The organism is Arthrobacter endolithicus, from assembly GCF_026627425.1.
Taxonomy (GTDB): domain Bacteria; phylum Actinomycetota; class Actinomycetes; order Actinomycetales; family Micrococcaceae; genus Arthrobacter_M.
In genome coordinates, this window is the sequence record NZ_JAPNLH010000011.1 from 1 (window position 1) to 57,671 (window position 57,671).

General features: G+C 61.7%; 48 protein-coding genes, 4 tRNA genes and 2 pseudogenes (1 of these 54 running past the window's edge). 36 read left to right on the forward strand and 18 right to left on the reverse strand.

Translation table 11 applies throughout. The features are described from left to right. Window positions 1-622 precede the first annotated feature (622 nt). Genes OS914_RS10995 through OS914_RS11005 form a run of 3 tightly spaced genes read right to left on the reverse strand, consistent with a single transcriptional unit; the run spans window position 623 to window position 3,307 of the window. Window positions 623-1,540: an oxidoreductase gene (locus tag OS914_RS10995; protein WP_267546113.1), complete on the reverse strand. Its 918-nt coding sequence runs from the start codon at window positions 1,538-1,540 to the stop codon at window positions 623-625. 55 nt (window positions 1,541-1,595) lie between these two features. Then, window positions 1,596-2,057, reverse strand: a complete 462-nt coding sequence (locus OS914_RS11000; RefSeq protein WP_267546114.1) for a MarR family winged helix-turn-helix transcriptional regulator — start codon at window positions 2,055-2,057, stop codon at window positions 1,596-1,598. Further along, entirely contained in the window at window positions 2,054-3,307 is a 1,254-nt protein-coding gene (locus OS914_RS11005; RefSeq protein ID WP_267546115.1) for an LLM class flavin-dependent oxidoreductase, read from the reverse strand. Before OS914_RS11005 ends, OS914_RS11000 begins: the two co-directional genes overlap by 4 nt. Before the next feature lie 336 nt (window positions 3,308-3,643). Between OS914_RS11005 and OS914_RS11010 the strand changes: the two genes are divergently transcribed. After that, window positions 3,644-3,814: a hypothetical protein gene (locus OS914_RS11010; protein WP_267546116.1), complete on the forward strand. Its 171-nt coding sequence runs from the start codon at window positions 3,644-3,646 to the stop codon at window positions 3,812-3,814. 113 nt (window positions 3,815-3,927) lie between these two features. Here OS914_RS11010 and OS914_RS11015 read toward each other — a convergent pair whose 3' ends face one another. The 5 genes from OS914_RS11015 to bcp form a co-directional block, all read right to left on the reverse strand. Then, window positions 3,928-7,221 (reverse strand): efflux RND transporter permease subunit, encoded by a 3,294-nt coding sequence (locus OS914_RS11015; RefSeq protein WP_267546117.1) that lies wholly within the window; start codon window positions 7,219-7,221, stop codon window positions 3,928-3,930. A gap of 112 nt (window positions 7,222-7,333) precedes the next feature. Further along, window positions 7,334-8,821, reverse strand: a complete 1,488-nt coding sequence (locus OS914_RS11020; protein ID WP_267546118.1) for a malate:quinone oxidoreductase — start codon at window positions 8,819-8,821, stop codon at window positions 7,334-7,336. Window positions 8,822-8,971: 150 nt separating this feature from the next. Continuing rightward, window positions 8,972-10,591: an ABC transporter substrate-binding protein gene (locus OS914_RS11025; protein ID WP_267546226.1), complete on the reverse strand. Its 1,620-nt coding sequence runs from the start codon at window positions 10,589-10,591 to the stop codon at window positions 8,972-8,974. 514 nt (window positions 10,592-11,105) lie between these two features. Next, window positions 11,106-11,187 (reverse strand) — tRNA-Leu (locus OS914_RS11030). A gap of 77 nt (window positions 11,188-11,264) precedes the next feature. Next, complete coding sequence (gene bcp, locus OS914_RS11035; RefSeq protein WP_420713943.1) at window positions 11,265-11,762, reverse strand: thioredoxin-dependent thiol peroxidase; 498 nt, start codon at window positions 11,760-11,762, stop codon at window positions 11,265-11,267. Window positions 11,763-11,955: 193 nt separating this feature from the next. On the opposite strand from bcp, the gene OS914_RS11040 reads away from it, so the two are divergent. The 4 genes from OS914_RS11040 to OS914_RS11055 all read left to right on the forward strand — a co-directional run bounded on the left by OS914_RS11040 (window position 11,956) and on the right by OS914_RS11055 (window position 15,472). Continuing rightward, on the forward strand, window positions 11,956-12,432 hold the full coding sequence (locus OS914_RS11040) for a MarR family winged helix-turn-helix transcriptional regulator (protein WP_267546120.1): 477 nt from the start codon (window positions 11,956-11,958) through the stop codon (window positions 12,430-12,432). Between the two features lie 319 nt (window positions 12,433-12,751). Continuing rightward, complete coding sequence (locus tag OS914_RS11045) at window positions 12,752-13,687, forward strand: App1 family protein (protein WP_324290650.1); 936 nt, start codon at window positions 12,752-12,754, stop codon at window positions 13,685-13,687. Continuing rightward, window positions 13,684-13,824: a hypothetical protein gene (locus OS914_RS11050; protein WP_267546121.1), complete on the forward strand. Its 141-nt coding sequence runs from the start codon at window positions 13,684-13,686 to the stop codon at window positions 13,822-13,824. Before OS914_RS11045 ends, OS914_RS11050 begins: the two co-directional genes overlap by 4 nt. 193 nt (window positions 13,825-14,017) lie before the next feature. After that, window positions 14,018-15,472 (forward strand): purine-cytosine permease family protein, encoded by a 1,455-nt coding sequence (locus OS914_RS11055; protein ID WP_267546122.1) that lies wholly within the window; start codon window positions 14,018-14,020, stop codon window positions 15,470-15,472. Between the two features lie 125 nt (window positions 15,473-15,597). On the opposite strand, the gene OS914_RS11060 is transcribed toward OS914_RS11055, so the two are convergent. Beyond that, a tRNA-Lys gene (locus OS914_RS11060) sits at window positions 15,598-15,673 on the reverse strand. A 235-nt stretch (window positions 15,674-15,908) separates the two neighbouring features. On the opposite strand from OS914_RS11060, the gene OS914_RS11065 reads away from it, so the two are divergent. The 7 genes from OS914_RS11065 (at window position 15,909) to metG (ending at window position 25,613) form a co-directional block, all read left to right on the forward strand. Then, on the forward strand, window positions 15,909-16,190 hold the full coding sequence (locus OS914_RS11065) for a hypothetical protein (RefSeq protein WP_267546123.1): 282 nt from the start codon (window positions 15,909-15,911) through the stop codon (window positions 16,188-16,190). A 318-nt stretch (window positions 16,191-16,508) separates the two neighbouring features. Continuing rightward, window positions 16,509-18,248 (forward strand): dihydroxy-acid dehydratase, encoded by a 1,740-nt coding sequence (gene ilvD / locus OS914_RS11070; protein WP_267546124.1) that lies wholly within the window; start codon window positions 16,509-16,511, stop codon window positions 18,246-18,248. A 341-nt stretch (window positions 18,249-18,589) separates the two neighbouring features. Continuing rightward, window positions 18,590-20,479 (forward strand): acetolactate synthase large subunit, encoded by a 1,890-nt coding sequence (locus OS914_RS11075; protein WP_267546125.1) that lies wholly within the window; start codon window positions 18,590-18,592, stop codon window positions 20,477-20,479. 2 nt (window positions 20,480-20,481) lie between these two features. Then, window positions 20,482-20,997, forward strand: a complete 516-nt coding sequence (gene ilvN, locus OS914_RS11080) for an acetolactate synthase small subunit (RefSeq protein ID WP_267546126.1) — start codon at window positions 20,482-20,484, stop codon at window positions 20,995-20,997. Between the two features lie 77 nt (window positions 20,998-21,074). Further along, window positions 21,075-22,100 carry a ketol-acid reductoisomerase gene (gene ilvC, locus OS914_RS11085; protein ID WP_267546127.1) on the forward strand — a complete coding sequence of 342 codons (1,026 nt, stop codon included), beginning with the start codon at window positions 21,075-21,077 and terminating at the stop codon, window positions 22,098-22,100. A 180-nt stretch (window positions 22,101-22,280) separates the two neighbouring features. Next, complete coding sequence (gene serA, locus OS914_RS11090; RefSeq protein ID WP_267546128.1) at window positions 22,281-23,876, forward strand: phosphoglycerate dehydrogenase; 1,596 nt, start codon at window positions 22,281-22,283, stop codon at window positions 23,874-23,876. A 159-nt stretch (window positions 23,877-24,035) separates the two neighbouring features. Continuing rightward, window positions 24,036-25,613: a methionine--tRNA ligase gene (gene metG, locus OS914_RS11095; protein ID WP_267546129.1), complete on the forward strand. Its 1,578-nt coding sequence runs from the start codon at window positions 24,036-24,038 to the stop codon at window positions 25,611-25,613. A 79-nt stretch (window positions 25,614-25,692) separates the two neighbouring features. Here the strand turns inward: metG and OS914_RS11100 are convergent, their stop codons facing one another. Then, entirely contained in the window at window positions 25,693-26,418 is a 726-nt protein-coding gene (locus tag OS914_RS11100) for a response regulator (protein WP_420713935.1), read from the reverse strand. A 2-nt stretch (window positions 26,419-26,420) separates the two neighbouring features. Then, window positions 26,421-27,641, reverse strand: a complete 1,221-nt coding sequence (locus OS914_RS11105; RefSeq protein ID WP_420713936.1) for a sensor histidine kinase — start codon at window positions 27,639-27,641, stop codon at window positions 26,421-26,423. Window positions 27,642-27,874: 233 nt separating this feature from the next. On the opposite strand from OS914_RS11105, the gene OS914_RS11110 reads away from it, so the two are divergent. The 8 genes from OS914_RS11110 to OS914_RS11145 all read left to right on the forward strand — a co-directional run bounded on the left by OS914_RS11110 (window position 27,875) and on the right by OS914_RS11145 (window position 33,965). Continuing rightward, the gene (locus OS914_RS11110) at window positions 27,875-28,927 is read left to right on the forward strand and encodes a 3-isopropylmalate dehydrogenase (RefSeq protein ID WP_267546130.1); all 1,053 of its coding nucleotides are present in this window, start codon (window positions 27,875-27,877) and stop codon (window positions 28,925-28,927) included. Between the two features lie 148 nt (window positions 28,928-29,075). Continuing rightward, complete coding sequence (locus OS914_RS11115; protein WP_267546131.1) at window positions 29,076-30,188, forward strand: branched-chain amino acid aminotransferase; 1,113 nt, start codon at window positions 29,076-29,078, stop codon at window positions 30,186-30,188. 348 nt (window positions 30,189-30,536) lie between these two features. Continuing rightward, entirely contained in the window at window positions 30,537-30,872 is a 336-nt protein-coding gene (locus tag OS914_RS11120) for a FitA-like ribbon-helix-helix domain-containing protein (RefSeq protein WP_267546132.1), read from the forward strand. Then, the gene (locus tag OS914_RS11125) at window positions 30,869-31,273 is read left to right on the forward strand and encodes a PIN domain-containing protein (protein ID WP_267546133.1); all 405 of its coding nucleotides are present in this window, start codon (window positions 30,869-30,871) and stop codon (window positions 31,271-31,273) included. The genes OS914_RS11120 and OS914_RS11125 overlap by 4 nt, the downstream gene beginning before the upstream one ends. A 39-nt stretch (window positions 31,274-31,312) precedes the next feature. Then, the gene (locus tag OS914_RS11130) at window positions 31,313-32,089 is read left to right on the forward strand and encodes a fumarylacetoacetate hydrolase family protein (RefSeq protein WP_267546134.1); all 777 of its coding nucleotides are present in this window, start codon (window positions 31,313-31,315) and stop codon (window positions 32,087-32,089) included. Window positions 32,090-32,128: 39 nt separating this feature from the next. Then, window positions 32,129-33,628, forward strand: a complete 1,500-nt coding sequence (gltX, locus tag OS914_RS11135; protein ID WP_267546135.1) for a glutamate--tRNA ligase — start codon at window positions 32,129-32,131, stop codon at window positions 33,626-33,628. Between the two features lie 124 nt (window positions 33,629-33,752). Then, window positions 33,753-33,824 (forward strand) — tRNA-Gln (locus OS914_RS11140). Between the two features lie 68 nt (window positions 33,825-33,892). After that, window positions 33,893-33,965, forward strand: a tRNA-Glu gene (locus OS914_RS11145). Between the two features lie 58 nt (window positions 33,966-34,023). Here the strand turns inward: OS914_RS11145 and OS914_RS11150 are convergent. Then, window positions 34,024-34,587, reverse strand: coding sequence for a DUF1697 domain-containing protein (locus tag OS914_RS11150; protein WP_267546136.1), 564 nt, complete (start codon window positions 34,585-34,587; stop codon window positions 34,024-34,026). Window positions 34,588-34,667: 80 nt separating this feature from the next. Next, complete coding sequence (locus OS914_RS11155) at window positions 34,668-35,387, reverse strand: IclR family transcriptional regulator (RefSeq protein ID WP_267546137.1); 720 nt, start codon at window positions 35,385-35,387, stop codon at window positions 34,668-34,670. Window positions 35,388-35,585: 198 nt separating this feature from the next. Between OS914_RS11155 and leuC the strand changes: the two genes are divergently transcribed. Both leuC and leuD read left to right on the forward strand, forming a co-directional pair. Next, window positions 35,586-37,130 carry a 3-isopropylmalate dehydratase large subunit gene (gene leuC, locus OS914_RS11160; protein ID WP_267546138.1) on the forward strand — a complete coding sequence of 515 codons (1,545 nt, stop codon included), beginning with the start codon at window positions 35,586-35,588 and terminating at the stop codon, window positions 37,128-37,130. Between the two features lie 9 nt (window positions 37,131-37,139). Then, window positions 37,140-37,739, forward strand: a complete 600-nt coding sequence (leuD, locus tag OS914_RS11165; RefSeq protein WP_267546139.1) for a 3-isopropylmalate dehydratase small subunit — start codon at window positions 37,140-37,142, stop codon at window positions 37,737-37,739. Window positions 37,740-37,902: 163 nt separating this feature from the next. Here the strand turns inward: leuD and OS914_RS11170 are convergent, their stop codons facing one another. Continuing rightward, window positions 37,903-38,853, reverse strand: a complete 951-nt coding sequence (locus OS914_RS11170) for a hypothetical protein (protein ID WP_267546140.1) — start codon at window positions 38,851-38,853, stop codon at window positions 37,903-37,905. Window positions 38,854-38,945: 92 nt separating this feature from the next. Between OS914_RS11170 and OS914_RS11175 the strand changes: the two genes are divergently transcribed. The 12 genes and pseudogenes from OS914_RS11175 to OS914_RS11230 all read left to right on the forward strand — a co-directional run bounded on the left by OS914_RS11175 (window position 38,946) and on the right by OS914_RS11230 (window position 52,371). Next, a complete protein-coding gene (locus OS914_RS11175; RefSeq protein WP_267546141.1) occupies window positions 38,946-39,125 on the forward strand; it encodes a hypothetical protein in 180 nt (59 codons plus the stop codon). A gap of 141 nt (window positions 39,126-39,266) precedes the next feature. Continuing rightward, window positions 39,267-40,622: a UDP-N-acetylglucosamine 1-carboxyvinyltransferase gene (murA, locus tag OS914_RS11180; protein WP_267546142.1), complete on the forward strand. Its 1,356-nt coding sequence runs from the start codon at window positions 39,267-39,269 to the stop codon at window positions 40,620-40,622. Window positions 40,623-40,721: 99 nt separating this feature from the next. After that, window positions 40,722-41,402 (forward strand): annotated as a pseudogene (locus OS914_RS11185) (lysophospholipid acyltransferase family protein); the annotation flags it as partial. A 185-nt stretch (window positions 41,403-41,587) separates the two neighbouring features. Beyond that, complete coding sequence (locus tag OS914_RS11190) at window positions 41,588-42,646, forward strand: NAD(P)H-dependent glycerol-3-phosphate dehydrogenase (RefSeq protein WP_267546143.1); 1,059 nt, start codon at window positions 41,588-41,590, stop codon at window positions 42,644-42,646. Next, entirely contained in the window at window positions 42,643-43,791 is a 1,149-nt protein-coding gene (locus OS914_RS11195; RefSeq protein ID WP_267546144.1) for a D-alanine--D-alanine ligase family protein, read from the forward strand. Before OS914_RS11190 ends, OS914_RS11195 begins: the two co-directional genes overlap by 4 nt. 334 nt (window positions 43,792-44,125) lie before the next feature. Next, on the forward strand, window positions 44,126-44,488 hold the full coding sequence (locus tag OS914_RS11200) for a hypothetical protein (protein WP_267546145.1): 363 nt from the start codon (window positions 44,126-44,128) through the stop codon (window positions 44,486-44,488). Between the two features lie 338 nt (window positions 44,489-44,826). Further along, window positions 44,827-45,619 (forward strand): annotated as a pseudogene (locus tag OS914_RS11205) (D-alanine--D-alanine ligase family protein); the annotation flags it as partial. A 681-nt stretch (window positions 45,620-46,300) separates the two neighbouring features. Beyond that, complete coding sequence (locus OS914_RS11210; protein ID WP_267546146.1) at window positions 46,301-47,383, forward strand: glycosyltransferase; 1,083 nt, start codon at window positions 46,301-46,303, stop codon at window positions 47,381-47,383. 350 nt (window positions 47,384-47,733) lie between these two features. Then, a complete protein-coding gene (locus OS914_RS11215; RefSeq protein WP_267546147.1) occupies window positions 47,734-48,756 on the forward strand; it encodes a hypothetical protein in 1,023 nt (340 codons plus the stop codon). Beyond that, a complete protein-coding gene (locus tag OS914_RS11220; protein WP_267546148.1) occupies window positions 48,753-49,859 on the forward strand; it encodes a glycosyltransferase family 4 protein in 1,107 nt (368 codons plus the stop codon). The genes OS914_RS11215 and OS914_RS11220 overlap by 4 nt, the downstream gene beginning before the upstream one ends. 288 nt (window positions 49,860-50,147) lie before the next feature. Continuing rightward, on the forward strand, window positions 50,148-51,050 hold the full coding sequence (locus tag OS914_RS11225; RefSeq protein WP_267546149.1) for a glycosyltransferase: 903 nt from the start codon (window positions 50,148-50,150) through the stop codon (window positions 51,048-51,050). Between the two features lie 121 nt (window positions 51,051-51,171). Beyond that, the gene (locus OS914_RS11230; protein WP_267546150.1) at window positions 51,172-52,371 is read left to right on the forward strand and encodes a hypothetical protein; all 1,200 of its coding nucleotides are present in this window, start codon (window positions 51,172-51,174) and stop codon (window positions 52,369-52,371) included. 388 nt (window positions 52,372-52,759) lie between these two features. Here the strand turns inward: OS914_RS11230 and OS914_RS11235 are convergent, their stop codons facing one another. Further along, window positions 52,760-53,116: a transposase gene (locus tag OS914_RS11235; RefSeq protein WP_267546151.1), complete on the reverse strand. Its 357-nt coding sequence runs from the start codon at window positions 53,114-53,116 to the stop codon at window positions 52,760-52,762. Window positions 53,117-53,285: 169 nt separating this feature from the next. After that, entirely contained in the window at window positions 53,286-53,504 is a 219-nt protein-coding gene (locus OS914_RS11240; protein ID WP_267546152.1) for a hypothetical protein, read from the reverse strand. Between the two features lie 557 nt (window positions 53,505-54,061). Here OS914_RS11240 and OS914_RS11245 point away from each other — a divergent pair. Further along, window positions 54,062-55,348 (forward strand): IS256 family transposase, encoded by a 1,287-nt coding sequence (locus OS914_RS11245; RefSeq protein ID WP_267546230.1) that lies wholly within the window; start codon window positions 54,062-54,064, stop codon window positions 55,346-55,348. A 17-nt stretch (window positions 55,349-55,365) separates the two neighbouring features. On the opposite strand, the gene OS914_RS11250 is transcribed toward OS914_RS11245, so the two are convergent. Continuing rightward, the gene (locus tag OS914_RS11250) at window positions 55,366-55,728 is read right to left on the reverse strand and encodes a hypothetical protein (protein WP_267546153.1); all 363 of its coding nucleotides are present in this window, start codon (window positions 55,726-55,728) and stop codon (window positions 55,366-55,368) included. Next, window positions 55,683-56,744 carry a hypothetical protein gene (locus OS914_RS11255; protein WP_267546154.1) on the reverse strand — a complete coding sequence of 354 codons (1,062 nt, stop codon included), beginning with the start codon at window positions 56,742-56,744 and terminating at the stop codon, window positions 55,683-55,685. Before OS914_RS11255 ends, OS914_RS11250 begins: the two co-directional genes overlap by 46 nt. Window positions 56,745-57,009: 265 nt before the next feature. Here OS914_RS11255 and OS914_RS11260 point away from each other — a divergent pair, with 265 nt between their 5' ends. Continuing rightward, window positions 57,010-57,671, forward strand: the start of a protein-coding gene (locus tag OS914_RS11260; protein ID WP_267546155.1) for a hypothetical protein. Its footprint extends 676 nt past the window's final position; 662 of the gene's 1,338 nt are visible here — the first part of the coding sequence; the start codon lies at window positions 57,010-57,012; its stop codon lies beyond the right edge, outside the window.

Consider the following 57,671-nt stretch of genomic DNA (forward strand, 5'->3'; position numbering starts at 1 on the left):
GAACAGGCCCGGGAACAGCGCCGGAGCCGAGGCCTGCGCGCTGGACCCGGCGCGGATACTTCGCGGTGATCGCGGCCAGCACCTGAGCCAGATTCTCCCGATCAATCTCCACGCCCACCCACCACCCTCAACCCACAAACCCGACAACCCAAACCCGGCAACCAAACCCGGCAACCTGCACCGGCAAAAACCGGGAAATCCCGCTGATCTCCAACTACTACAAGGCTACGAGCAGGCACTGACATCATCAGGACAAAAAGACCCCAAAACCGGCCCCTGTGGAAAAGAATTTCGAAAATTATTCCGCACGGTTTACGAGAGTCATGCGGGCCGAAACGTTGGCACTTCGGGAATCCAGTGGCACCATGTCGCATCTTTTTGGTCAGTGGGAGAGCTCCGGTTTCCCAGTAAGCGCGGTGATTGCCAGCCTCCCGGCCGGTCGGTTTCGTCGGCGCCGTCGCCCTCGGTTTGCTGCCAGCGACCGTTGCAATCGGCGTCGTAGTGATCGGCGCAGTCGTTGCTCTTGCCTTTGCCGCGCCGCTCTTTCTTGTGAAAGCGAAGAGTGCAGACCGGGAGGAAGGCAGCAGTCCACTGCTCTCCAACGAGGTATTTCTGGCTCCTGTTAGACCGGCGGCAGATCCACAAACGCCACGCCGGTGAGTTGTTCGCTGACATCCCACAGCCGGCGGGCCACGAGCAGGTCCGCGACGCGCGCGGCCGGAGCCACCATCGTGACCTCGCCGCGGGTTTCCCCTGGCCCGTTCGGGCCATAGAAATCGCCATTGGACACCTCCGCCGCGGCGGCCGCGTACAGGACGGGCAGCACGCCCCACTGGCCTGGTTGGGCCATCAGCCGCATGAAGACGCCGGTAGCGATGCCCATTGAGTTCCGTCCCATGCTTGCGGGTAGATTCGTGTTCGCCAGGCCCGGGTGGGCGGCCGCGACCACAACGGAGTCGTGGTGTGCCTGAAGCCGTCGGCCAAATTCCATCGCGAAATACAGGTTGGCGATTTTGCTTTGACTGTAGGCCCGCCAGCGGCGGTAGCGGCTCTGGCTCATCAGATCGTCAAAATCGATGGCGCCGCGTTTGTGCGCCAAACTGGAAACGACGACGACGCGGGCCGTTGCTGCCGACCGCAGGGCTGGGAGCAACAGGCCGCTCAGCGCGAAGTGACCAAGATGGTTGATGCCCAGCTGCTGCTCGAAGCCGTCTGCTGTTCTTGCACGCGCCGTGGCCATCAACCCGGCATTGTTGATGAGGACATCCAGCGGACCGGACCAACCGGCCGCGAAGCTGCGGATTGAATCGAGACTGCCCAGATCCAGCGGACGCACGTCGCACCGTGTGGAACCGGTAGTTTCGCGCAGTTGGGCCAGTGCGGCCTCGCCGCGTTCGGGATTGCGGCATGCGAGGGTGACGCTGGCGCCCTTGGCGGCGAAGGCGAGGCTCGCCTGGAATCCGAGTCCGCTGTTTGCGCCCGTGATGACGACGCGGCGTCCCGTTTGGTCCGGCATGCTTTCGGCGCGGAATCCGTTCATAACGTACTCATCTGCCTTCTCCTGGTAGGCGGGTGGAAGGGGGCCTTTCCGGACCCTATCCGGGAAGGCCGACGACGGACTGCCGCAGCTTGTCGGTCAGATTCTTCAGCTGCGTGAGTTCGGCATCGGTCAGGGCTGAACCTACCAGCCGGTTGATGTCGCGGACGTGATCGCGGCCGATGTCCCGCTGCAGCTGCCGTCCGGTATGCGTTAATCTGATCAGCACGCCGCGGCGATCTTCCGGCACGGTTTTGCGCTCCACCAGGCCCTGCTGCTCCAGTCTGTCGACCATTCTGCTGATGCTTGGCTGGCTGAGCAGGACGTGGTCATTGAGTTCATTGAGCCGGAGCCAGCCCGATGGACAGCGGGAGAGGTTGAACAGCACATCGTATTCACGCATGTTCACGCGTTTGAACGCGGGGTCGGCCTGCAGTTTGCGGGCGACGCTGACTTGCGCGCGGAACAACGATTCCCACGCTTCGGTTGCGAGTTGGCGGTGTGACATGACTGAACTCATGCGTCCTCCGCTTGTGACTCCGTCGTGCCGGCGGACTGGTGTGCCGCCGTCGTGCCGGCGGACTGGTGTGCCGCCGTCGTGCCGGCGGACTGGTGTGCCGCCGTCGTGCCGGCCGACTGGTGTGCCGCCGTCGTTCTGACGGACTGGTGTGCCGCCGTCGTGCCGGCCGTCATGCGTGCGTCCCGGGCTGCCTTTCGGGCGGCAAAGGTGGGCCCGTCCGGAACATGCGCGGGTTTCCGGGCGGCGAACTCCTGTCGGAGCGTGGGCAGGACATCGGAGCCGAACAGATCCAGCTGCTCCAGAACGGTCTTCAGCGGCAGGCCGGCATGGTCCACCAGGAATAGCTGGCGTTGGTAATCGCCGAAGAACTCCCGGAAGGTGAGTGTCTTGTCGATGAGCTCCTGCGGACTGCCTACCGTCAGCGGTGTCTGGGAGGTGAAGTCCTCCATCGACGGCCCGTGCCCGTAAACCGGTGCGTTGTCGAAGTACGGCCGGAACTCCCGCACAGCGTCCTGCGACTTGGGGCGAATGAAGAACTGGCCGCCGAGTCCCACAATGGCCTGATCCGCCTGACCATGTCCGTAGTGTTCGTAACGCTCGCGGTACAGCCCAATCAGCTGTTGAAAGTGCTCCTTGGGCCAGAAAATGTTGTTCGCGAAGAATCCGTCGCCGTAGTAGGCAGCTATTTCGGCAACCTGCGGGGTGCGGATGGAACCGTGCCAGACAAAGGGGGCGACGCCGTCGAGCGGTCGCGGTGTGGCGGTGAAGGCATGCAGTGCCGTCCGGTATTTGCCCTCCCAGTTCACTACCTCTTCGTCCCAGAGCCGACGCAGCAGGGAGTAATTCTCAACCGTGAGTTCCACGCTGTCCTGCATGCTTTTCCCGAACCACGGGTAGACCGGGGCGGTGTTCCCGCGGCCCAGGACCAGATCCACCCGGCCGTCCGCCAGATGCTGGAGCATGGCGAAATCCTCTGCGATTTTGACCGGATCATTGGTGGTGATCAGCGTGGTGGCGGTGGAGAGAATGATCCGTTCGGTCTGCGCGGCAACGTAGCCCAGGATGGTGGTGGGGGAGCTGGGATAGAACGGAGGGTTATGGTGCTCGCCGGTGGCGAAGACATCCATCCCCACGTCCTCGGCATGCTTGGCGATCGTGGTGATGGCCTTGATGCGCTCATGCTCGCTCGGTGTGGCACCGGTGGTTGGATCGGTCGTGATATCTCCGACGCTGAATATGCCGATCTGCACGGGGGGATCCTCTCAGCCCGGGCTGCGGACCCAGGTATTTATATACGTTTGCATCTAATATACCCGTCAACACGACGTAGCTGCTAAATGTTCCCGGCTTCACCTATAGTGACGCGCCGTCGTCTCGGATGCAATCGAGATGCCCGGCCCCGGCCCGCGCCCGCGCCCAACTGAGTAGCATTTGAGGCACCTATTTCGGGTTTTGGCGACAGGTGCTGCTACCCAGATGGGTGGGAAGGAGACGAGCCGCGGGAGAGCATCGAGGCGCGGATCGTCGACACGGCCGTTTGGCGTCATCGCTCACCTGGGGCGTGGGATGCGAATCAGGTGGTCGGCATGACCGTGAGCTCATTCACGCTCAGCCGGCGGGAGATATCCAGCCAGGTCCGGGCCCTTGGTAATCCGCACGCCGTTCAGACAGGTGACTTCGTCGTCAAAACACTGGTTCCTGTGGCCGATGACGCCGTGGCGCCGGACGATGGCGCCAGTCCATTGCCGCCGTCGTAGTCCGGAACTCTGATACCCTGGCCGGGGCGGCCAAGGTGGCGGTTCCGACGCCTGCTCCTGCACTCAAAACACGAAATGAGTGCCGCAAATGCGGCCCAGTTGGGGCGGGAGGATCAGCCGGCGGCGCGGCGGCCTCGGACCTTGGGGATGGCGTCTGTGGTCCAATCCTGGGAGGCGTAGCCTGCCGGGGCTGGTTCCCCGACTGATCCGGCCCCGCCTGATCCAGCCCCGCTGGCTTGTGCCGCGGGCCGGGCCACCCGCTGCAGATCCGCCAGCAGCTTACGGCGCTCCCTGCGGCCTTCCACGAGCCGATACAGCACCGGAACCAGAATCAGCGTCAGCGCCGTGGAGGACACCAGACCGCCCACCACCACAATGGCCAACGGCTGGGAAATGAAGCCCCCGCCGCCGGTAACCCCCAGTGCCATCGGGGTCAGCGCGAAAATCGTGGCCAGTGCGGTCATCAGAATCGGCCGCAGGCGTTGCCGGGCGCCGTGCTCTATCGCATCCGCCACGTTCATGGCGGGCCGGTCGCCGGAGGGCCTGCGGTACTGGTTTATCAGGTCGATCAGCACAATGGCGTTGGTGACCACGATCCCCACCAGCATGAGCATGCCGATCAGCGACGGCAGGCCCAAGGGAACGCCCGTGACCAGCAGCAGCACAATGGCGCCGGTGGCCGCGAACGGAATGGAAACCAGCAGTATCAACGGCTGGATCAATGACTTAAACGCGGCCACCATGATGATGTAGACAATGGCAATCGCCGCCAGCAGGGCGAGTCCGAGCTGATTGAACGAGTCCGTCTGCTGTGTGCTGGCCCCGCCGATCACGGCAGTGGCGCCGGCTGGAAGCTCGACGGCGGCAAGCCGGGTTTTGACGTCCGTGCTGAGCGTGCCGAGGTTGTTCCCCGTGGGAGTGATCGACACGCGGGCGCTGCGCTGGCCGTTGGAACTAGTGATGGACACCGGCGCCTGGACCTGTTCCACCTTCGCCACACTGGCCAGGGTCACGGTACCGGAGGCGGTAGGTAGTTGCACGGCGCGGAGCTGGTCGATGCTCGCAAAGGCGGTGCCGGTACCGATCTTCACCTGATAGTCCGTGGTGTCAATCCGCACCGTTCCGCCGGGGAGCGGCGAAAGTGTTGACGCCAGGACCCCGGCAACCTGCTGTTCGTTGAGTCCGGCGGCCACCGCCTTGGCCCGGTCCACGCTGACCTGGACCACCGGCTGCGAGGTGGAGAGGTTTGCGGCTATTTCGCCGGCGCCTGGCAGACCCGCCATGGCCGCGGCCGTTTTGTCGCTGGCGGTCTTCAGATCAGCGGAGCTGGAGGCCTTGATATTGATGTCGACCGTAGAGGATGTGCCGAAGCCGCCGGAGGAAGAGCCGACGCTGACCGTGCCCGCATCGGTTATTTCCTTCAGCCGGTTCCGCACGGTGTCCATCAATTTGGTCTGATTGGCTTTTTCATCCGTGACCACTTGAAAGGATGCGCTGGAAGCGCCGGCCGAAAACAGGGCGCTGAACCCGCCGGTGGCGTTGCCGATGGTGACCTGGACGTCGTGGATCCCGTTGATGCCTTTCAGCGCCGATTCCACCTTGGCCGCGGCATCCGAAGTTGCCTGCAGGCTCGTGCCCGGCGGAAGTTTCTGCGTCACGGCGAGGCTGTTCTGCCCGCTGTTGCCCAGCAGGTTGGTTGGCAGCAGCGGAGTCATGGCCAGGGTGGCGAGCAAAATGATTACGCCGGCGGCCAGCGTGATGACGGGGTGTTTTTGCGTCTTGGTCAGGATCGGCAGGTACCCGCGCTGCAGCACGCTCCTGCGTTCCTTCTCCTCCACCGCAGCGAGCAGCGCCCGCCCGCTCAGCCTAGTGCCGCCGTCGGCAATCCCGCCGTCGGCAGCATCGAGTGCGGGCACGGCGGGGGACTTCAGGAACCAGTACGCGAGCACCGGCACGATGGTCAGCGAAACGGCCAGGGACGCCAGCAGCGCAATGGTGACCGTGAGCGCGAACGGCCGGAACAGCTCCCCGGCGATGCTGCCGACAAAGGCGATCGGCAAAAACACGGCCACCGTGGTCAGCGTGGATGCGGTTACGGCCCCGGCCACCTCGCGGATCGCGGCCATGATGGCTGTCTGCTTGTCCTCCCCGTAGCTCAGGTGCCGTTTGATGTTCTCAATCACCACAATCGAGTCATCCACCACCCGGCCAATCGCTATCGTCAGCGCCCCAAGGGTGAGGATATTGAGCGAATAATTCGTCGCGCGCAACCCAATGAACGTGATCAGAAGGGACAGCGGGATGGAGATCGCGGTGACCAGCGTGGAGCGCACGGAGAGCAGGAACAGCAAAATAACGACGACGGCGAAGCCAAGTCCCAGCAGTCCTTCCGTTGCGAGGTCCTTGATCGATTTCTCGATGAACGGGGCCTGGTCCAAGACCGTGGTAAACCTGGCATTTCCGCCGAGGGAGGCCTGCATTTGAGGCAGCTGCGCCTGGATCTGGTGCGACAGGGAGACCGTGTCCGCGTCGGGTTTTTTGGTCACGGACAACGCCAACGTAGGCAGGCCGTTCGTGCGGGTGATCGAGGTGGTGGTGTCATCGGCGAGGGCAACGCTGGCGACGTCGCCAATGGTCACCGGTGCACCGGCGGCGAGTGCAGCCTTGGGCGCGGCCAGCGGCAGTGATTTGATCGCGTCCAGGGAGTCCACGGGACTGCCGATCTGCACTGACAGGGATTTTCCGCTCTCGGTCAGCGTCCCGGCGGGCACCAGCGCACCGTTGTTTTTCAGGGCGTCGCTGATCGCCGTCACCGGGATTCCGGCGCCGGCGAGCTTGGCAGAATTTGGCAAAATGGCGATGTGTTGGGAGTTGGCGCCGGTCACGTCGGCACCGCGGACGCCGTCGATCTTCAGCAGCGCAGGCACCACCAGCCGCTGCAAATCGGAGTTAAGTTCACTCAGCGGCTTATCCGAGGAAACGGCAAGGAAGACAATCGGGAAATCGCTGATATTGCCCGCAATCGCCCGCGGTTCCACCTTGTCCGGCAGTACCTGCCGGACATTGGAGATCGCCCGGTCGATCTGGTTCCTGGCGCGGTCCAGATTGGTGCCGTAGGCGAAAGCCAGATTGATGCTGGAGGCACCGTTGCGGGACGTGGATGTGCTCGATTCCAGGCCTTCGACGGCGTTCAGCGCCGTTTCAAGCGGTTCGCTGACCTGCTTGTCCACCACCTCGGGAGAGGCCCCTGGCATAGAAGTGACTACGGTGATCTGCGGGAACTCGATGGAGGGGATGAGTTCCTGTTTCAGCGAGCCGAGCGTGATGACGCCGAACACGACGGCGAAGATTGTGATCAACGCGATCAGTGCCCTGTTGCCGAGCGAGAGTTGAGCCAAGCGGTACATAGTGATACTCCCGGGGTGTGCCGATGATCATCCCCAACTAGGTAGCAGCACCTGCAGTCAAAACGCCGTTTGCGTGCCTCTGCTGCTACTTAGTCGGGGGTACCCAGTGGTGCTAATCCAGCTGCAGGGCCGCTGCCGTACTGGCCATCGTCGTCGCGACCAGATCCGGATCGTCGTTGAGTTTGGTGCCCAAGGTAGGCATCATCGCGCGCAGATTATCCTGCCATTCCAGCCTGAACTTGCGCGGGAAGCACCGCTGCAGCAGTTCCAGCATGATCGGCACGGCGGTCGATGCGCCGGGGGAGGCTCCCAGCAGGGCGCTGATGGAACCGTCGGCCGAGGTGATGACCTCGGTTCCGAACTGCAGCACGCCGCCCTTTTTGGCGTCTTTTTTTATGATCTGCACGCGCTGGCCGGCCGTGATGAGTTCCCAATCGCCGCCGTCGGCCTCCGGGAAGTATTCCCGCAGGGCATCAACCTTCGCGCCGCGGTTCTTGACTACCTCGGAGACCAAGTATTTGACCAGGGACAGATTGTCTTTGCCTACCGCTAGCATCGGGACCAGGTTGGAGGGCCTAATCGACAGCGGCAGATCCAGCAGGGAGGTGGTTTTGAGGAACTTCGTGGAAAAACCGGCGTACGGGCCGAACAGCAGGGAACGTTGGCCGTCGACGTAGCGGGCGTCCATATGCGGCACCGACATGGGCGGGGCGCCCACCGAGGCCTGGCCGTAGACCTTGGCGTCGTGCTGCTCGGCTATCTCCGGGTCCGTGCAGCGGAAGAACTGGCCGGAGACCGGGAAACCACCGAACCCTTTTCCCTGCGGGATGCCGGAAGCCTGCAGCAGCTGCAACGCACCCCCGCCGCCGCCGATAAAGACGAACTTGGCGCGGATCTTTCCGCGTTCCCCGGAGGACGGGTGCTTGAGCGCCATCTCCCAGCGGCCGTCACTGCCTCGCGATACATCGGAAACTTCGGTTCCGTAGTTGATCTCGGCGCCGTTGGCTCCGAGGTAGGTGACCAGTTCGCGGGTCAGCGTGCCGAAGTCGACGTCGGTGCCCTCCGCGGCGCGGGTGGCGGCAATTTTTTGTCCCTCTGGACGGCCCTTGATCACCAGCGGCGTCCAGCCGGCAATCTCGGCGTGGTCCTCGCTGTACTGCATGCTGGAAAAAAGCGGGTTCGGTTTCAGCGCCTCGTAACGGGTGCGGAGGAACTTCACCTGGTCCTCGCCGGCCACAAAGCTCATGTGCGGGACTGTGTTAATGAATTTCCGCGGCGAACCGACCATCGAATTGGTGACAAGATGGGCCCAGAACTGCCGTGAAAGCTGGAACTGTTCATTGATAGCGACGGCCTTGGCCGGATCAACCGAGCCGTCCGCGGCCTGCGGGGTGTAGTTCAGCTCGCACAGGGCGGAATGGCCGGTGCCGGCGTTGTTCCACGGGTCCGAACTCTCCAACCCGGCGCGGTCCAGACGCTCAAAGAGCGCAATCTTCCACGTCGGTTCGAGTATTTTGAGCAAAACACCCAAGGTGCTGCTCATGATGCCGCCTCCGATGAGAACGACGTCGGCGTCTTGAGTCTGCGAAATGAAGGTCACGGTCCAACTCCGGTAGCGGCGATCCTAGCGATTGAAGCGTATCGCGCCGGGGGATGGTTGCTGAAATTGAGCGATCCGGATCACGCAGTGGCCGTGCTGCCACGGTGTTTGCGGCGGCGCCGTTGGCCAGTTGCACTCTGACCGATTGCGCTACTGCGCGAGCTTGATCTGGTTGAAAACCTCATTCAGGACGGGGCTTACGGGGTAGCTTGCCACCCGGTTGGACAACGCCACCGCGGAGATGGGGAAGGCGATGGGAACCGCAGGGACCGTCTGCACAATCTGGGTGTTGATGGACTGGTAGGCCGCATTGCGGTCCGGTCCATTCGGGAGTGAGCGCGCGCGGTCAATCTTGCTGATCAGCTGCGGATCGTTGGAACCAAACTCGCCGTTGGCGGTCCCGAAGAGCGGGCCGACAAAATTGTCCGGGTCCGCGTAACTGCCGTTCCAACCCATTAACGCCAGCGCGTGGTCGCCGGCGCTGGTGACCTTGCCCAGGTAGTCGTCGGACCAATCGACGGGCACCGGCTTGATGTTAAAGCCGACGGCGGTCAGCTCGCGTCCGATCTCGGCGTACACCTTTGCGGGGGCGGGAAGGTAGGTCCGGGTCACATTTGTCGGGTAGTAGAACCTGATTTCCTCGCCGCGGTAGCTGGATTCGGCGAGCAGCTTGCGCGCCTTGTCCTGGTCAAAGCTGTAGCCTGCCGCTGAATTGTTAAAGCCGCTCAGCTTCGGCGGGATGAACTGCGCGGTGGCCTGCGTGCCGTCGATGAAAAACTGCTTAATTAACGTTTCCTTGTCTATTGCCGTGGCAACAGCCTGCCGGACCTTCAGATCCGCCATCACCGGCACGACCTGATTAATCGCCAAGTACATCACTGAAAAGGGGTCACGTTGCAGGATCTGCTTGCCGCTCTTGACCAGTGGATCAAAATCACCGGGCGTGACGGGGTCATAGCCGTCGAGCCTGCCGTCTTCCAGGGCCTGCAGGCGGGCCTGCGGCTGGACGTACGTGATGAAGTGCAGCAGCCCGATCTGCCCCTTGGTGCCCCAGTAATTCTTATTGGCGCTCAGGGTGACCGTCCCGCCGTCCCAGGAGGTGAATATGAACGGGCCGGTCCCCACCGGATGCCGGCCATACGCGGAGATATTGTGCCCGGCCACGGTGCGGGTCAGGTTGTCTGCGCCCATCGAGGAAAGCGCTGCTGGGGAGGAGATGGCAAAGGAAGGCAGTGTCATGGCCTGGAGGAAGCCGGTCAAATTGCCGGTCAGGTCAATCCTGACCTCCGAGGTGCTCGTGGCGGTGCAGCTCTTAAAGAGGGAATTCTTCGCATCGTCCGAGTACGCCTTGAAGACCTGTTTGAAAGTGGTGGAATTGCCGTCCCCCCGGGCCGCTGGCGGCAGCGTAAACCAGCGGTTGAAGTTGGTGCAGACCGCGGCGGCATCAAACGGTGTGCCATCCTGGAACGAAACGTTCTGCCGAAGTTTAAAGGAATACGCCAGTCCATTCTGAAGCTCTTGCCAGCTGGTCGCGAGACTGGGAGCGGGCGCGCCGGTGGTGGCATCAACCGTAACGAGTCCTTCCAAGACCTGGCGCGAGACGCGGAAGGACTCGGCATCCGATTCCAGCGCGGGGTCCAACCCCAACGGCACGGACCCGGTGCCAAAATTGAAGGTCGCCGTTGCGCCCGGCGTGCTGGCGGAGGGAGCCGGTGCCGGCTGGGCAGTGCAGGACGAGAGCGAGAGGCCGAGAGCCAGCAGGCCGACCATGGCTTTGAACGCGGTTTTTTTGAATCCTGCGGTTTTGAACACTGACTTCCTCGACGCAGCAGTTTCAAACGACGTCCGCGAACGGGCATTCCCACGCACTACGGACACCACTTCCTGACCTAATCTTGGCACGATTTTGGCGTTGCTCTGCAGCAACGGTGCGGAGCCATTTTCCGCGGAACTGCCAATTCTAGTAGATGCCCGCACAAGCTGGCTGAAGGGGGAAGCCCGGAATGCACGAGTGGGCGCCGGGACAGTGAAGCCCCGACGCCCACCCTTTCCCCTGCCGGTCCTGAGCAACCGGTGGGAGCATTTATAAGGGGATCCGATGCCTCGGTGTGATGTGCTGCCCCTCACTAGTCATTCGTATCACACCGGAAACCGGATGGGTTCCCATCAAATGACATGGCACGTCAGGTCGGTCTGTTTCTGCTGCTGAGGGGGAGTCGGCGGGACGGCCACTGATGCACCCAATCCAGTGCCGCCGTCGGGCGTCTCGTGTGCCATGTTGCTGTGCGCAAGACGGGACTTGAACCCGCACACCCGAAGGTACAGGATCCTAAATCCTGCGTGTCTGCCAATTTCACCACTCGCGCCTGCCGCCCGGCGTCCCTGAGACGGGCGCCGAAATACAGCCTTTATCTTACAGGTTCCGCAGGTGGTGCTCCGGCCGCTAGTCCAGACCCAGATCCCGCCGCAGCTTGGCGACATGGCCGGTGGCGCGGACGTTGTACTGCGCCAGGCTCACCGTGCCCTCGCCATCGAGCACGATGGTCGACCGGATCAGGCCCTCATAGGTCTTCCCGTAATTCTTCTTTTCACCCCAGGCGCCATAGGCGTGCGCCACGGCGTGATCTACATCGGAGAGCAACGGGAAGTTCAGCTTTTCCGTTTCGGCGAACTTCGCCAGCTTCGGTTCTGGGTCCGGTGAAATTCCCAGCACGTCGTACCCGGCGGACTTCAGGGAATTCAGGTGATCGCGGAAGTCACACGCCTGCGTGGTACAGCCAGGGGTGGAGGCCGCCGGGTAGAAGTACATGACCGTCTTGCGTCCGCGGAAGTCAGCCAGAGAGACCTTTCTCCCTGCGGAATCATGCAGGGTGAATTCCGGTCCCACGTCACCCACGGCAAGCCGTCCGCCCGCTGCCTTGTCCTTATCTGCCGTGTCCATGCCTGCCTTTTCCATGCCTGCCTCTTCCATACTTTCCCTGCCTGGTTTGGGGTGATGCCGGGGATTTATCTGTCGCCGCACTTCGTTAGTCCCAGCGTAGCGGGGGGCACCGACAATCTCCCTGGACAGCCCGCTCCGGTACAACACGAGGGGTCAGCGAGGACTATGATATTGCGGGTCTATACTGAGTTGCATGCCCGACATGGATCAATGGCCCAGCAGCCGCTTACTCTCAACCGCAGCACGCCTAGTTGAACACGTGTGGAATGAGCGCTTGGCGAGTATCGGTATGACCCACGCCGGCATTATCGCTCTCGATGTCCTGGCAGCCAACGGTCCTATGACGCAGGCGCAGCTGGCGTCAATTGTGCGAGTGCAGGCTCAGACCATGGGTAAGACGCTTTCCCGGCTGGAAAGTCACGGACACGTCCATCGTGCCCGCAGCACCAATGACCGCCGCAGCCATCTGGTATCCCTCTCGGATGAGGGCCGGGGCCTGCTGGATACAGCCCATCAGATGGAGACAGGACTGCTGGAAACCGACGGGATGGACCAGAGTGAACTGCGGTCGGCCCTGAAGTCAATCATCCGCTCGGTGAGCAGCACGGCGCAAAACCTGCGCGAAATGGAAAGCCGGCCGACCCTAGCCGCCTCGACGGCTGGTAACTGACCGACTTACGGGGTTTGGGGTCTGCTCACCAACGGTTTACTTCATCCGGGTACCGTGGAGCCAGGTCAACCAGGCAGCAGATGACCATACATACTGATGGGCATGGCATGGCCCGGTGTGGCACAGTTTGAGCATGAGTTCGTCGTCGCCAAATCCGTCGTCCCCACACCCGTCGCCCCAACACCCGACGCCGCCACACCCGACGCCGCCACCTGAGACGCACAGCAGGCCCTTCTTCCACGCTGTTCTGCGGCTGGGAAGCGCCGTATACCGGCTGCGGGTCCGACAGGCCAAGCGCTGGAAGTTCGTTGAGCAGCTGGTGGCCTATTCCGGATATGGGACACAGACCCGGGTTAGGGTGCTCGGTCGGGTCCTGCTGGCCAGTAATCACGGCCCCGGCAACGGGACAGACCGAGCGGTCAAGACCGTCGTCGGAAACGTCCGTGGGTGGCGTGCCTTCACGAGCGTCCCCGTGCAGAACCGGGAAGTCGAGATTGAACTCGGCGGGGAATTTCACCGCGTGCGTGCTGATCGCGGTGGCCTGATAGACACTAATGTTCCGGTCCGCCTACCCCCTGGCTGGCATACCGCAGTGTTCCGGGCGGCAGGAATGAGCCCCGTGGAAGCGCCGATCTTCGTCATTGCCGCGGACACCCGGTTTGGAATCGTGTCGGACATAGATGACACCGTCATGGTCACCGCGTTGCCGCGGCCCTTCCTCGCCCTGTGGAACACCTTCGTCGTCAGCGAACACGCACGCACTCCGACACCGGGGATGGCGGTGCTGATGGACAGGCTCGCCGTCGAGTATCCGGATGCGCCGGTCATCTATCTCTCCACCGGTCCGTGGAATGCCGCTCCTACCCTGGCCCGTTTCCTGGCCCGGAATATGTATCCAGCAGGGGCGCTGCTGTTGACGGACTGGGGCCTGACTCAAGAGCGGTGGTTCCGCAGCGGCAGGGAACACAAAAGAAGGAATCTCGAACTCCTTGCCGAGGAATTCCCGGGGATCCGCTGGTTACTCATCGGTGACAACGGCCAGCATGATGAGGAAATCTACGCAGAGTTCTCCCGGCGGCACCCGGATCTCACGGCTGCTGTGGCAATCCGGCAGCTTTCGGTGGGCGAGTCTGTTCTCTCCGGGGGACGGTCCACGGATGGTCAACAGGATCAGCCTGCACCGTCCACGGACTGGGTCTACGCCCCGGACGGCGCCGGAATGGCGAAACAACTTCACCAAATACGCATCTTGTGACTGCGTCCGACGTGAGCAATCCGACGACGGCAGAACCCGGGGAGGAACGCTCGCTGGCTAGGCGGCCCCGCGTTCCACGGTCGGGGTCTGGGCACGGACGCGGTGCGGACATGCTCGCCGAGGAACTCACCGACTGACGCTAACAGAGAAAGAAAAACGGCCGCCGAACGAACGATTAATTCGAAAAACGGTTTCCGTACGCCTCCATTCGTGGTAAACCGAAGTGCGGGATGGTGTTCACCTGTCGGAACTCCGGGCCGCCTGCCTGGCACGTTCACAGCGTCGTGAGCCCACCCTCTCCAGCAAAGCCTTTTACGGAGGAAATGTACGATGAGCGCAACGACGGAAGCAGGGCGCGGTCGGGGCCTGGAAGTGCGGTCCATCGACTACGTCCCGTTGAACGAGCGGCACGGCAAAGTCTCCCACATCGGTCCGTTGTGGTTTATGAGCAACGCTCAGATCGCCACGCTGGCGGTAGGTTTGATCAGCATCACCACGGGCGGGAACCTGATCTGGTCTTTGATCGCGATCGTTATCGGAATTCTCATCGGCACACTTTTCATGGCCGCCCACTCCTCCCAGGGCCCCCAGCTCGGGCTACCGCAGATGATCCAGTCCCGTCCGCAATTCGGCTATATCGGCGCTCTGCTCGTCTGGTTTTTTGCGTTTCTGCAATACGCGGGCTTCAACATCTTTAATACCATTCTGGCTGGCCAGGCCTTCGCGGGGTCAGTGTCGATCGGCTCGCCCAATCTCTGGTTCTGGGTCGTGACGCTTGTCGCTGTCGTCGTCGCGTTGTTCGGTTATGACCTCATCCACGCGTTCGAGCGTTACCTCACATATCTCACGATCGCGATGCTGGCGCTGCTCTCGGTGGCTGCGTTGAGTAAGCTTTCCGTGCCGGCCGGGGCATACGACCTGGCCGGCTTTCATCTGGTGCCGTTCCTGGGACAGCTGGGGGTTGCCGCGGGGTACCAGATTTCCTGGGCCATCTACGTCTCTGACTACTCCCGTTACCTGCCGCCGGGAAAGGGCCGGGGCACGTTCCGGTGGACGTTCTGGGGCAGCGCACTGGGTGGCATTTGGGTGATGTTCCTCGGGGCGTACATTGCCGCCGCAGCCGGTGATGGCTTCGAAACCATCGGCTCGATCAAATCCACAGCGGACGCGCTCTTCGGCGGGTTCGGCGCGATCGCCTTATTCATCGCGGCCTTGGGGCTGGTGTCGGTCACTGCTCTGAACATGTATGGCGGTTCCCTGACCCTGATCTCCTCCATCGATAGCCTCCGGCGCATCCGGCCCACCCTGACGCTGCGGGTTATCACTATCTCGATCACGGCAGTCATTTCGCTGGTGTTGGCGAACTTGGCGTCCGCGGATTTCCTGGCCAACTTCAACGACTTCCTGCTGTTGGTCCTGTACTTCTTCATCCCGTGGACGGCCGTCAACCTCACCGACTACTTCGTCGTGCGCAAGGGCCACTACGCGATCGCGGAAATCTTCAAGCCCGACGGCATCTACGGCCGGTGGGGCTGGCCCGGCATCGTGGCGTACCTGGTCGGATTCGTGCTGATGGTTCCCTTCTTCTCCGCAGGGAAGCTCTTCGTCGGATTCGCGGCCCAGGCCATGGATGGGGCGGACATATCCTTGTTCATCGGATTGCCGGTCGCCGCGGTGCTCTATTGGCTGCTGACCCGCCGCATTGATGTGGCTGCCGAAACCAGACTTGCTCAAGCGCAGGCTGCAGAGCTGGAATCGGCAGCCCGGGATCACATCCTGCCCTAGTCCTGATTGGCAGCAATTTGCAGCAGCCGCACAGCAGAGGGTTCTACAAGCGACCGCCTGGGCCGATTATCAGCAAAAAAAAGGAGCCCCTGACCGGCGTTTCCGCAGGTCAGAGGCTCCTTTTCTGGTGCACCCCTCGGGACTTGAACCCGAAACCCATTGATTAAGAGTCAATTGCTCTGCCAATTGAGCTAGAGGTGCATGAGGCAAATTACGCGTACCGGCACGGAATTTCTTCCATTTCAGCACCCCGCAACGACATGTAACTATACATGGTTTTCCACCGGTGCGAAATCGGCGCTGCGACCGCGTGCCGCAGCATACTTTCGGCGCGGGGCTCGATGCCGGACGGTGCCTGAAGTTCGCCGCGCAGACCGGCCCTACTCGGGGATGGATAGACGCCGGACCGCTAGGCTGCACCCATAGGAGGATGACGATGAGCGGTATTGATGACCTGATGGCGCAATCCAATGATCGATGGGCCAGCGCTGCGAGGAAAGCGCAGGGTATAGCCGACAACGGCGTGGGCGAAGCCCTGAAAACGTACTTCGTGCTTTACTTTCCCGTTGGCGTCGTCGTCCTGATCCCTGTTGGCACGCTTTGCGGGGTTCTGGCCTTCGGCAGCGGCCTGGACCAGTGGCCGTCCAACCTGTGGTTAGGTTCGTACTTAGCTGCGATAGGTGCCTTGGTTGGCGGGCTGGTTTATAACGCGAAGTAAATCGCCTGGCACTGCAACTCATCGTGGCTCCGTTTTTTCCGCTCGCCTTCATTCCCCAGGCCGTGCCCGGTCACAGTCCATTCTGGTGGGTCATGGCAATTCTCGTCGCTGCCCAAATGGGCGCCGGCGTCATAGTCCTGCGGGACTTCCTGCAGACCGGGCGGTTTCTGGCACGCACGGCCGACACGCAATCCGGACCCACAGCAGCGACGGGCGAGTGCGGACCGAGCCGCCCGAGGGACGCAACAAACCGACGAAAACCGTCCGGCTGATGGGCAGGGTTGGCGCGCCGTCGGACGGCAGTCATAGACTCAGCGTATGAGCGTGGAGACTAATTCAAAGACCCTTCCGGCCGGGCAGGCCGATGGAAAACCAGACATCAAGCCACGGAGCCGGGTAGTGACGGACGGCATTGCCGCCGCCCCGTCGCGTGGGATGCTTCGTGCCGTAGGCATGGGCGACGACGATTTCGCTAAGCCGCAGATTGGGGTTGCCAGCTCGTGGAATGAAATCACCCCCTGCAACCTCTCGCTGAACAGGCTGGCTCAGGGCGCCAAGGAAGGTGTTTTCGCCGGCGGTGGGTTCCCGATGCAGTTCGGAACCATCTCCGTCTCGGATGGCATCTCCATGGGCCATGAGGGGATGCACTTTTCGCTGGTTTCCCGCGAGGTCATCGCGGATTCAGTGGAAACCGTCATGATGGCCGAGCGGATTGACGGCTCCGTGCTGCTGGCCGGCTGTGACAAGTCCCTGCCCGGCATGCTGATGGCTGCCGCACGGCTGGACCTTGCCTCCGTCTTTCTGTATGCCGGCTCCATCATGCCGGGCTTCGTGAAACTGGAGGACGGCCAGGAAAAGGAAGTCACCCTGATCGACGCCTTCGAGGCCGTCGGCGCCTGCGCCGCGGGCAAGATGAGCGAGGAGGACCTGGGGCGGATTGAACGCGCCATCTGTCCCGGCGAGGGCGCCTGCGGTGGCATGTACACCGCGAACACGATGGCCTGCATCGGCGAGGCCCTCGGAATGTCCCTGCCCGGCTCGGCCGCCCCGCCCTCTGCCGACCGCCGTCGGGACGTCTTCGCGCACCGCTCGGGCGAGGCCGTCGTGAACCTGTTGCGCCTGGGCATCACCGCCCGGGACATCATGACCAAGAAGGCCTTCGAGAACGCCATCGCCGTCACCATGGCCTTCGGCGGTTCCACCAACGCCGTGCTGCACCTGCTGGCCATTGCCCGCGAGGCCGAGGTGGACCTGACCCTGCATGACTTCAACCGGATCGGCGACAAGGTCCCGCATCTGGGGGACCTGAAGCCGTTCGGCCGCTACGTCATGTTCGACGTGGACAAGATCGGCGGTGTGCCGGTCATCATGAAGGCACTGCTCGACGCCGGTCTGATCCACGGCGACTGCCTCACCGTCACGGGCAAAACCGTCGCCGAGAACCTCGCGGAAATTAACCCGCCGGACGTGGACGGGAAGATCCTGCGGGCTCTGGACAACCCGATCCACAAGACCGGAGGCATCACCATCCTGCACGGCTCGATGGCTCCGGAGGGCGCCGTGGTCAAGAGCGCAGGCTTCGATGCCGATGTCTTTGAAGGGCCGGCCCGCGTGTTCGAACGCGAGCAGGGTGCGCTGGAGGCGCTGAAGTCCGGGGTGATCAAGGCCGGCGACGTCGTCGTCATCCGTTACGAAGGGCCCAAGGGCGGCCCGGGCATGCGCGAAATGCTCGCCATCACCGGCGCCATTAAGGGCGCCGGGCTGGGCAAAGACGTTCTGTTGCTCACGGACGGACGTTTCTCCGGCGGGACCACCGGTCTGTGCATCGGGCATGTGGCGCCGGAAGCGGTCGACGGCGGTCCGATCGCCTTCGTGCGCGACGGCGACAGCATCCGCGTGGACATCGCCGCCCGGACGTTCGACCTGTTGGTTGATGACGCGGAGCTGGAGTCACGCAGGATTGGCTGGGAGCCGATCCCCGGGAAGTTTACCAAGGGAGTACTGGCCAAGTACGCGAAGCTGGTTCATTCGGCGAGCACCGGCGCTTACTGCGGTTGACGCCACGGCTCTCCATGCGGCCGCGGCCGCATGGGGGGCCGTCCGAAAGGTGGATGGAGTGTCCATATAATGAGATGGGGCAGTGCCGGTTTGACAGCGTACAACGGAGAACGGAAAACTACTTATATGCAGTTCATATCCGTAGTCGTCCTTATCTAGCGCGTGACTGGTTAGCTTTACAAAAGCTACAGTCCAGCTGATTTCAGCTCGGATAATCACCATGCGCAAACCCCTCGCAGAGCCTCACCGGCTGAGGGGTTTTTCTGTTTCCACTACCAGCGGCAAACTCATACCGACGCCACCAAAGATCGTCACCACGCATTCCACTAAGGAAGAGTCCGATGAGTAAAGGATCGCCCGTCAGCCCGTCGCTGATGGCCACCAAAGCGCACCATCACGGCAGCGCCTCCGCGTCAAACGCTACCGCCGCGTCAAACGCTGCCGCCACTAACTCCGTTTACGGACCGAACAACATCGTCGGACCCACGCAGATGACCGGCTCGGAAGCCATCGTCCGCTCGCTTGAGGAGCTGGGCGTCAAGGATATCTTCGGCCTTCCAGGGGGCGCCATTCTGCCCACTTATGATCCGCTCATGGCCTCGGAGATGAACCATGTGCTGGTTCGGCACGAGCAGGGCGCCGGCCACGCGGCGCAGGGTTACGCCATGGTGACCGGCCTGGTCGGCGTGTGCATCGCCACCTCCGGCCCCGGTGCCACCAACCTTGTCACGGCCATCATGGATGCTCATATGGATTCGGTTCCAATCGTTGCGATTACCGGTCAGGTATCCAGCGGTGTCATCGGCACGGATGCCTTCCAGGAAGCGGACATCGTCGGCATTACGATGCCGATCACCAAGCATTCCTATCTGGTGACGGATCCCCAGGACATTCCCCGCGTACTGGCGGAGGCATTCCATCTCGCCTCCACCGGACGGCCGGGCCCGGTGCTGGTCGATGTTGCCAAGGATGCCCAACAGGGAAAGATGACGTTTTCCTGGCCGCCGGTCATTGATCTGCCCGGCTACCGGCCGGTGTTCCGCGGGCACGCCAAGCAACTGCGTGAAGCCGCCCGGCTGATCGCTGCGTCCAAGAAGCCTGTGCTGTATGTCGGCGGCGGTGTCATCAAGGGCCACGCCTCGGTGGAACTGATGGAGCTCGCTGAACTGACTGGCATCCCGGTGGTCACCACGCTGATGGCGCGCGGTGCGTTCCCTGACTCGCACCCGCTGCATGTGGGTATGCCGGGCATGCACGGGGCAGTGTCGGCGGTGACGGCGCTCCAGCAGTCTGATCTGCTGATCACCCTCGGGGCCCGCTTTGATGACCGCGTCACCGGAGTGCTGAGCACCTTCGCTCCGCTGGCCAAGGTAATCCACGCGGACATCGATCCTGCGGAGATTTCCAAGAACCGGATCGCCGACGTGCCCATTGTGGGTTCCGTGAAGGAAATCATCCCGGATCTCACCGCCGCCCTAAAAGCGGAGTTTGAGGAGAAGGGCGCTCTGGATCTCACCGACTGGTGGGCGTTCCTGGGCAATCTGCGCGACACGTATCCGCTGGGGTGGACCGAACCCGAAGACGGTCTGACCTCTCCGCAGCGGGTCATTGAGCGGATCGGAGCCCTCACCGGGCCGGAAGGGGTCTATGTTGCCGGCGTGGGGCAGCACCAGATGTGGGCCTCGCAGTTCGTGAAGTACGAGCGCCCGCATTCCTGGCTGAACTCCGGCGGTGCCGGAACCATGGGCTACGCGGTTCCCGCCGCCATGGGCGCGAAGGTCGGAAATCCGGATCGGGTGGTCTGGGCCATCGACGGTGACGGTTGCTTCCAGATGACCAATCAGGAACTGGCCACGTGTGCGATCAACAAGATTCCGATCAAGGTCGCGGTCATCAACAATTCCTCCCTTGGCATGGTCCGGCAGTGGCAGACGCTGTTCTACGAGGGCCGGTATTCCAATACGGACCTGAATACCGGACATGACACGGTGCGCATCCCGGACTTCGTCAAGCTCGCCGACGCCTACGGTTGCGTCGGGCTGCGCTGCGAACGGGTCGAGGATATCGATGCCACCATCGAGGCTGCCCTGGCCATCAATGACCGGCCCGTCGTCATCGACTTCGTGGTCAGCCCCAATTCCATGGTCTGGCCGATGGTTCCTTCGGGCGTCAGCAACAGCCAGATCCAGGTTGCCCGAAACCTGACTCCGGTGTGGGAAGAAGAGGACTAGACATGACGACTCGACATACACTTTCCGTTCTGGTGGAAGACAAACCCGGTGTACTAACCCGGGTGGCCAGCCTCTTCGCCCGGCGTGCTTTCAACATCAATTCTTTGGCTGTTGGTCCCACCGAGGTGACAGGGATCTCCCGGATGACCGTAGTAGTCGACGCCGACGGTGACCTGATCGAACAGGTCACCAAGCAGCTGAACAAGTTGATCAATGTGCTCAAGATCGTTGAGTTGCTGCCGGATAATTCCGTGCAGCGGGACCACATTCTGGTCAAGGTGCGCGCGGATGCTGCCACGAGGCTGCAGGTCACCCAAGCCGCAGATCTCTTCAGGGCCTCGGTGGTCGACGTTTCCACCGATTCGCTGACCATCGAGGCCACCGGCACAGCCGACAAAATTGCAGCCTTGCTCAATGTACTGGAGCCCTTTGGGGTCCGGGAGATCGTGCAGTCCGGTACGTTGGCCGTCGGGCGGGGATCGCGTTCCATGAGCGATCGCGCGCTGCGCAGCGCATAGCAGTGGTGGCATAAGCAGCTTTTGAAATATTTGCAGGTTCTTAGATTTGCACCAAATAAACTACTGAGGAGTAATAAGTGAGCGACATGTTCTACGACGACGATGCCGACCTGTCCATCATCCAGGGACGCACCGTTGCCGTCATCGGCTACGGCAGCCAGGGCCACGCACACGCACTGAGCCTGCGCGATTCCGGCGTCGACGTCCGCATCGGCCTGAAGGAAGGTTCCAAATCCCGGGCCAAGGCAGAGGCAGAGGGCCTGCGCGTCCTCAGCGTTGCCGATGCGGCTGCCGAAGCGGACCTGATCATGATCCTGACCCCGGATCAGGTCCAGCGCTCGGTGTACGCGGAGGACATCGCCCCGAACCTGCAGGCCGGCGACGCCCTGTTTTTCGCCCACGGGTTCAACATTCGCTACGGCTACATCAAGCCGCCGGCAGACGTTGACGTTGCTCTGGTGGCGCCCAAGGGGCCCGGGCACGTGGTCCGGCGCGAATTCGAGGCCGGCCGGGGCGTGCCGGACCTGATCGCCGTCGAACAGAACGCTTCCGGCAAGGCCAAGGAATTGGCTCTTTCCTACGCGAAGGCCATCGGCGGAACCCGCGCCGGCGTCATCGAAACCACCTTCACCGAGGAAACCGAAACGGACCTCTTTGGTGAGCAGGCCGTGTTGTGCGGCGGTGCCTCGCAGCTGATTCAGTATGGTTTTGAGACGCTGACCGAGGCCGGCTACCAGCCGCAGATTGCGTACTTCGAGGTGCTGCACGAGCTCAAGCTGATCGTTGACCTGATGGTTGAAGGCGGCATCGCGAAGCAGCGCTGGAGCGTTTCCGACACAGCGGAATACGGCGATTACGTCTCCGGCCCCCGGGTCATTGACGAGCATGTCAAGGAGAACATGAAGGCCGTTCTGGCGGACATCCAGGACGGTACCTTCGCCAAGCGGTTCATCGACGATCAGGATGCCGGAGCGCCGGAGTTCAAGGCGCTGCGCAAGAAGGGCGAAGATCACCCGATCGAGTCCACCGGCCGCGAACTGCGCAAGCTGTTCTCCTGGATCAAGAACGAAGACGACTACAACGAAGGTTCAGTCGCCCGCTAATCCCCACCCCCACCCGGGCAGGACATCGGCACCCGCTCAAAGCGGACCGTCGTCGATCCGCCCCTAACGTTCGGCAAGGAAGCCGGGCTCCTTCACTTGATGGAGTCCGGCTTCTTTGTCTGCAGCACCGTCTTGGCACCAATTCCACCCGTATATCCACGAGAGCTAAAGAGGTCACCGGTGACAGTCACCAAGCCAGTTGTACTCCTTGCAGAGGAACTTTCGCCTGCCACTATCGACGCCCTGGGGCCGGACTTCGAAATCCGGCACTGCGACGGAGCCGATCGATCCCAGCTGCTTGCCGCCATCGCGGATGTGGACGCAATTTTGGTCCGTTCTGCCACGCAGGTGGACGCCGAGGCGATCGCCGCGGCTCGGAGCCTGAAGGTCATCGCCCGGGCCGGGGTAGGTCTGGACAACGTGGATATTAAGGCCGCAACCCAGGCCGGCGTTATGGTCGTCAACGCGCCGACGTCGAACATCGTTTCGGCCGCGGAACTGACCGTCGGGCACATTCTCAGCCTGGCCCGGCACATCCCCGCGGCCAGTGTGGCGCTGAAGAACGGCGAGTGGAAGCGCTCCAAATACACCGGCACCGAACTGTACGAGAAGAAGCTGGGCATTATTGGCCTGGGCCGGATCGGTGCCCTCATCACCGCCCGTGCGCAGGGCTTTGACATGGAGGTCCTGGCTTACGATCCCTATGTCACGTCAGCACGTGCAGCGCAGCTGGGGGTGCAGCTCGTCAGCCTGGACGAGCTGCTGGCGCAAAGTGACTTCATCACCATCCATATGCCCAAGACACCCGAAACGGTCGGCATGATCGGCGCGGACGCGTTTGCCAAGATGAAGAAGACCTCCTACATCATCAACGTGGCACGAGGCGGCCTGGTGGACGAAGCCGCGCTGTACACCGCACTGACCACCGGCCAAATCGCCGGGGCCGGGATCGATGTGTTCGTCAAGGAACCGGCCACGGATCTTCCATTCCTTGCCCTGGACAACGTTGTGGTGACTCCGCATCTGGGCGCTTCCACCGATGAGGCGCAGGAAAAGGCCGGAGTTTCGGTGGCCAAGTCAGTGCGGCTTGCCCTTGCCGGCGAGCTGGTCCCGGATGCGGTCAATGTGGCAGGCGGGGTCATTGCCGCGGAGGTGCGCCCCGGCATTCCGCTGATGGAAAAGCTCGGACGCATCTTTACCGCGCTTACACACGATTCGGTGACACAGATCGACATCGAGGTGGCGGGGGAGATTGCCGTCCACGACGTGAAGGCTCTGGAACTTGCCGCGTTGAAGGGCGTCTTCAAGGATGTGGTGTCCGAGCAGGTTTCCTACGTCAACGCCCCTGTGCTGGCCGAACAGCGCGGCATCAATACCCGGCTGATCAAAACCACGGAATCCCGCGACTACCGCAATGTGTTGACGATCCGCGGAGCCCTGTCCGATGGTTCGCAGGTCTCTGTTTCGGGAACGCTGACCGGGCCGAAGCAGGTCGAAAAGCTGGTGGGCGTCAACGGCTACGACATCGAGATTCCCATCAGCGACCATCTGGTGGTCATTTCCTACGCGGACCGGCCCGGCGTCATTGGCCGACTCGGCGGACTACTGGGCGAGAACGACATCAATATTGCCGGCATGCAGGTTGCCCGCAATACGGAAGGGGGCCAGGCGCTGTCCCTGCTCACCGTGGACAGTTCCGTCCCGCAGGACGTGTTGGATGCTATCAAGGCCGAAATTGGCGCATCGATGGCGCGCGAAGTGGACCTCGAGGACTGACCTGGCCTAGATGCCGGTGAAATGGACGGATGCCGGGGAATTTCCGATTTTCCACGGCATCCGTCCGAACTCATCTGGCGGGTCAGCACTCAGGACTCAGCCGCTTCATCAGCCCGCCAGGTTTCGACAAGCCGAACCACCGGCGGGTAACTTCATAGAGTGAGTTCACCTGCGCAGGCTAAGACCCCCTTTTACATCACCACCGCCATTTCCTACCCCAACGGCGTGCCGCACATCGGCCACGCCTACGAGGTGATCGCCACGGACGCGATGGCCCGCTTCAAGCGGCTGGACGGCTACGACGTTTTCTTCATGACCGGCACCGATGAGCACGGGCTGAAAATGCAGCAGACCGCGCAGAAGCTCGGGCTCACGGCCAAGCAGCTGGCCGATCAGAATTCCGCCGCCTTCCAGCAGATGAGCCGGGATCTGGGGATCTCGCACAACCGCTTCATGCGCACCACCGACGCGGATCACTACGCCGCCGCGGCCGCCATCTGGCAGCGGATGGAAGCCAATGGCGACATCTACCTTTCGCAGTACACCGGCTGGTATTCCGTTCGCGATGAGCGCTACTTTGTGGAGGACGAGACGGAGGTCCACGAGGACGGCCGGCGTTATGCCACGGAAACCGGCACGGAGGTGACCTGGACCGAGGAGGAGAGCTACTTCTTTAAGCTCGCCTCCTATCAGGACCGGCTGCTGAAGCATTACGCTGACCATCCGCATTTCGGCGCCCCGCACAACCGTTTTAATGAGGTCGTCAGTTTCGTCAAGGGCGGCCTCGAAGACCTGTCCATCAGCCGCACTTCCTTCGACTGGGGCGTCCCGGTTCCGGGAAATCCGGCGCACGTGATGTACGTCTGGGTGGATGCGCTCACCAACTACCTCACCGGCGTCGGCTTCCCGGACACGGAATCGGAGAGCTTCCGCAAATACTGGCCCGCGGACGTGCACGTGATCGGCAAGGACATCTCCCGCTTCCACGCCGTCTACTGGCCCGCGTTCCTGATGTCCGCGCAGCTTGAGCTGCCCAAGCGCGTCATGATCCACGGCTTCCTGCACAACAATGGGGTCAAAATGTCCAAGTCGCTCGGTAATGTGGTGGCCCCGGCGGATTGGGTGGCACAGTACGGCCTGGACCAGGTGCGTTTCTTCCTGCTCCGTGAGGTCCCGTTCGGTGCCGACGGTTCCTACAGCCACGATTCGGTGGTCGGCCGGATGAATTCTGATCTGGCCAACAATCTCGGTAACCTGGCGCAGCGGTCGCTGTCCATGGTGGCGAAGAACTGTGCTGCGCAGGTCCCCGAACCGCAGGCTTTCACGGCCGCGGATCGGGACATTCTGGCCCAGGCCGGCGTGCTGCTGGACGTGTGCCGCGAAGCCTACGAGGTGCAGGATTTCCACCGCGCACTGGAGGAAATCTGGACCGTGCTGGGAGACACCAACGCCTACTTCGCCGAGCAGCAGCCCTGGGTCCTGCGCAAGACGGACATCGAGCGGATGAACACGGTGCTCTACGTGACTCTGGAGGTGCTGCGCATCGTGGCCATTCTGATCCAGCCGGTGATGCCCGACTCTGCGGCCAAGCTGCTGGCGGCGTTGGGGCAGTCAACGGAGCACGACGACGGCGGCGGCCATCCGTTTGCCGCGATCGGAACGCCGCTGGTGTCCGGCACCCCGCTGCCCGCCCCCGCGCCCATCTTCCCGAAGTATGAAGAGCCCGTCCCTGCCTGACCCTTTCGCTGAGTGTGGAGATCTGCCCCTGCAAACCACGGTTCCAGGGGCAGATCTCCACACTCAGCGATACCCTTCGTCAGCCGGCGGTAACGATGCCCGTCTCGTAGGCGATCAGGACCAGTTGTACCCGGTCCCTGGCACCGAGTTTGCTCAGCACATGCCCCACATGCGTTTTGACGGTGGCCTCGGTGACGAATAGCTTCTGGGCAATTTCCGGGTTGGAAAGTCCCTCGGCAATGAGAGTGAAAACCTCACGTTCACGGGCGGTGAGATGCTGGACGTCGGCATGGTGCCGGTCCTTGGCGGGACTGGCTGCGCTCAGCAAGGGTGCCACGTGGTCCAGTAGCCGCTTGGTGGTGGAGGGCGCAATGACGGCGTCCCCGCGGTAGACGGTGCGGATGGCCCCGAGCAACTCGTCCGGCGGGGCGTCCTTGAGCAGGAAACCGCTCGCACCGGCCTGGATGGCGGCCAGTGCATACTCGTCCAGGTCAAAGGTGGTCAGGACAACTATTTTCAGCTCCGCCAGGGTCGATCCCGCAGCGGCCTTGCGGGAGCGTTCCATCAGCTTCCGGGTGGTCTCGATCCCGTCCATCACGGGCATCCGGACGTCCATTAGGACCACGTCGGCGGCGGTGGCGGACAACGCGGAAAGCGCTTCAATGCCGTTGCTGGCCTGGATCACCACCTTCAGATCCGGTTGGCTGTTGATCAGCATGGTGAACCCGGAGCGGACCAGTTGCTGGTCATCCACCAGGGCCACCCGGATGGCGGGAGTGCTGCTGTGCGGCAGTAGAGAAGTCACGGTTATGCCTCCGTATAGGGGATGAATGCGCTGATCCGGAATCCGCCGCCGGGCTCGGGCTTCGCGGTCAGTGTTCCATCGTAGAGCCTGACGCGTTCGCGCATACCGCGGATGCCGTGGCCAGTGCCACTGCCACTGCCAGTGCCAGTGCCGTTGCCGGCGCCGGAACCGGACAGGCCCGACGCGGCTCCACGGCCGTCGTCGAGCACGTCAACTTGCAGCCCCCGGCCCTGCCACTGCAGCGTCGCGGTGGCGGCGGCGCGCGGACCGGCGTGTTTGAGGACATTGGTTAGGCCCTCCTGGACAATGCGGTACGCCGTCAGCTCCGCGCCCGCCGGCAGGGCGCGCCTGGCCTTGCCGCTCTGTTCGAAATCGAGCACCAGGCCTGCCGCGCGGAACCCGAGCAGGAGTTCATCGATGTCCGTCAGGCCCGGGACTGGACGGGTGGACACCTCCTCATCCCCGCGCAGCACCCCCAGCAGCCGGCGCATTTCCTGCAGCGATGTTCGTCCCGCCTCTGCAATGGTCGTCAAAGTCTGCGCCGCAACAGCCGGATCCGCAGCAGCGGCGTACCTGCCGCCGTCCGCCTGCGTGATGATCACGGAGAGGGAATGCGCCACGATGTCGTGCATTTCGCGCGCAATGTGCGACCTTTCATCGGACGCCGCCAGGGCCAGCTCCTGCTGCTGCTCCACCTCCAGGCGCCGGGCGCGGCCTTCCAGCGCCTCCTCGCGAAGCCTGCGGGTCCGGGTCAGATCCCCCAAGGTCCAGCTAAAGAGAACGAGCATCCACACCACCACCAACAAAAAAGCCGTGGAAGAAAGCCCGGCAATCGTCCCGGGGGCCAGATCAAAGTTGTAACGGGTGATGAACATGACGGCACCCACCAGCGCCAGAATAAGGCCGCCAATGCTGGCCCAACGCGGACCATAGGCCGCAACAGCGTAAAGGACAAGGACGACGGCGATATCGGCCGGTGCCTGGGGCAGGGACAGGGCCCACTGCACAATGGCGACGGCGGCAATCACCGCCGTCGCAGCCACCGGCCGGCTGCGGCGCCAGGCCAGCGGGACAATCAGGCCCGAGGCGATGATGAAGGATGCCGGCGCGTCGGAATTGAGCAGCATCATGGCATTCACGAGCAGCCACAGTGCGGCGGCGAGGGTCACGTCCACGGCAAACAGATGGCCCCGGAACCAGGCGTAGATTCTGTGCATAACCATGATCTACGACTCTAGGTGATGGTGCCGGGCGGGTCATCAGGCCAAGGGTGGACTTCGGCGGCCACCAGTGGGGAAACGGAAGCGGCAACAGAGACAGAAACGGAACCCGAAACGGAACGGAACGGAACCGGAAACAGGGGAAGGACTGCCGTGGCGGGTCCGAACGTGACTAGCGTGTCCGAAATGTGAGATGAGCTGTCCATGATGCGGATATGCTGACTACGCTGGCAATCATGAGTACACCGATGAACATTGCTGTCATTCCCGGCGACGGGATAGGTCCCGAAGTTGTCGCGGAAGCCGTCAAGGCCCTGAAAAGAGCCGTCGCCGCAGAGGACGTTGAGCTCCAGCTGACCGAGTACAAGCTCGGCGCCGAACACTGGCTGCAGAGCGGGGAAACGCTGCCCGACGCGACGCTGCAGGCATTGCGCGGCCATGACGCCATCCTTTTTGGTGCGGTTGGCGCGGCACCGGGGGACACCCGGATTCCCTCCGGGCTGATTGAGCGCGAGATGCTGCTCAAACTTCGTTTTAGCTTGGATCACTACGTTAATTTGCGCCCGTCCAGGCTTTACCAAGGCGTTGCATCCCCGCTGGCAAATCCCGGCCCCATCGATTTTGTCGTGGTCCGCGAAGGCACCGAGGGCCCCTACGTGGGCAACGGCGGCGCGCTGCGGGTAGGAACGCCGCAGGAAGTCGCCACGGAGGTCTCGGTCAATACTGCCTACGGTGTGGAGCGCGTGGTGCGCGACGGGTTCCGCCGGGCCAGCGCCCGGCCGCGGAAAAAGCTCACGTATGTCCACAAACACAATGTTCTGGTGTACGCCGGACACCTTTGGAAGCGGACGGTGGAGGCTGTGGGGGCCGACTTCCCGGACGTCGCCGTCGACTACCTTCATGTGGATGCGGCAATGATCTTCCTGGTCAGTGACCCGGCCCGCTTCGACGTGATTGTCACGGATAATCTTTTCGGAGACATCATCACCGATCTGGCCGCTGCCGTCACAGGGGGCATAGGCCTCGCGGCGTCCGGGAATATCAACATGGACCGCACCGCGCCCTCCATGTTCGAGCCGGTTCACGGCTCCGCGCCGGACATTGCCGGGCAGCAAAAGGCCGATCCGACGGCGGCCATTCTTTCCGCGGCACTGTTGCTGGAGCACCTCGGTTACAACGCCGCCGCCCGACGGGTAGAGCACGCTGTCATCGCGGACATAGCCCAGCGCAGCCCCGACGTCATCCGCAGCACCGAGGCCATTGGAGACGCCATCTGCGCTGCCGTGTAATGCAGCGCTGGATGCCCAGTGATTGACCGCCGAGGGCCGAATGATGCATCGCCAGCCACCGGTGGGAGCCGAATCCGGCCGCTCGCGGGAGTAGGCTGATTAGTGCAAACCGCGTGCACATTGGAGTGCACAACTACGTGGAGGAACCATGACCCAGACAGTAAGTGAACTGGAGTTTACGCAGAACCTTTCGGCACACCGGAAGACTGCCCAAGAGCGCGCCGCCATCCTGGCCAACCCAGGGTTCGGAGACTACTTCACGGACCATACGGCCATTGTCGATTACCGCACCGACTCGGACGCGAACGGGACGTGGGGCAATGCCCGGATTGAGCCCTACGGTCCGATCTCCCTTGACCCCGCCGCCGCCGTACTTCACTACGGTCAGGAGATCTTCGAGGGCCTGAAGGCATACAAACATGCCGACGGTTCGGTCTGGACGTTCCGCCCGGAGGCCAACGCGGCCCGGCTGAACCGCTCGGCCGAACGGCTGGCGTTGCCGCAATTGCCCGAGCAGGTTTTCCTCGATGCCATCCGTGGCATCATCGAAGCCGATCGGGAATGGATCCCCAGCCGGGACGGCGAGAGCCTGTATCTGCGGCCCTTCATGATTGCCACCGAGGCATTTCTTGGTGTGCGTCCCGCCCGTGAAGTTTCCTTCCGCGTAATTGCCTCTCCCGCTGGCAACTACTTTGGCGGCGAGCTCAAACCGGTTTCCATCTGGATCTCGCACAACTACGCCCGTGCCGGCCGCGGCGGGACTGGTGCCGCCAAGTGCGGAGGGAACTACGCTGCTTCGCTGGCAGCACAGATGGAGGCCGAGGCCCACGGCTGCAAGCAGGTCCTGTTTCTGGATCCTTTTAATGATGATGCCGTTGAGGAACTCGGCGGCATGAACGTCTTCTTCGTGTTCAAGGACGGCCGCCTCGTGACCCCGGCGTTGACGGGGACAATTCTGGAAGGCGTCACCCGGATGTCGGTCATTCAGTTGGCCAAAGACCGCGGCATGGACGTCCAGGAACGGAAGATCACGCTGGCCGAATGGCGCGATGGAATCGCATCGGGCGAGATCACTGAGGTTTTCGCCTGCGGTACAGCAGCGGTCATCACGCCCATCGGCCTGCTCAAGGACGAGACCGAAAGCATCGGGTCCGCCGATGCCAAGGCCGGCGACGTTGCCATGGGTATCCGGGAACAGTTGCTCGGCATCCAGACCGGAGTCCTCGAGGATACGCACGGCTGGCTGACTCGCTTGGCCTGACGCCTCCTGCCTCATGTCGAATACAGTTTTTCGAGCACGTCCCCATCTTTAGTCCGACGGCGGCTGCCGTACCTACACCGGTGCGGCAGCCGCCGTCGTCGGATCTGCTCCCCACCGGCGACCCCGCCCACCCTCACGCTGCCGGCTCCTTCACGCTGCCGGCTCCTTCACGAGGGACCTGCTCCCTCACGTATGCCCGGCTCTCTGGCAGTCGCCCGATTTTCCTCCACAGCGGTTAGCGGCCACGCTTCATCCACAACCCTGCGCGTACGAGTTGCTCCGAGACTTTGCCTGCAGTGCAATCAGTGCATGCAGTGGTTGCACTGCAGGCAAGATATGGGAGGAACTATGCCATCGCTTACGGTCAGATACCTGGAGCCAGAGGTTCTGAGGGAACTTCGTATTCTCGCAGCGCGGAACGGCAGGTCGATGCAGGCCGAACTCAAGATTATGATTCTGCGTCATATGGATTCTCCGGAGGCGCAGGCGGAAGACCCTGCGCGTATTCCGATTGCGCTTCTCAAGGTCCCGAAATGGTACGACGAGCTGTTTGAGGTCTGGGGACTGGCATTCGCCCTTTGTGATGCGGAACTTCCCCGCTGGACCTCCACCCTGCATGGGCGACCTACCGGCGTTCAATCGGATCGAACGGACGCACAATCCGATCGGACCGGCGCACCATGATGCTCCTGGACGCTGATGTTTTGCTGGAGCTGATTTCCGGCAACAGCTACGAGCGCCACGCCGATTGGTTCAAGCTGCACCCGGAGCGTCCGCACACTACTGCGCTGGCCGTGGCGGAGATTCTTGCCGCGACCGGTTCCATGCCGGCGCTGGAGCGGATGGCATCTGGTAATGCCGTTGCCAAATTCCTGACCACGGTGATGGACAGGAGGGTGGTGCCTTTCGACCTCGATTGCGCGGAACATCTGGCCCGGCTGGCCCAGCTTTCCCGGTCTGACGGTAGCGACTATCCGTTGGCCCACCTGCTGACCGCGGCGATGGCCCTGCGGTTCGGTGCGGAGCTGGTGACGGCGCGGCCGGAAGAATATGCCGGGCTCGGTGTCCCCACTGTGACGCCGTGAATAGAAAAACCGGATGCCATAACGATTAGAGTATGAGCCATGCGTATTGCTCGGTTTGTCGTAGATTCTGATCCCCAATACGGCGTTGTTGAGGGGGAGCCTGGCAGTGAGGAAGTCACTGTCATCAAGGGTGACCCGTTCTTCAATGGCGTTGAACGGACCTCGGTCCGGCACCAACTGGCGGACGTGCGGTTGCTGGCGCCGATTATTCCGCGCAGCAAGATCATCGGCATCGGCCGCAACTTCGTGGAGCACGCCCACGAACTGGGCAATGAGGTGCCCAAGCAGCCGCTGATGTTTTTGAAGCCGAACACTTCCGTAGTCGGTCCGAATGATCCGATCGTGCTGCCCGAATTTTCGGATGAGGTCTCCTACGAGGCCGAGCTGTGCGTCGTCATTGGCCGGATCTGCAAGGATGTCCCGGCGGAACGCGTTGATGAGGTGATCTTCGGTTATACGTGCGGCAACGACCTCACCGCGAGGGATGTGCAGCAGGAAGACCAGCAGTGGGCCCGGGCAAAGGGCTTTGATACGTCGGCGCCGCTGGGACCGTGGATCGAGACGGAGCTCGATACCGAGGATTTGTCCATTAAGGGCTGGCTGAACGGCGAGCTGCGCCAAAACGGCAGCACCGCCCAGATGGTCTGGGGTGTGCGGGATCTGGTCTCCACCGTGTCCCGGGCCTTCACACTGTTGCCCGGAGACGTGATTATGACCGGCACACCCTCCGGGGTCGGACTGGTCAAGGACGGGGACAGGTACGACATCGAGATTGAGGGAATTGGACGGCTGTCCAATCCGATCGTTCGCCGCTGATTAAGGCAGCTGGCGGTAGGCGGTAAAGTTGAAAACACTATGACTACTTCCGCCGCGTTCCCTGTCGTCACCGCTGAAACCCCCGTCCGGGTCCGGTTTTGTCCTTCTCCCACCGGTACCCCGCATGTGGGTCTGATCCGGACTGCCCTGTTCAACTGGGCCTACGCACGGCACACCGGCGGAAAGCTGATTTTCCGGATCGAGGACACCGACGCCGCCCGGGACAGTGAGGAGAGCTATCACCAGCTTCTGGAAGCCCTCAAATGGCTTGGCCTTGACTGGGATGAGGGCGTGGAGGTGGGTGGTCCGCACTCTCCTTACCGGCAGTCGCAGCGCGGCAATATTTACCAAGCGGCGATCGAGAAGCTGATGGCCGGTGGCTTTGTGTATGACTCCTATTCTTCACCGGATGAGGTTGAGTCACGCCATCAGGCAGCCGGACGTGACCCCAAGCTCGGGTATGACAATTACGACCGAGACCTGACGGTCGAACAGATTGCCGCGTTCAAGGCCGAGGGCCGGCTGCCGGCGCTTCGGCTGCGGATGCCTGATGAGGACCTGACCTTCACGGACCTGGTCCGCGGGGAGATTACTTTCAAGGCCGGATCGATCCCGGACTATGTGCTGGTCCGGCCCAACGGAGCTCCGCTGTACACCCTGGTGAACCCGGTGGATGACGCCTTGATGGGCGTCACCCATGTGCTCCGCGGCGAGGACCTGCTCAGCTCAACGCCGCGCCAGCTCGCGCTCTACCGAGCGCTGATCGCCGTCGGCATTGCCGAGTACATGCCGCTCTTCGGCCACCTGCCGTATGTGATGGGGGCGGGGAACAAGAAGCTCTCCAAGCGGGACCCGGAGAGCAACCTCTTCCTGCACCGGGAGCACGGCTTCATCCCCGAGGGTCTGCTGAATTACCTCTCGCTGCTCGGCTGGTCGCTGTCCGCCGACGAGGACATTTTCACGGTGCAGCAGCTCATTGAGCACTTTGACATCCACGACGTGCTGGGCAACCCTGCCCGATTCGACGTCAAGAAGGCTGAGGCCATCAACGGCACCCACGTGCGCCTGCTCGACGCCGAGGATTTCCGGAACCGCCTAGTGCCGTACCTGCAGGCGGCCGGGCTGCTGGGCGAGAAACTGACGGACCGCGAGGAGCAGATCCTCACCGAGGCTGCGCCGCTGGTGCAGGAACGGATCACGCTGCTGGGCGAGGCCCCGGAGATGCTCGGCTTCCTGTTCAAGGGCGACGACGGCGTGGATGTCGCCGACGATGCCCGGAAGGGTCTGCCGGAGAACCTTGCCGAGGTGCTGGCCGCGGCGATGGCGGTGCTGGAGCCGGTGCAGGACTGGACGGCGGAGAACATTCAGGCTGCGCTGCGGCAGGCGTTGGTCGACGAGTTGGGACTCAAGCCCCGGCTGGCCTTCGGCCCGGTACGGACGGCGGTCTCGGGGCGACGGATTTCACCTCCGCTGTTCGAGTCCATGGTGATACTGGGCAAGGAATCTTCAATGGCGAGGTTACAGGCGTTCCGCGGCTAGCTGCGCGGCGGGTCGGTGCGGGACGTTCGTTTTGTTCTCTCAGTCAGAATCGGGTACAGTTTATTTCCGGCGCTTGAGCCGCTTGCCGGTTGTGAGAATCGACGGAGCAAGCAAAAAGTGCCATTGGGATATGGTGTAATTGGCAACACAACGGTTTCTGGTACCGTTATTCTAGGTTCGAGTCCTGGTATCCCAGCGCTCGAAAATCCGAAAAACTGCGGGCTGACTGCAGGGATTTTCGACGGTAGTAATCGAATGTATTAGGGCCCCATCGTATAGCGGCCTAGTACGCTGCCCTCTCACGGCGGTAACGCGGGTTCGAATCCCGCTGGGGTCACAGCAGAAAGCTCTCATCCGGCAGATCGTCCGGTTGGGGGCTTTTTTGTGTGCACATCTCAGAGCCGAGCCAGGGCGTCCCGTACTTTCACCAGCGTGCGGAGGTTTCTCGTCGTCGTACTGGATTTGTATCTGGACTTGGCCGACAGCTTGCTGAACGGACTCTCCAGCGTGCCTCCGACGGGTGCCTGCCAGGCCATTGCCTCCGGGCCAAGGCTGACCTGGTCCGCGTCTGGAAGTTGTTCGGCGAGGGCGAAGAGCTCGGCCAGGATGTCAGGATCCGAGCCCAGGGTGACGTAGCTGTGCTGTTCGCCGGAGTCCGCCGGGTACGGGCAGGCCGCGATGAGTTCGGCGAGCCGGGACGCAGTGAGCACAACTACCCAGGCGTCGTAGCCGAAGCTGTCGCGTAGGCATTTCTCTACCGTGGACTTGAGCTCGCCGGGCCCCAGGGCGGCCCGGCAGATGATATTTCCGCTGGCCAGCAGGGTGCCGACGCTGTGCAGGGGGAGTTGGATGAGGGCGCGCTTGAGCTCGGCCATCTTGATATTGATACCGCCGACGTTCACGCCGCGCAGGAAGATTGCGTAGTGGTTGTCGGGCGAGGGGTCGGGATTGCTGTCCATGGGATCAGAATAGCGTCCGAAGGCAGCGGTGGATTCTGGCCCCGGTCGAAGAGCGCCAGTGCGTTGGGCCCCAGCTTTTCTCAGTCGGTGGTTTTGCGCAGCGCTTCGGTGAGCGTCCGGGCCGCACCACAGACGATTTCGGCGTGCAGCCGGCCGGGCTGGCGCGTGAGGCGCTCGATCGGGCCGGAAATGGAGACAGCGGCAATGACGCGGCCGGAGGGTCCGCGCACGGGAGCCGAGACGGAGGCCACGCCCATTTCACGCTCGCCCAGGCTTTGTCCCCAGCCGCGACGGCGGACTCCGGCTAGCACGGTGGGTGTGAAGCGGGCGTTCTGCAGTCCGTCCAACAGCCGTTCATTGTCCTCCCAGGCCAGCAGTACCTGGGCGGCGGAACCGGCTTTCATGCTCAGCTGCGTGCCCACCGGGATGGTGTCGCGCAGGCCAATGGGCCGCTCGGCCGACGCCACGCAGACCCGTGAATCGCCCTGCCGGCGGAAAATCTGGGCGCTCTCACCCGTGACGTCGCGCAGCTGAAGCAGTACGGGCCCGGCGGCCGCGATCAGCCTGTCCTCGCCGGCCGCGGAGGCCAGCTCCACCAGCCGGCTGCCCAAAACGAATCTGCCCTGGATATCGCGGCTGACCAGCCGGTGATGCACCAGCGCCGAGGCGAGACGGTGGACGGTGGGCCGGGCCAGCCCGGTGGCGGCGACGAGCTGGGCCAGAGTGGTCGGTCCGGCTTCTAAAGCGTCCAGGACCTGGGCCGCTTTATCGATGACACCAACACCGCTAGAATTGTCCATGTAATGATATTGCCGTCTCAACATGTGAGATGCAAATCGATTCGCTGGCGCAGCCCCTGGTGATGCTGGTTCAGTTGATGACATACAACGCCAACGGTCACAGTACGTTTATGTGGCCATTTGACGAGGCAAGAACCGGCATCCGGATGCGGCCCAACGGCGGTGCAGACCAGATGCCACTGATGAAGGGAACTGGCCGTGACCGAAGTACGGATTGCCGGACGCCGCTCAGCTGGGGCGAAGACCCTGGCGGAAAAGGTCTGGGAGGATCACATTGTCCGCAAGGGCGAGGGTACGGGCGACGCTGCCCAGCCCGATCTGCTTTACATCGACCTTCATCTGATTCATGAGGTCACGTCCCCGCAGGCTTTTGAGGGGCTTCGCCTGGCCGGCCGTCCGCTGCGCCGCCCGGACCTGACCATCGCCACCGAGGACCACAACACCCCGACGCTGGCGATCGACAAACCGATTGCGGACCTGACCAGCCGGACGCAGATCGAAAAGCTGCGCGAAAACTGTCGTGAATTCGGCGTCCGGCTGCACTCCCTGGGCGATGCCAACCAAGGCATTGTGCACATCATCGGCCCGCAGCTCGGTCTCACCCAGCCGGGTATGACGGTGGTCTGCGGCGACTCGCACACGTCCACGCACGGGGCGTTCGGAGCCCTGGCGATGGGCATCGGCACCTCCGAGGTGGAGCATGTGATGGCCACCCAGACGCTGCCGTTGAAGCCGTTCAAAACCATGGCCATCAACGTCGAAGGCACCCTACGTCCGGGCGTGAGTTCCAAGGACATCATCCTGGCCGTGATCGCCAAAATCGGTACCGGCGGGGGCCAGGGCTACGTGCTGGAATACCGCGGCTCGGCCATCCGTGCGCTCTCCATGGAAGCCCGGATGACCATCTGTAACATGTCCATCGAAGCGGGGGCGCGCGCGGGCATGGTGGCCCCGGACGAGACGACCTTCGAGTTCCTCAAGGGGCGCCCGCACGCGCCGCAGGGCGCCGACTGGGATGCCGCCGTCGACTATTGGCGAACGCTGAAGACCGACGACGGCGCCACTTTCGACGCCGCTGTTGACCTCGACGCTGATACGTTGGAACCGTTCGTCACCTGGGGGACCAACCCGGGGCAGGGCGTATCTCTCAGCGGCAGTGTGCCCTCGCCGGAGGACTTCGGCGACGAGAACGCCAAGGCCGCGGCGGAGCGGGCGCTGGCGTACATGGATCTGGCCGCCGGTACGCCGATGAAGGACATCCGGGTGGACACCGTCTTCCTGGGCTCCTGCACCAACTCCCGCGTCGAGGATCTGCGCGCCGCCGCGGACATCATCCGCGGACGCACCAAGGATCCGAAGATCCGCATGTTGGTGGTGCCCGGCTCCGCCCGCGTCCGGTTAGACGCCGAGGCCGAGGGACTGGACAAGGTGTTCACGGACTTTGGCGCGGAATGGCGCTTTGCCGGCTGCTCGATGTGCCTGGGCATGAACCCGGACCAGCTGGCACCGGGGGAGCGCTGCGCCTCCACGTCGAACCGCAACTTTGAGGGCCGGCAGGGCAAGGGTGGGCGGACCCATTTGGTGTCCCCGGTTGTCGCCGCGGCCACGGCCGTGCGCGGAACGCTCAGTTCGCCGTCGGACCTGCCCCCGCGCACCGAGCCGGACACCGGCACCCCGCTGGTGGATCCCGCCTCGCTGGCAGAGCCCGCCGAATCCCCGTACGCCGAGTCCACGGTCAACTAGGAGATAGTCATGGAGAAATTCACCACGCATACCGGAATCGGCGTCCCGCTGCGGCAGAGCAATGTCGATACGGATCAGATCATTCCCGCCGTGTACCTCAAGCGCATCACCCGCACCGGCTTCGAAGATGCACTGTTTTCCAGCTGGCGGAAGAATCCCGAGTTCATTCTCAACCAGAAGCCCTTTGACGCCGGTTCCGTGCTGGTGGCGGGGGCGGACTTCGGCACCGGGTCCTCGCGGGAGCACGCCGTCTGGGCGCTGAAGGACTACGGGTTCAAGGCCGTGCTCTCCTCCCGGTTCGCGGACATTTTCCGCGGAAACTCGGGCAAGCAGGGGCTGCTGGCCGCCGAATTGGCCCAAGATGACATCGAGTTGATCTGGAAGGTGCTGGAGAACGCCCCGGGTACCGAGATCACCGTGGATCTGGACAGCAAAACCGTGCACTGCGGCACCGTCGTGGCGCCGTTTTCCATCGATGATTACACCCGCTGGCGCCTGCTGGAGGGGCTGGACGACATCGGCCTGACCCTGCGCCACGAAGAGGACATCACCGCCTTCGAGGCCACCCGTCCGGCGTTCAAACCCAGCACCCTCCCGGCCCGCACGTAGCCCGGGCGCGGCGCGTAGCCCGGGCGCTCCCGCTGGGATGCCGGTGAAATGGACAGGTGCCGTGGAAATTTCCGCGGCACCTGTCCATTTGTATGGCCAAACACTGCGGGGCGCGGACCCGGGGATGCGCACTGCGGACGCGGGAAACGGCGGGATCACGACGTCATAGCGGCCGCAGCCCAGCGCCCAACAGCCGTTGACGCAATAATTCGGGGTTGCTGACCTCGGTCCACATCCAGCGGGTCACCCGCAATCCCGTAGCCCTGATCCGGTCTTCGCGGACTTTCTCCTTCCACAGCGCCTCCGCCGGTAAATCGCCGGCGAGGTATTCACCGAGCGAATATTTGACCCAGCCATCAAATTCGCCGACCAATCCGAGCTCCTTCCAGTAAAAGTCCATATAGCCGATCCGGCCCTGCCCGTCCCGAACCTCGTGCTGCAGCTCTGGTGCGGGGAACCCGAACTGCATCATGTAGGCCCGGCTGAGCGATTCGCCAGGTGATCCGGACAGCCCGTCGGCGAAGGCCAGCACCCGTTCAACCCGCCTGATGTGGTTTGCATGCGGTAGGAGCGTCATAGAGATTTCCATTTGGCTCTTCTGGATCGGGCGGGATCTTCGTTCTCCCACTAACAATCGCGGGGACAGGATCCGATCCATTGCCGCCACGGCCTCGGGAAAGGGCAGAACCACCGCAAGATCACGTGCCGTCTGTAGCTTGGACGTCACGGTCAGCCCGTCTACCCGCGCCGTGCAGACTTTCGCCAGATCTGTTCGGTGCCGATGAACGCCGGCCCCTGAATGCCCTCCGCCCGAACGGCCTTCAAACGTGTCTACGGTTGCCGGAATGGTTATGACGGGAATTCCCCACACTTGCGCGGAGGCACGCAGGCAGAAAATCGGAGCCGAACGTGCCGTCCGGTGAACTGCCTCGATCCGCATCCGATACTGTTCCCAGGGCTTAAGGTTTTGCCAGAGAGTGGTCGGCAGATACAGCCCTTGCCGTACACGCGTGAGCTCGCCGGACTTGGCGCGCCGGGACAACCTGCGGGAGAAATATTCATCGTCCGGGGCATCTGCCGAGGTGATCCATGGTGGCGGTGTGAAGTTACTCATGCTAAGCAGGCTGCCGTTTAGACGCTGACTAAGCCACGGGTCTGTTGTTGATTGTGAACGGCGAGGTCACGTTCTGCCCGTGTGGTGGACAAGTGCCATGGAAATTTCACAGGCGTTCGTCCATCTACACGGCAGAACAGGAACGACGACGGGAGCACGACGACGAGGGGAGCACGACGGCGGCGACGGCGGCCCGGGACGGCGACGGCGGCGACGACGACGGGAGCACGACAGCGACGGCGGCCCGGGACCGGCGGCAGGGCGACGGGTGAGGCCCGGCGGCGGCGGCGGGAAAGAAGGCGCCCCGGCGCGGCGACACGGGGTTATTTCAGTCTGCTAACCGGAGAAACTATGATTGGTCGAGGCCTTGGCAGTAGTCGCGGGCCAGCAAAGTGTGAGGAAACTGGTTATAGATGAGTAGTGTGCTGACGGTTCGTGGCGGTGTGCCCCTGACGGGGCGGGTATCGGTTCGGGGAGCCAAGAATCTGGTCCCGAAGGCCATGGTCGCAGCCCTGCTGGGCAACGAGCCCTCGGTCCTGCGCAACGTTCCGGAGATCAAGGACGTGGAGGTGGTGACCTCCCTGCTGCAGATCCACGGCGTGACCGTCGTCAAAGATCCGCTCACCGGAGACCTGACCCTGGATCCGCAGAACGCCAAAACGGCACCCAGTACGGCCATTGACGCCCATGCCGGGGATTCGCGCATCCCGATCCTGTTTTGCGGGCCGCTCATCCATGCCATCGGAGAAGCCTTCATCCCGGACCTGGGCGGCTGCAAAATCGGCGACCGGCCCATCGACTACCACCTGAACGTGCTCCGCGAGTTTGGCGCCGTCGTCGAAAAGCGCCCGGGCGGCATCCACATTTCCGCGCCGAAGGGCCTGCACGGAACCAAAATTTCCCTGCCCTACCCCAGCGTCGGCGCCACGGAGCAGGTCCTGTTGGCCGCTACCCGCGCGGACGGCATCACCGAGCTGGCAGGGGCGGCCACCGAGCCGGAAATCGTGGACCTGATCTGCGTCCTGCAGAAAATGGGCGCCATCATCAGCGTCCAGACGGACCGCACCATCCGGATCGAAGGCGTCAAGGAGCTCCGCGGCTACTCACATCGGGCTTTGCCGGACCGCAATGAGGCCGCGTCCTGGGCATCGGCGGCGCTGGTCACCCGCGGCGACATCTACGTGGCCGGCGCCTCGCAGCGGGACATGATGACGTTCCTGAACACCTACCGGAAGGTGGGCGGCGGCATGGACATCGACGACGACGGCATCCGGTTTTACCATCAGGGCGGGAAGTTGAACCCGCTGGTGTTGGAGACGGATGTGCATCCCGGCTTCATGACGGACTGGCAGCAGCCGCTGGTCGTGGCGCTGACGCAGGCGGAGGGCGTGTCCATTGTGCACGAAACCGTCTATGAAAACCGGTTCGGCTTCACCGACGCGCTGATGCGGATGGGCGCCAGTATCCAGGTCCACCGCGAGTGCCTGGGCAGCGTCCCGTGCCGCTTCGGGCAGCGGAATTTCCTGCATTCGGCCGTCGTCTCCGGGCCCACCCAGCTCAAGGGCACGGACATCGATATCCCGGATCTGCGCGGCGGTTTCAGCCACCTGATCGCAGCCCTCGCCGCCACCGGAACCTCCCGCGTCACGGGCATCGACGTGATCAACCGCGGCTATGAGCATTTCACCTCTAAGCTGGAGGATCTGGGCGCCGATTTCGACGTCCATGACAGCCGCAAATCCCTGTCGGCTGCCCAGACCAGCCGCTAGGAGCACACCGTGGTGACCATACCCAAGCGCCTGCCCAAACGCGCCCGGATCTGGATTGGCGTGGCGGCCTGGACCCTGCGCCCGGTGGCGAACATCCTGATGCGCAAGCAGTGGCTGGGGCTGGAAAAGCTGCCCAAGGGCCAAGGCTTCATTATGTGCCCCACGCACTGCACCGAGATTGATCCGATCGTTGTCGGGCACATGCTGTACAACCAAGACATCATGCCGCACTTCATGGCCAAGGACGGGCTCTTCCGCACGCCGCTGGTAGGCACGGTGCTTCGCGGTGCCCGGCAGATTCCGGTGCAGCGCGCCGGTTCCACGGCCGGAAAGTCGCTGGAGCTGGCCCGTGCGGTGCTGGACGAAGGCGGCGCGATCATTGTCTACCCGGAGGGAACGCTCACCCGGGATCCTGACCTGTGGCCGATGCGCGGGCACACCGGCGCAGCCAGGCTGGCACTGATGACCGGGGCCCCGGTGGTGCCGGTGGCGCATTGGGGTGCGCAGGAGGCGTTTCCGCGCTACGCCAAGCGGGTGCACATCTTTCCCCGCAAGACGGTCCGCGTGCTGGTCGGCGACCCGGTGGATCTGAGCCGTTTCAAGGACGCTCCGCTGGACCGGGCAACCCTGGACGCCGCCACGACGGTCATTTTGGACGACATGACGGCCCTGCTGGCGCAGCTGCGCGGCGAGGAGCCGCCGGCGGTGCGCTGGGATCCCAAGGCCCACGCGCAAAAGTCGCACGGCCGCTACGTGGAGCGCGGGGATGCCAGTCCCGCTACTGGTGTGGCGGCCAGTGGTGTGGCGGCTAGTGGTGCGGCGGCCGACGGCGGAACGTCCGCAGGTGCGCAGCCCACCGGAGGAACAGCGGGCGACGGCGGAACGTCCGCGGGTGCGCAGCCCACCGGAGGAACAGCGGCCGACGGCGAAAGCCCGGACGGTGCGCAGCCCACCGGGGACGCCTCGTGACCCTCGAGCAGGGGCCCGCACCGCGTCCAGCTCCGACGAAGATCGCGGTCCTGGGCGCCGGCAGCTGGGGGACAACCTTCGCCAAGGTCCTCGGCGATGCCGCCGGCGGGACCGACCGCGCCATCATGATTTGGGGCCGCCGCGCCGAAGTAGTGCAGGAAATCAACGCAGCGCACCGCAACAGCCAATACCTCGCAGACGTCGCCCTGCCCAAAAGCATCACCGCCTCCACCGACGCTGCCGAGGTGCTCCGCGATGCGGAATTGGTCATCCTGGCCGTTCCCGCCCAGTCGCTGCGTGCCCAACTGCACATGTGGGCGCCGCATGTGGCGCCTGCCGCCGTCGTCGTCTCGCTGATGAAGGGGCTGGAAGTGGGCACGGATGCCCGGATGAGCCAGGTCATCGCGCAGGAACTCAACGTGCCCGCCGAGCGGATCGGCGTCATCTCCGGGCCCAACCTGGCGCTGGAAATTGCCCGGCAGGAGCCTACCGCCTCCGTGGTGGCCTGCGCGGATGCAGACACCGCCGCGTGGATTGCCGCCGTCTGCACGCCGTCGTACTTCCGGCCGTACACCAATACCGACGTGGTGGGCGTGGAGATCGGCGGGATCGTCAAAAACATCATCGCGCTGGCCGTGGGCATCTGCGACGGCAAGCTGATGGGGGATAACACCAAGGCCTCGGTGATCACCCGCGGACTGGCCGAAACCACCCGGCTTGCCCTGGCGCTGGGGGGCGAGGCTGAGACTATGGCCGGGCTGGCCGGGCTCGGCGACCTGGTGGCCACCTGTTCGTCCCCGCTGAGCCGCAACCGCACGGCCGGCCGGCTGCTGGGCGAGGGGCTGACCCTGGAGCAGGTGGGCCAGCGCATGACGCAGACCGCGGAGGGAATCAAATCCGGCCAGGCCGTGCATGATCTGGCGCGCCAACTGGGCATCGAGATGCCGATCACCCAAGCAGTGGTGGCGGTGCTGGCGGGAAAGCTTTCCATTGACGAACTTGGTCCGCTGCTGATGGGGCGGGACCTGAAATCCGAAGGTGAAATTCAAGCGTGAATACGTACAGCAGCCCCGCGTCCGCCTCCGCGTCCACCCGCCGGCCCCGGGTTGCGGTCCTGTTCGGCGGCCGTTCCAGCGAACACGCCGTCAGTTGCGTGACCGCCGCCGGCGTCCTGGGCGCCATCGACAATGAAAAATACGACGTGATTCCAATCGGCATCACCAAGACCGGGCAGTGGGTGCTCGCCTCGGGGGAGCCGACCACCTGGTCACTGAGCTCGGGGCAGCTGCCGGAAGTGGCGCCGTCGAACGCTACCGTGTCGCTGAGCGGCAGCGGCGGTGCCCCGCAGCTGATGGTGACCGCGCCCAACCAAGTCCCGCGGGAACTCGGCAACGTAGACGTGGTTTTCCCCGTCCTGCACGGCCCGTACGGCGAGGATGGTACGGTCCAGGGGCTGCTGGAACTCACCGACACCCGCTACGTTGGCGCCGGCGTGCTGGCCTCCGCCGTCGGGATGGACAAGCACTTCATGAAGGTGGTCTTCGCCGCCGCCGGGCTGGACGTGGGGCCCTACGTGGCCGTCACGGACCGGCAGTGGACCAACGACCCGCAAACCGTGCGGGACAGCGTAGCCGCGCTGGGCTTCCCCGTCTTCGTCAAACCGGCCCGCGCCGGCTCCTCGATGGGTATTTCCAAGGTGGATAGCCTTGAGGAACTGCCAGCCGCGATCGAGGAGGCCCGCCAGCACGATCTCAAGCTCGTGATCGAAGCTGGCATCGTCGGCCGCGAAATTGAGTGTGCCGTGCTGGAGGGAGCCGGGAGCGAGCCGCCGCGAACGTCTATGGCCGGTGAGATAGTGGTCACGGACACGCACCACGCGTTTTACGATTTCACCGCCAAATACGTTCAAGACAACGCCGCCGCTCTAAGCTGTCCGGCTGACCTACCCGCTGACGTGATGTCGAAGATCCGTGACCTCGCCGCAGTCGCCTTCGACGCCGTGGGCGCGGAGGGCCTTTCCCGGGTGGACTTTTTCTACACGACCGAGGGCGCAATCATCATTAACGAGATCAACACCATGCCCGGGTTCACGCCCAAATCCATGTACCCGCAAATGTGGGCCGCGTCCGGGGTGGCTTATCCCGACCTGATCGACGAGCTCCTTCAGCTGGCGCTAAACCGGAAGACCGGCCTGCGGTAGGGGCCGCGGCGCCAGCTACAAAACTATGCTCGTAAACTCGGTTACAAAAAGTAGGCTTGGATTAGGACACCGTGTCGGCTGCCGTCAAGCTACAAACATGGCGTCGCCCGGCAGAATCAGGTGTACGCGATTCTGCACGCGACGTTTGTGCAGCAGCTAAACGAGCAGCCCGTAGACGGCCGGATCATGCTGTACATCGGTCCCGAGCACGTTCAGACTGATCGTGAGCTTGAGATCCTGGTTCACGAGTTTCCGAACACCGGTCGGGAGTCATCGATTTTCCATGCGATGCCGCTTGGCCCGAAATTTCGTCGATACCGAGAGGAGCACTCCGATGGTAGAACGTGAGATTGACTACGACGCCCTTGCGGCGCGGTTAACCGAATCTGACGCCGAGATTCGCGGCGTCGAAAAGGCACTGCATGGTAGGGATGCTACTGAGGCTGGTCGCACCTTCCTGCTTCGCGAGTATGGAACCGAGGAAGCCTTGAACGCCGCGTTGCGGCCGGGCCGGCCAAAGGTCGGCCAGAAACATGCGCGCGGGGAATCGCCCACTGTCCGCGGCCGCATCCCCGAGGCGGACTTCGCCGCATTCAAGCAGCTGGAAGAGCAGACCGGCAAGGGGCAGAGCGAACTAGTGCGCGAGGCTGTGCTCCTGCTGTTGTCACAACACAGCTGGCCAGCTAACGCTTCGTAGTCTCTGTGGTGAGGTGACACTGAACCACGCGAAAGGAAAGAGGAGAGACTGCAGGGTCGCAGTGATCCAAGAGTTTGCCGTAACTGGCGAGCGAGCCCCGTTACCCCCCGGTAGGAACCGCTGAACCAAGACGCGGTAATTCTTGCCTCGGCTCGGGCCAGAACACACGGCCCTACCCAGGTTCAGGGAGGGGCTAATTCCGGCGAGAAAATTTCGCAATTTCATGGGGATCGTTCTACAGACATCTACTATTGTGCATATAAGCCAACAGTAGATCATGCTCTCGGCCACCCCTACGACGAGGTCACGGTCCAGTTTGCTGGTTGGTACTGAGAGGGCCGTTGAGCGGCAGCCCGTTCGGTGAGGATGGCGTGGTCCAGGGGCTGTTGGAGCTCGCCGATACCCGCTACGTGGGTGTCGGTATGCTGGCCTCCGCCGTCGGGATGGACAAGCACTTTATGAAGGTGGTCTTCGCCGCCGCGGGGCTGGACGTGGGGCCTTACATGGCCGTCACGGACCGGCAGTGGACCAATGACCCGCAAACCGTGCGGGACAGCGTTGCCGCGCTGGGTTTTCCCGTCTTCGTCAAACCGGCCCGCGCCGGCTCCTCGATGGGCATTTCCAAGCTGGACAGCCTTGAGGAACTTCCAGCCGCGATCGAGGAGGCACGCAGGCACGATCTCAAGCTCGTCATCGAAGCCGGCATTGTCGGCCGCGAAATTGAGTGTGCTGTGCTGGAGGGTGCCGGGAGCGAGCCGCTGCGGACGTCCATACCCGGGGAGATCGTGGTGACGGACACGCACCACGCATTTTACGATTACACCGCCAAATACGTTCAGGACAACGCGGCCGCGCTGAGCTGTCCGGCTGACCTACCGGCTGACGTGATGTCGAAGATCCGCGACCTGGCCGCAGTGGTCTTCGACGCCGTGGGCGCGGAAGGCCCCTCCCGGGTCGACTTTTTCTACACGGCCGAGGGCGAAATCATCATTAACGAGATCAACACCATGCCCGGGTTCACGCCCAAATCCATGTACCCGCAAATGTGGGCCGCGTCCGGCGTGGCCTATTTGGACCCGATCGACGGGGATCCTTCAGCTGGCGCTGAACCGCAAAACCGGCCTGCGTTAGGGGCGACGGCGGGGTGTGGACGCCTGCGGGTACCCCCGCTGATGCTGACGATCCACTGGTTAGGATTCGTTGCAGGGACGAATCTCCTGTCATACTTAGACGTTCGTATGAGTGACGGTTCGAAGATTTGTTGGTTCTCCTGACTTAGGAATGTGGGAAATCAAGGACTACGGCGTGTCCTGCCGTCTATGGTAACGTCACAAAAAACACAGAGTTGTTCGCCGTGCATGCTTCAGCTTGCTCGGCGACTCGCGTGTCATATTTATAGTCTCGACGCTCGTCTGTTAATGTGTCAAAGCTCCGGCATGATTCGGTTTGGAGTGTGTTATGCAATTTCCTTTCGACCGAGAAAATGTGTTTTAATTTAGAAAATGAGTAATGGTAGATATTATATAGCGAAGTTTTGGGGGAACAGGTTGGATTTAAGTAAGGTGCCGCAAATTGGCCGCTCTGGTGTTATCGACATCATGCGCGCACTCGTGAGTATAGGCGTTGTCTCTAACCACACAGTGGATGACATTATTAGTGCTTGTTTCGACCCTCTACCAAATCCCCAATGCACTCCTCTGTCATTAGGTATCAAAAATCAACATGAGCCAAACGAACCATTTCTCTTGCAGCAGATAGGGTAAAAATGTGCCACATAAACAGCAGCAGCCCTAGCCTAGGTTGTGAGGCAAGATGAAGGTCGTATTGGCGCACGAGTGGCTTACCAATCTGGCCGGTTCCGAAAAGGTATTGCTTAGGTTAGCCGAAATTTTTCCTGAAGCCGAGATTGTCACGGCCGTTGCCTCACCCGAGTTTGTCGGAAAACATCTTCCCAAGCATAAAGTGACCTGTCTTCTCAGCCCTAAGTTGCCGGGAATACTGACTCATTGGTCGCGATACGCGCCCGTTATCTGGCTCGCTTGGCGAGTTAAGAAAATTGATGCTGACTTAATAATTGTTAGCAGCCACTTCGGTGCACATCAGATCTGCCACCGAACGCCGGGTAAGACGATCGTGTATTATCACACTCCGCTAAGGATGCTGTGGAAATTTGATATAGAGAAGCAACGGATTGCGCGTTGGGCAGCTGTCCTACTAGAGAGGTGCCTCCCCATACTTAAACGTCTAGATCGTGCGCCGGCAGCAAAGGCTACGATGCGAATAGCTAATTCGACCGAAACTCAACGACGAGTCGAGGTTTTTTATGCTTGTGATTCCTTGGTCATCCATCCGCCTGTCGATGTTCGATCACAATTTCCCTCCACCGGTTGGCCCGGCGGTGATGAATACTATCTGTGCTTGGGACGCCTCGTCGAGTATAAACGGGTGGATCAAGCAATTACAGCATGCAATAAGTTAGGCAAGCGACTGATAGTTGCTGGCAGCGGTCCATTGGAAAAGCATCTTCGGAGACTTGCCGGGCCGACCATAGAATTTTTTGGGCAGGTTGACGACGACGAGAAGGCTGAACTCTTACGTGGAGCGAAAGCACTGCTGTTCCCTGGGCTCGAAGACTTTGGCATCGTTCCCGTAGAGGCGATGGCTCAGGGAACGCCGGTTATAGGTTTGGGAGTAGGCGGGCTTACGGACACCGTTACACCTGAAACCGGCATTCTCTACCAGGAGCCGAATTCCGAGTCATTGGAGTTAGCCATTCTCGAATTCGAGAGAAGCCGATTTGATCCCGAGGTGCTTATGCAGAGTGCGTCCCGTTTTAGTGCTGAGGAATTTAGTAGGAAACTGCGGAGCTCTGTTGTCGCGGTAATGGGCGGCTAGTTTGTTTCTACCGCGAAGCTGGGCAGTTTAGACGTAGTTGTGGCAAACGTGACGTTCGTTAGAAATTCCGTAATCTCACTCCTACTAGTGCGCATACGTTTATGGCGGTCTAGTGTGCGTAAGTTTATTGCGGTGTTGATAGTAGAATTAGGGAGACAGAGAGTGGTAAAGTTATGCATATGAGATCTACTGCCTATTGCACGGTGGTTGCGCAAAATTATCTACCTCAGGCGCTTGCCTTATATACGAGTATTCAAGTACACGCTCCAGATATTCCCCTATACATACTTGTGGTTGACGGGAACCGTCGGGACCTCCAGGAGGGGCGTCCTAATTTGCACATTCTAGGAGTGGATGATCTAGACATAGAATCTAGAGAAGTGCTGAATCTGGCAATGATTTATGATGTCGTGGAATTCTCTACCTGCCTAAAACCCAAGCTTTTCTTAGAATTACTCAAAGATTTTTCCCGGGTGGTTTACCTGGACCCGGATACCTTTCTAATTGCTCCATTATTGGATCTAGATACTGCCGTAGACCAATTTGGGACGGTTTTGACACCGCATTTCCTTGAAGCGATTAGGCCTGGCTCTGAAATTGTTTCGGAAGTTCATAGTCTTACCGTTGGTGTCCATAACCTCGGGTTTGGCGCTTTTGGGGTGGCTTCTCGTCCCTTTCTCGAATGGTGGTGGTCTCATCTTCAACGTGAATGCCTAATATACCCGCTAATGTCTATATTCGTAGATCAAAAATGGACTGATGTTGGGGCCGTTCTATTTGATGCACATTCTCTTAAGCACTACGGCTACAATGTTGGACCCTGGAATCTTCATGAGCGCGGCTTTTCTGTCCATGACGGAGTCTATATAATGGATAATTCTGGCGAGCCTCTCCGACTAGTCCATTTCAGCGGGTTTAATCCACACGACCCAGACGCGATTAGTGAAAGACTCAGTATCTCGATGCGAGATGCTGGCGGAGTAACTGCAGCGTTCAGATCACTGTCAAGGGAATACGCAGAGAGAGTCCTGGATGCGCAACGCGCTGTTGCGCCAGTCCCGGCTTACGGCTTTGCGACTGACACGGGTGGCGGATACATATCGAAGAGATTGCGAAAGATCTATAGAAAGGATCTGCTGAGCTCGGGGTCGCAGGACGCATTGCCGAGTCCATTTGTCGTGGGCGAGAAGACGGCGTTTAGTAACTGGAAACGGAGAGCGGCGCCGCGAGGACTTCGTATTACAATGAGTGATTTGGCAATTGCGCTTAAATATGCTCTTCCAGATGAATTTGGAGCCCTCAAGAGATATTTGCCGCGTGTTTCTTCACGTCTCAGAAGGCAACTCCTAAGTGCCGCGGAAATTAGAAGATGACGTACGATCTTATTTTTGACGCCCGTCATGTCCGAGCCAGCGGCATAGGCATCTATAGCCGATGTCAAATTGACCTACTCCGCGAGAAGGTCAGGAGGCGCGGGTGGGTTGTTGGTCTTCTAGGGTATGAAGAACAACTCACCTGGGCTGCGGATGATTTCGATATTCTGCGCGTGCCTCCAGCGCCGATGTATGGATTGCGCGAACAACTAACTCTGGGGCGTGCAGTTGGGGCTCTGAAACCAAAAGCCTTTTGGACGCCACATTATCCGTTTCCTTTACTATCGAACGTTAAAACATTTGTTACTATCCATGATGTGCTTCACGCTTTGGACCGTCAGCAAGGGATGAGGGGATTTGGGAAGAAGGTCTATGCCAGATGGATGTTGCGGCAGTCACTAAATCGCAGCGCAAAGGTTTTCGTTCCTTCTCGTTCGACGGAACGCGAAGTCGAGCGTTTGTTCGGGAATCAGCAGAACGTTGTGGTCGCTCCATGTGGTATTGATTCTTCTTGGTTTGAAGTAGATGGTCCTATTGATCTTGGCCCTGTGCGTCTTCCTGAAAACTTTCTACTCTACGTCGGTAATGTCAAAGAGCATAAGAACTTACGAGGACTTCTGGAGGCCTTTGAAGTTGTCCGGAACGAATTTGACTTCGACTTGGTTCTCGCGGGAGGAGCGGCGGATGTCCGGCATGAGGACGCGCAAGTGTTTGAACGTATCCAGAACCTTGGTCCGAGAGTTCATCTAATCGGCAACTTGTCGTTTCCAGACCTCAGAGGCGTCGTACGACGGGCTACGGCGCTTATAATTCCTTCCTTCTATGAAGGCGTTGGATTGCCGCCATTGGAGGCGATGGCGAGTGGAACTCCAGTCCTCGCGTCCGACATCCCGTCGCTTCGCGAAACTTGCGAGGATGCGGCCTCGTATTTTGATCCTAGTAGCGTTGACAGCATGGTTCAAAGTATTGTTTCGCTTTTCGAGAGACCCGATTTTGCTGCCGATCTCTCTTTGAGAGGTCTTGTTAGGGTTAGGGAAAGGCAATCGTCAATTGATCATCGATGTGCAATTGACGCTATAGGTCAGTCCTTAGGCTTGAGGTAGAGGGGCAGGTTCAAGGAATTTTCATTTTTTTCGCGGCTAATTTTAGTTTCTAGAGGAGTGTCGCGATTTAGTACGACAATTGTCTTCTGGAGCCTGTTCCCGCTTCTTTAGACATGTGTTAACTTTTTGCTAATTCATTTCCTGCTGGCGTGACCTTTTTATGTGATCGCTGGTGGCCAAATATTGGAAGCCGACGAGCGGTCGCATCCACCATTGATTTGTTCGCCGGCCCTATAGTTGCGGCTTGCTTATTAGACGTTAGGAACCAAATTGTTGAGTCCCGCGGTTGTGGCCATTGTCCCCATTCACAATCCCAACGCCGATATTCTCCTGCGGCTGCGTCTTCTACGCAGCCAGGTCGGTAGCGTCGTGATTGTCGATGACGGTTCTATACCTGCGTTCGAATCAAGGGGATTGGAGGAGGAGGAAGGCTTTGTAATTTTGCACCAAAACAACCGCGGGATTGCGAGTGCAATCAATGCCGGCATCCTGACGGCCTTCGAGCGGTGGCCGCACACGGATTTCGTCCTAACCGTGGATCAGGACTCCCAACTCGTCAGTTGCTACCTCGAGAATGCGCTCGCTACATTTGAGCGGGCCCGAGCCGATGGAATCGAAGTGGGTGCTGTCTGTGCCGAGCAATTTAATGATTGGAAGGTCACGCCTCTGAACTTAGTGCGCGGACATCGACAGACGTTACAGGTGGCTCAATCGGGCATGTTGTTTCCTCGAGCGACTCTAGACCGATTCGGCTTGTTCGATACGGAGCTTTTCATCGATTGCGTGGACACCGTATACGCACTGAAGATGTTGCAAGCCGGGTCTATGGTCATAATGGGCAAGGGATGTATTATGGCGCACGAAGTAGGAGTTACTCTCCCACTACGTTTCCTCGCGCGAGACATCGTGTTCCGTGGAAGGGTACGTCGGTTCTCCTATCATTCGGCACTGCGTAGATACTACATATCCCGCAATCGCGCGGTTGTCCTTCGTAGGTACTTTTGGGTTTCCCCGATCTGGGAACTGAAAGACACGGTAGCCGAAGCGCGTACGGCCATGCTATCGATCATATTCGGACCTCGAAAACAGGATCAAATTATCGCAATTGTGGTTGGGGTGATGGATGCGATTCGAGGGCGTATGGGTAAGGCCTCTCAGTCCCGAGAGCGGAGTCTAGGTGCAGCAAAATGAAGTGTAATTTCACTTGTCGGATACGTCTGTGCATCGGCCGTTGAGGAATAACCGGAGTGGCGTGACTAGACACTTGGGATCGATGCTGGGGTACGGTCTTTCAATCCTTGTATCTGCTGCCGTGACGTTATTGACTATTCCGATCGTGATCGCACACTCAGGAGCAGCAGACTGGGGAAGCCTCGCGGTCAGCCAGGCAATCGGGTCAGGGGCAGGTGTCCTGATCGGTTTCGGCTGGGGCACAACTGGACCGACCGAAGTGGCGCGGGCTGATCCAGACGTGCGTCGGCGTTTCTATGTGCATTCTCTCCGTGCACGGCTCGTGCTTGTCCTCCCCGTTGCATTAGCGGCGGTCATTGTCACTGTCTTGGCAGCGGGTCACATACCCTTAGAAGCAGGCATCAATGCCGCTGGATATAGTCTGACAGGGCTGCTCGCCGGGTGGTATTTCACCGGTACTGCAAAACCCTATTCGTTCCTTTTATTTGATACGGCACCACGAGTAGTCGGTGCAGCACTTGGTGCTGCCGCACTGTTTTTCGGGGCACCGCTTATCGTTTTTCCTGCGTTACAACTGATTGGAGTAATCTTTGGGATCCTCGCGTCCACTCTCAAGATTTGCGGCAGTCAGTCGCGCGTACTTAGCGAATTCCGTTTGCGATCGACACTAGAAGTACTCTCGAGCCAATCACACGGTGTGTTGCTTGCCGTCGTATCGGCATCCTACACGGCTGTGCCCACCTCCATCGTTGCGTTCGCAGCACCGGCCGCCTTGCCTGCCTACGCCCTTGTCGATAAGCTTCTCCGGTTTGGCACGACCGCTTACGCACCTATCGTGCAGTTCTTACAGGGGTGGGTGCCCGCCGGGAAGCCATTTGAGGTCCGCCATAAAATTCGCCTGGCATTCCTGGGCGGATCCATTCTGGCAGGCTGCGGCGGCGGCGCGTTTATCGTGCTAGCGCCCGAGTTGTCCAAGACGCTCAGCCACGGACAAGTGGCCCCGCAAGCACTCCTGATTGTAGGATTCGCCTTGGCTCTAACATTCATGGTGGCCTCGCAGATAACTGGTTTGGTTTGCCTGATCGCCCTCAATCGGACAAAGCAGCTCGCCATGTACACGTCAGTCGGCGTCGTTGTCGGATTGCCATTCGTATATGTGGGAGCCGTCGTCTTAGGTGCAGCGGGGGCAGCTTGGGCTCTCGCATTTGCAGAGTTAGTTGCCCTCGTTCCTCAGATTATCCTTTTACGAATCAGCCTCAGACGAGTGAACAGTGGGAGAGAAGAGACGGCGACGGCTAACTTCACTCCCAACAAGGGGTAGCTATGGGGGTTTGATCCAGAATGCTGTTGCAGAGTTCTCGGACAGTGGGCCCGGCGGTGTCAAGCCGTCTTAGCAACATTGTCATTGAGTCGTTTGGTGAAAACTTCTCTTGGCGTAAGGAATCCTAGGACGGTGCTGAACAAGGGGCAATTCCGAGTGGCTGGTTTAGCTTTCGTGCCCTTTTCGATGCCTTGGGCGTCCCACTGCGGGCCTTGATTCTGGGCGTGGGAATTCTGGGTCGTGAATTTTGGGGGCCTGGCCGGGCCGTCCCGGTTCCCGGCGGCGGAGATTTGGGGGGGACCGTGGTCGGGCCCCTTTTTTGGGTCTTAGGCGATGGCCCAGGCCCTGCCGTGGCCGGTGAGACCGAGTTTCAGCAGTCGCAGGAGGTTCAGGGCTGCCGTGCGGACCTGCAGCCAGGCGTTGTTTTTTCCACGCCCCGGTATCTCAGGCGCCGGTTGCCCCCGGCGACCAGCCAGCCGATGGACCTTTCCATCAAGGGCCGGTAGGCCCGGTAGTCATGCCGGAACCCTGGTTCCTGGGCGGCGGCCCGATGGGCGCGCTGGCGGGCGTGATGCTTCGTGATGAGAACTTTCCGCCCGCCCTTGGCCTTGGTGCACTGCTCCCGTAACGGGCACCCCGTGCAGGCGGCGCCGAAGTTCACATTGCCCCGGGCGCTGATCGTGCGGACCTCACCGGCCGGGCAGCTGAGCGTGTTCTTGTCCTCGTCCTGGGTGAAGTCCTCCAAGGCGTAGCCGCCGAGCTGTTATCCGTCGTGTTGTTTGACGATGGGGCCGTCGCTTTTGGTGACGATGGTTTGGGCATGGGAACGCCCCGCCGGTGCTGTCTGGCGGGGCGTTGATCGTCATGGTGAAGTGGTGGTCGTCATCGGTGATGGGGGCGCTGGTCGGGTTTATTCACTGTTTTCGGTGATCGCGGATTGGGCGGCGCTGACGTCCGCGATGGATTTGTTGCCGGCGTAGGTTGCGATCAGGGGAGCGACGGCGAGGTTGTTCACTGCTCTGGCGTAGCCGCGGCATGCTTGATGGATCGCGGTGAACCTTTGAATAGTTGCCGTAGGGGTAGTGGGTGACTTTGCCCGTGATGAAGTCGGGCAGCTCGTCAAGCTCGGTCATGCACCAATTTTGGATAGTTTCCACCACGCAAAAAGCGCCCCCGCCATCCGTGAGGACAGCGGGGCGCTTCGGCAATTGGGAAGGTCCCTGCGACTACTTGGGGGATGTGCGCAGGCACCTTCAGACCCGGATCCGCGAGTAGTCGTTCTTTGAGACGGAACGGCCGGTAGCGGCCGGGATCTCGGTGACTTTCTGGCTCGCGGCATGGCTGGGACCTGGCTGTCGCGCCGGGTGGGCGGAGACTCCTACGGCGTCTCGGGCAGTCTTTCTCATGGGACGGGACAGCTGCAGGCGTGGCGTCAGCCGGGGCCTGGCAGTTGCTGCAGGATGGGCAGCACGGTGGCCAGCGGGTTCGGCCCTGGGGGCATGCGCAGGAAGATCGTCCCGGCGCGGCGGCTGATGCGGGCCGGGAGGGGGTGTCTACTTAACTGTGTATTAAGGTTTCTGTTTGAGATGAGGAATTGCTATGACGATTACCGAAGGACACGCCCAGCAGGGGGCTTCGTTTGGGTGGGCTTGGGTCGGAGCCTGAGTCTGCTCGGTCGGTGGTCAACGAGATGGTTGACGCTGGTTTGTTTGATGATTTGATGTCCCGGATTGACCATGGAACGCTGCAGCTCACGGGTGAGGGCGGGTTCTTGCCGGAGATGATCAAGGCCGTGCTTGAGCGTGGTTTGCAGGCCGAAATGGCCGGTCATTTGGGCTATGAGAAGGGCGAACGCTCGCCCGCGTCGCGGGGCAATGCCCGCAGTGGGTCTACGCCTAAGACGGTGGCTTCGGAGATCGGTGACATCGCGTTGGTGACGCCGCGGGACCGGGACGGATCCTTCCAGCCGGCGCTGGTGCCCAAGGGCGCCCGGCGGATCGGCGGGCTGGATGAGATGATCATTTCCCTCTACGCCGGCGGGATGACGATCCGGGACATCCAGCACCATTTGGCTAGGACGCTGGGCACGGACCTTTCTCACGAGACGATCGCCAACATCACCGACGCCGTCCTGGACGAGGTCCAGGAGTGGCAGAACCGGCCGTTGGAGGAGATCTACCCGATCATCTACCTTGATGCCCTGGTGGTGAAGGTCCTTGACGGCCACCACGTGATGAATCGTTCCGCCTACATCGCCGTCGGCGTTGACCTGGACGGTATCAAGCACGTCCTGGGGATCTGGGTCCAGGCGGCCGAGGGCGCGAAGTTCTGGGCTGGTGTCTGCGCAGAGCTCGCCAACCGGGGCGTGAAGGACGTGCTGATCGTATGCTGCGACGGGCTCACCGGCTTCCCCGAGGCCATCGAGGCGACGTGGCCTCGAACCACGGTGCAAACCTGTGTGGTGCACCTGATCCGGGCCGCCATGCGGTTCATCTCCTACACCGACCGCAAGAAGGTCGCAGCGGCGATGCGCCCCATCTACACCGCCCCCACGGCTGACGCTGCCCAAATGGAGTTGGCGGCCTTCGCCGACTCGGTCCTGGGCCACAAGTACCCGGCAGCGGTGAATGTGTGGGAACGGGCCCGGAAACGCTTCATCCCATTCCTGGCCTTCCCCGAAGCAGTACGACGCATCATTTACACGACCAACGCGATCGAGTCGCTGAATTACCAGCTGCGTAAAATCATCAAAAACCGCGGGCATTTCCCCAACGACACCGCGGTCGTGAAACTGCTCTGGCTGGCCATCCGCGACATCGAAGACAAACGTGCCCGGCAACGTGGCAAGAAACGAAAAACAGACACCGAAACCACCGGGCAGCACCTCGTTGAGGGGGCCTCCACCCTCGGATGGAAAGCCGCCCTGGGCGCACTGGCCCTAGCCTACCCAGACCGGCTCGCCAGCCACCTAAACTAAACAAAAAAACGAACTACTTACACAGAAACATTGACAAGCCCGGCCGGGATGTTGATCAGTTCGCGGCGGAACCGGGCCACCGTCCGGCGGCCACGGCCACGGCCACGGCCACTGCCGTAGTCGAGGCCGGTGATTTCCTGGATCCAGGCCGAGATCGCGCAGCCGAGCAGCCCCGCCCACATCCACACGCTGTTCACGGCGTGGTCGGCGGAGGGCAGGTGACGCAGCGCTGTGCCGTGCTTGGCGTTCCTGTTCAGCTCCTCGATGTCGGTGCGGTGCCGGTACCACCACTCAACCCCGGCCAGTTTCTCCTCGTCACTGACGTCGAGGTTGGTCAGGATGAAGGAGTACCCGTATACCTCATCGATCCTGCCCTCCAACGCCAGGGCCAGTTGGTCCTTGGGGATGGTGCGGCGCTTACGGGCCCGGCCGGTCGTGATCCGGTCAACCGGAATGCGGGTTCGCCGGGCGATGCAGGCGATGTTGGCGTCTTTAGGCCAGGAGCCGGGCAGGTAGTCGATGACCGCGACTTCCGTATCTTCCATGCCCACGGCCGGGGTCCACTGGTAGCGGCCAGCCCCGCGGCGGCGGCCATGATCTTGCCGTTGCGTTTGGCTCCGATCGCGAACTCGATCCCGCGTTGGAGGCAGGCGGCGGCAAGGTCCCCGGCGAAGAAACCGGCGTCCCAGCAGCACCTGACCTTCTCCACACCCTGGGGCAGCGCAGCGACCGACCGGTCCAACAGGTCAACGCAGTTCGAGCGGGGATCCTCCGCCCCGCCCATCAGTTCGGCGGGCGCCGTTACCCCGGCTTCGGCCCAGAACCCGATGTGTGCCCGCAAGGTCAGCTGCCCGGTATAGGAATACTCTGCCTTGTCCTTGGTCTTGCCGTAGACCTCAACATCGGTGGCGTCCCCGTCGATGGTCGCCACTTTCAGCAACGAGGTCCGACGCACCAGCGGCACCAGTGAAACCATGGTGGTGTTGATCTGCCCGATCGCCGTCTCGATGCCGTGCAGGTGTTCGGCAGTGAAGCGTTTCGCGATCCCGTACGCGGTCGTTGACGCGGGTGTCGGTACCGGCTCGAGTTCCTGCCCGGCGGTGTCGGCCCGGCGCCGGTCCAGACCCACCAGAAAGTCCTGGCCGGCCAGTTGCGCCGAGGCCATCGCCGTGACCAGCTGGCCACCGGACAGGCCGCGGTCGCGTTCCTTGACTGCCCCGATCCCGGCATCCAGGGCCGCGGTCAGGCCCAGGACCCGGTCCGCTTCACGGACGGCTTCGGCTCCGGCGACCGGTGTCAGCCGATGATCGGCGGCCCCGACGCGTACCCGCCGGGCCCGCTCCCGCTTCTTCGTGTCGTTCTTGGTCAGGCGTTTTCTGCCCGGTAGAGTTCGCACTGAACAGGTGTCCTTTTCTGCCTGGAAAATGTTTGCGTGATAACTTCCATTTTCCCAGCTCAGAGGCCACTTGTTCGCTTTAACACGCCGTTCCGGACGAACCACTACTCACGGATCCGGGTCAGAACGCCATGCTACGTGCCAAATGGGTAGTCCTTCTCATGGGTCACATGTCGCCGGCCTCCCGCCACGGTGCAGGGTGGAAGCGGCGTGAGTCGGCGGGGTGATGGTATCTCGCTCCTTATCTACCGGTAGAATCAGGGCCATGGGGGAATTCCTGAAAGAAAATCGCTTCGTAATCTTCGGTGCCATGCTTGTGTGCCTTTCTTCTGCCGTCTGCGTCACTAACCCGGTACTTGGCATATCCCTCGCGGCGCTCCCATTTCTAGTTGCCGTGACGTTCCATCACCCGCATAAAACAGCCTGCGTGTTGGGTTTTTTGACTGCGGCCTTCCCTAAGGCCGGTGTCAAGATTGGGGACTTCCCCTTCCCAGTGTTCCTCTTCGGGCTATTTGTGGCCGTCCTCCTCATCCGAGTCCACCAACCGCGCTCGAGGCATACCACCACAACAGTACTTGCGCTCCTGGCATTCTTGACATGGGTATTCGTCAGGGCGCTGCAGTTCCTTCCCAGCGGGACATCCAGTGTGGCGGCTTTCGTGGCGTGGGCGGGGGTGCCGTTGGTTATGTTCGCCGTGTCAACGACGGTTGCTGGTGATGCGGTGAAATTCCGCAGGGCGATTGAGTGGGGATTCTTGGTTGCCGTGGCTTACGCCGTTGTCCAATTCTTTGGGGGGCTGGAATCCACCGCCATTCCCGGCCTGACTCACGCCTTCGGCGATACCATCACGAACAAGCACAACGTCATTTACTCTGACAATGGTGACGACTTCTCCAAAATCCCATCAACGTACCAGAATGGCAACAT

Coding starts and splice junctions, on each gene's coding strand:
- OS914_RS10995 (WP_267546113.1), bottom strand. CDS start 1,540: ATGAACGGATTCCGCGCCGAAAGCATGCCGGACCAAACGGGACGCCGC.
- OS914_RS11000 (WP_267546114.1), bottom strand. CDS start 2,057: ATGAGTTCAGTCATGTCACACCGCCAACTCGCAACCGAAGCGTGGGAA.
- OS914_RS11010 (WP_267546116.1), top strand. CDS start 3,644: ATGACCGTGAGCTCATTCACGCTCAGCCGGCGGGAGATATCCAGCCAG.
- OS914_RS11015 (WP_267546117.1), bottom strand. CDS start 7,221: ATGTACCGCTTGGCTCAACTCTCGCTCGGCAACAGGGCACTGATCGCG.
- OS914_RS11025 (WP_267546226.1), bottom strand. CDS start 10,591: ATGGTCGGCCTGCTGGCTCTCGGCCTCTCGCTCTCGTCCTGCACTGCC.
- bcp (WP_420713943.1), bottom strand. CDS start 11,762: ATGGACACGGCAGATAAGGACAAGGCAGCGGGCGGACGGCTTGCCGTG.
- OS914_RS11040 (WP_267546120.1), top strand. CDS start 11,956: ATGCCCGACATGGATCAATGGCCCAGCAGCCGCTTACTCTCAACCGCA.
- OS914_RS11055 (WP_267546122.1), top strand. CDS start 14,018: ATGAGCGCAACGACGGAAGCAGGGCGCGGTCGGGGCCTGGAAGTGCGG.
- OS914_RS11065 (WP_267546123.1), top strand. CDS start 15,909: ATGAGCGGTATTGATGACCTGATGGCGCAATCCAATGATCGATGGGCC.
- ilvD (WP_267546124.1), top strand. CDS start 16,509: ATGAGCGTGGAGACTAATTCAAAGACCCTTCCGGCCGGGCAGGCCGAT.
- OS914_RS11075 (WP_267546125.1), top strand. CDS start 18,590: ATGAGTAAAGGATCGCCCGTCAGCCCGTCGCTGATGGCCACCAAAGCG.
- ilvN (WP_267546126.1), top strand. CDS start 20,482: ATGACGACTCGACATACACTTTCCGTTCTGGTGGAAGACAAACCCGGT.
- OS914_RS11105 (WP_420713936.1), bottom strand. CDS start 27,641: ATGGTTATGCACAGAATCTACGCCTGGTTCCGGGGCCATCTGTTTGCC.
- OS914_RS11110 (WP_267546130.1), top strand. CDS start 27,875: ATGAGTACACCGATGAACATTGCTGTCATTCCCGGCGACGGGATAGGT.
- OS914_RS11115 (WP_267546131.1), top strand. CDS start 29,076: ATGACCCAGACAGTAAGTGAACTGGAGTTTACGCAGAACCTTTCGGCA.
- OS914_RS11120 (WP_267546132.1), top strand. CDS start 30,537: ATGCCATCGCTTACGGTCAGATACCTGGAGCCAGAGGTTCTGAGGGAA.
- OS914_RS11125 (WP_267546133.1), top strand. CDS start 30,869: ATGATGCTCCTGGACGCTGATGTTTTGCTGGAGCTGATTTCCGGCAAC.
- OS914_RS11130 (WP_267546134.1), top strand. CDS start 31,313: ATGCGTATTGCTCGGTTTGTCGTAGATTCTGATCCCCAATACGGCGTT.
- gltX (WP_267546135.1), top strand. CDS start 32,129: ATGACTACTTCCGCCGCGTTCCCTGTCGTCACCGCTGAAACCCCCGTC.
- OS914_RS11150 (WP_267546136.1), bottom strand. CDS start 34,587: ATGGACAGCAATCCCGACCCCTCGCCCGACAACCACTACGCAATCTTC.
- OS914_RS11155 (WP_267546137.1), bottom strand. CDS start 35,387: ATGGACAATTCTAGCGGTGTTGGTGTCATCGATAAAGCGGCCCAGGTC.
- leuD (WP_267546139.1), top strand. CDS start 37,140: ATGGAGAAATTCACCACGCATACCGGAATCGGCGTCCCGCTGCGGCAG.
- OS914_RS11170 (WP_267546140.1), bottom strand. CDS start 38,853: ATGAGTAACTTCACACCGCCACCATGGATCACCTCGGCAGATGCCCCG.
- murA (WP_267546142.1), top strand. CDS start 39,267: ATGAGTAGTGTGCTGACGGTTCGTGGCGGTGTGCCCCTGACGGGGCGG.
- OS914_RS11200 (WP_267546145.1), top strand. CDS start 44,126: ATGGTAGAACGTGAGATTGACTACGACGCCCTTGCGGCGCGGTTAACC.
- OS914_RS11210 (WP_267546146.1), top strand. CDS start 46,301: ATGAAGGTCGTATTGGCGCACGAGTGGCTTACCAATCTGGCCGGTTCC.
- OS914_RS11220 (WP_267546148.1), top strand. CDS start 48,753: ATGACGTACGATCTTATTTTTGACGCCCGTCATGTCCGAGCCAGCGGC.
- OS914_RS11240 (WP_267546152.1), bottom strand. CDS start 53,504: ATGACCGAGCTTGACGAGCTGCCCGACTTCATCACGGGCAAAGTCACC.
- OS914_RS11245 (WP_267546230.1), top strand. CDS start 54,062: ATGGTTGACGCTGGTTTGTTTGATGATTTGATGTCCCGGATTGACCAT.